Origin of the sequence: Streptomyces sp. NPDC087310, from assembly GCF_044744405.1 — a bacterium.
In the GTDB taxonomy this organism is placed as follows: domain Bacteria; phylum Actinomycetota; class Actinomycetes; order Streptomycetales; family Streptomycetaceae; genus Streptomyces.
The window spans coordinates 104,834-162,504 of record NZ_JBIUYF010000001.1; the positions used below are offsets into that span (position 1 = coordinate 104,834).

At 69.9% G+C, this 57,671-nt stretch carries 41 protein-coding genes and 1 pseudogene (1 of these 42 cut by a window edge); 23 read left to right on the forward strand and 19 right to left on the reverse strand.

Annotation, left to right across the window (positions count from 1 at the left end):
• Positions 1–139: 139 nt before the first annotated feature.
• The 4 genes from ACIO3P_RS00525 to ACIO3P_RS00540 all read right to left on the reverse strand — a co-directional run bounded on the left by ACIO3P_RS00525 (position 140) and on the right by ACIO3P_RS00540 (position 6,856).
• The gene (locus ACIO3P_RS00525) at positions 140–1,234 is read right to left on the reverse strand and encodes an aldose epimerase family protein (protein WP_329824073.1); all 1,095 of its coding nucleotides are present in this window, start codon (positions 1,232–1,234) and stop codon (positions 140–142) included.
• Between the two features lie 215 nt (positions 1,235–1,449).
• Complete coding sequence (locus tag ACIO3P_RS00530; protein WP_401849618.1) at positions 1,450–4,056, reverse strand: alpha-L-arabinofuranosidase C-terminal domain-containing protein; 2,607 nt, start codon at positions 4,054–4,056, stop codon at positions 1,450–1,452.
• 227 nt (positions 4,057–4,283) lie between these two features.
• Positions 4,284–5,624 (reverse strand): Gfo/Idh/MocA family protein, encoded by a 1,341-nt coding sequence (locus tag ACIO3P_RS00535; RefSeq protein WP_401794922.1) that lies wholly within the window; start codon positions 5,622–5,624, stop codon positions 4,284–4,286.
• Positions 5,625–5,851: 227 nt separating this feature from the next.
• Positions 5,852–6,856 (reverse strand): LacI family DNA-binding transcriptional regulator, encoded by a 1,005-nt coding sequence (locus tag ACIO3P_RS00540; protein WP_401849619.1) that lies wholly within the window; start codon positions 6,854–6,856, stop codon positions 5,852–5,854.
• 65 nt (positions 6,857–6,921) lie between these two features.
• On the opposite strand from ACIO3P_RS00540, the gene ACIO3P_RS00545 reads away from it, so the two are divergent.
• The 9 genes from ACIO3P_RS00545 to ACIO3P_RS00585 all read left to right on the forward strand — a co-directional run bounded on the left by ACIO3P_RS00545 (position 6,922) and on the right by ACIO3P_RS00585 (position 17,642).
• A complete protein-coding gene (locus ACIO3P_RS00545) occupies positions 6,922–8,040 on the forward strand; it encodes a Gfo/Idh/MocA family oxidoreductase (protein WP_329823964.1) in 1,119 nt (372 codons plus the stop codon).
• Positions 8,037–8,960 carry a PmoA family protein gene (locus ACIO3P_RS00550; protein WP_329823963.1) on the forward strand — a complete coding sequence of 308 codons (924 nt, stop codon included), beginning with the start codon at positions 8,037–8,039 and terminating at the stop codon, positions 8,958–8,960. Before ACIO3P_RS00545 ends, ACIO3P_RS00550 begins: the two co-directional genes overlap by 4 nt.
• A complete protein-coding gene (locus tag ACIO3P_RS00555; protein WP_401849621.1) occupies positions 8,954–9,700 on the forward strand; it encodes a cupin in 747 nt (248 codons plus the stop codon). The genes ACIO3P_RS00550 and ACIO3P_RS00555 overlap by 7 nt, the downstream gene beginning before the upstream one ends.
• A gap of 66 nt (positions 9,701–9,766) precedes the next feature.
• Positions 9,767–11,047 (forward strand): ABC transporter substrate-binding protein, encoded by a 1,281-nt coding sequence (locus tag ACIO3P_RS00560; protein WP_401849622.1) that lies wholly within the window; start codon positions 9,767–9,769, stop codon positions 11,045–11,047.
• On the forward strand, positions 11,048–11,989 hold the full coding sequence (locus tag ACIO3P_RS00565) for a sugar ABC transporter permease (RefSeq protein WP_329823960.1): 942 nt from the start codon (positions 11,048–11,050) through the stop codon (positions 11,987–11,989).
• Positions 11,986–12,861, forward strand: a complete 876-nt coding sequence (locus tag ACIO3P_RS00570; RefSeq protein ID WP_401849624.1) for a carbohydrate ABC transporter permease — start codon at positions 11,986–11,988, stop codon at positions 12,859–12,861. Before ACIO3P_RS00565 ends, ACIO3P_RS00570 begins: the two co-directional genes overlap by 4 nt.
• Positions 12,858–13,454: a hypothetical protein gene (locus ACIO3P_RS00575; protein ID WP_401849625.1), complete on the forward strand. Its 597-nt coding sequence runs from the start codon at positions 12,858–12,860 to the stop codon at positions 13,452–13,454. Before ACIO3P_RS00570 ends, ACIO3P_RS00575 begins: the two co-directional genes overlap by 4 nt.
• Before the next feature lie 280 nt (positions 13,455–13,734).
• A complete protein-coding gene (locus tag ACIO3P_RS00580) occupies positions 13,735–15,516 on the forward strand; it encodes a VCBS repeat-containing protein (RefSeq protein WP_329823957.1) in 1,782 nt (593 codons plus the stop codon).
• Positions 15,517–15,863: 347 nt separating this feature from the next.
• Positions 15,864–17,642 (forward strand): lysyl oxidase family protein, encoded by a 1,779-nt coding sequence (locus tag ACIO3P_RS00585; RefSeq protein ID WP_401849627.1) that lies wholly within the window; start codon positions 15,864–15,866, stop codon positions 17,640–17,642.
• A gap of 147 nt (positions 17,643–17,789) precedes the next feature.
• On the opposite strand, the gene ACIO3P_RS00590 is transcribed toward ACIO3P_RS00585, so the two are convergent.
• On the reverse strand, positions 17,790–18,602 hold the full coding sequence (locus ACIO3P_RS00590) for a siderophore-interacting protein (protein ID WP_401849629.1): 813 nt from the start codon (positions 18,600–18,602) through the stop codon (positions 17,790–17,792).
• 69 nt (positions 18,603–18,671) lie between these two features.
• Positions 18,672–21,539: a glycoside hydrolase family 3 C-terminal domain-containing protein gene (locus ACIO3P_RS00595; RefSeq protein WP_401849631.1), complete on the reverse strand. Its 2,868-nt coding sequence runs from the start codon at positions 21,537–21,539 to the stop codon at positions 18,672–18,674.
• Between the two features lie 412 nt (positions 21,540–21,951).
• Here ACIO3P_RS00595 and ACIO3P_RS00600 point away from each other — a divergent pair, with 412 nt between their 5' ends.
• From ACIO3P_RS00600 to ACIO3P_RS00625, 6 genes are all read left to right on the forward strand, one after another.
• Positions 21,952–23,631 carry an extracellular solute-binding protein gene (locus ACIO3P_RS00600; RefSeq protein ID WP_401849632.1) on the forward strand — a complete coding sequence of 560 codons (1,680 nt, stop codon included), beginning with the start codon at positions 21,952–21,954 and terminating at the stop codon, positions 23,629–23,631.
• A 24-nt stretch (positions 23,632–23,655) separates the two neighbouring features.
• Positions 23,656–24,753 carry an ABC transporter permease gene (locus tag ACIO3P_RS00605; RefSeq protein WP_401794896.1) on the forward strand — a complete coding sequence of 366 codons (1,098 nt, stop codon included), beginning with the start codon at positions 23,656–23,658 and terminating at the stop codon, positions 24,751–24,753.
• The gene (locus ACIO3P_RS00610; protein ID WP_401849634.1) at positions 24,750–25,742 is read left to right on the forward strand and encodes a carbohydrate ABC transporter permease; all 993 of its coding nucleotides are present in this window, start codon (positions 24,750–24,752) and stop codon (positions 25,740–25,742) included. The genes ACIO3P_RS00605 and ACIO3P_RS00610 overlap by 4 nt, the downstream gene beginning before the upstream one ends.
• A 104-nt stretch (positions 25,743–25,846) precedes the next feature.
• On the forward strand, positions 25,847–28,078 hold the full coding sequence (locus ACIO3P_RS00615) for a 1,4-beta-glucanase (protein WP_401849636.1): 2,232 nt from the start codon (positions 25,847–25,849) through the stop codon (positions 28,076–28,078).
• Positions 28,078–30,051 carry a beta-galactosidase gene (locus ACIO3P_RS00620; protein ID WP_401849638.1) on the forward strand — a complete coding sequence of 658 codons (1,974 nt, stop codon included), beginning with the start codon at positions 28,078–28,080 and terminating at the stop codon, positions 30,049–30,051. Before ACIO3P_RS00615 ends, ACIO3P_RS00620 begins: the two co-directional genes overlap by 1 nt.
• 157 nt (positions 30,052–30,208) lie before the next feature.
• Positions 30,209–30,916 (forward strand): GH12 family glycosyl hydrolase domain-containing protein, encoded by a 708-nt coding sequence (locus ACIO3P_RS00625; protein ID WP_329823949.1) that lies wholly within the window; start codon positions 30,209–30,211, stop codon positions 30,914–30,916.
• Positions 30,917–30,929: 13 nt separating this feature from the next.
• Here the strand turns inward: ACIO3P_RS00625 and ACIO3P_RS00630 are convergent, their stop codons facing one another.
• Positions 30,930–31,952: a LacI family DNA-binding transcriptional regulator gene (locus ACIO3P_RS00630; protein WP_329823948.1), complete on the reverse strand. Its 1,023-nt coding sequence runs from the start codon at positions 31,950–31,952 to the stop codon at positions 30,930–30,932.
• Between the two features lie 519 nt (positions 31,953–32,471).
• Here ACIO3P_RS00630 and ACIO3P_RS00635 point away from each other — a divergent pair.
• Both ACIO3P_RS00635 and ACIO3P_RS00640 read left to right on the forward strand, forming a co-directional pair.
• Complete coding sequence (locus ACIO3P_RS00635) at positions 32,472–32,771, forward strand: zinc-dependent metalloprotease (protein WP_401849640.1); 300 nt, start codon at positions 32,472–32,474, stop codon at positions 32,769–32,771.
• A 214-nt stretch (positions 32,772–32,985) separates the two neighbouring features.
• Positions 32,986–33,492, forward strand: a complete 507-nt coding sequence (locus ACIO3P_RS00640; protein ID WP_401849642.1) for an SMI1/KNR4 family protein — start codon at positions 32,986–32,988, stop codon at positions 33,490–33,492.
• On the opposite strand, the gene ACIO3P_RS00645 is transcribed toward ACIO3P_RS00640, so the two are convergent.
• Positions 33,471–34,235, reverse strand: a complete 765-nt coding sequence (locus tag ACIO3P_RS00645) for a transposase family protein (protein WP_401849643.1) — start codon at positions 34,233–34,235, stop codon at positions 33,471–33,473. The two genes, ACIO3P_RS00640 and ACIO3P_RS00645, sit on opposite strands and share 22 nt — an antisense overlap.
• Before the next feature lie 239 nt (positions 34,236–34,474).
• Between ACIO3P_RS00645 and ACIO3P_RS00650 the strand changes: the two are divergent.
• A pseudogene (locus tag ACIO3P_RS00650) lies at positions 34,475–35,050 on the forward strand (transposase); the annotation flags it as partial.
• Positions 35,051–35,680: 630 nt separating this feature from the next.
• Positions 35,681–35,866 (forward strand): hypothetical protein, encoded by a 186-nt coding sequence (locus ACIO3P_RS00655; protein ID WP_401849645.1) that lies wholly within the window; start codon positions 35,681–35,683, stop codon positions 35,864–35,866.
• 264 nt (positions 35,867–36,130) lie between these two features.
• Here the strand turns inward: ACIO3P_RS00655 and ACIO3P_RS00660 are convergent, their stop codons facing one another.
• The 7 genes from ACIO3P_RS00660 to ACIO3P_RS00690 form a co-directional block, all read right to left on the reverse strand.
• Positions 36,131–36,631 carry a DUF6624 domain-containing protein gene (locus tag ACIO3P_RS00660; RefSeq protein ID WP_401849647.1) on the reverse strand — a complete coding sequence of 167 codons (501 nt, stop codon included), beginning with the start codon at positions 36,629–36,631 and terminating at the stop codon, positions 36,131–36,133.
• A 67-nt stretch (positions 36,632–36,698) separates the two neighbouring features.
• Entirely contained in the window at positions 36,699–37,802 is a 1,104-nt protein-coding gene (locus tag ACIO3P_RS00665; RefSeq protein ID WP_401849649.1) for a hypothetical protein, read from the reverse strand.
• A gap of 9 nt (positions 37,803–37,811) precedes the next feature.
• Complete coding sequence (locus tag ACIO3P_RS00670) at positions 37,812–38,912, reverse strand: hypothetical protein (RefSeq protein WP_401849652.1); 1,101 nt, start codon at positions 38,910–38,912, stop codon at positions 37,812–37,814.
• Complete coding sequence (locus tag ACIO3P_RS00675) at positions 38,909–42,706, reverse strand: hypothetical protein (protein ID WP_401849653.1); 3,798 nt, start codon at positions 42,704–42,706, stop codon at positions 38,909–38,911. The genes ACIO3P_RS00670 and ACIO3P_RS00675 overlap by 4 nt, the downstream gene beginning before the upstream one ends.
• A gap of 86 nt (positions 42,707–42,792) precedes the next feature.
• Entirely contained in the window at positions 42,793–45,243 is a 2,451-nt protein-coding gene (locus tag ACIO3P_RS00680; protein WP_401849655.1) for a hypothetical protein, read from the reverse strand.
• A gap of 19 nt (positions 45,244–45,262) precedes the next feature.
• Positions 45,263–48,058 (reverse strand): DUF6603 domain-containing protein, encoded by a 2,796-nt coding sequence (locus tag ACIO3P_RS00685; RefSeq protein WP_401849657.1) that lies wholly within the window; start codon positions 48,056–48,058, stop codon positions 45,263–45,265.
• Positions 48,059–48,140: 82 nt separating this feature from the next.
• Positions 48,141–48,866, reverse strand: a complete 726-nt coding sequence (locus tag ACIO3P_RS00690; RefSeq protein ID WP_401849659.1) for a hypothetical protein — start codon at positions 48,864–48,866, stop codon at positions 48,141–48,143.
• A 461-nt stretch (positions 48,867–49,327) separates the two neighbouring features.
• Between ACIO3P_RS00690 and ACIO3P_RS00695 the strand changes: the two genes are divergently transcribed.
• Together ACIO3P_RS00695 and ACIO3P_RS00700 are read left to right on the forward strand one after the other, a co-directional pair.
• A complete protein-coding gene (locus tag ACIO3P_RS00695; protein WP_401978113.1) occupies positions 49,328–50,497 on the forward strand; it encodes a hypothetical protein in 1,170 nt (389 codons plus the stop codon).
• A 1,584-nt stretch (positions 50,498–52,081) separates the two neighbouring features.
• Positions 52,082–52,606 carry a hypothetical protein gene (locus tag ACIO3P_RS00700; protein ID WP_401849662.1) on the forward strand — a complete coding sequence of 175 codons (525 nt, stop codon included), beginning with the start codon at positions 52,082–52,084 and terminating at the stop codon, positions 52,604–52,606.
• A gap of 296 nt (positions 52,607–52,902) precedes the next feature.
• Here ACIO3P_RS00700 and ACIO3P_RS00705 read toward each other — a convergent pair whose 3' ends face one another.
• From ACIO3P_RS00705 to ACIO3P_RS00715, 3 genes are read right to left on the reverse strand one after another with little or no spacing between them, the layout of a single operon-like run.
• The gene (locus ACIO3P_RS00705) at positions 52,903–53,085 is read right to left on the reverse strand and encodes a S1 RNA-binding domain-containing protein (RefSeq protein WP_401850178.1); all 183 of its coding nucleotides are present in this window, start codon (positions 53,083–53,085) and stop codon (positions 52,903–52,905) included.
• A 30-nt stretch (positions 53,086–53,115) separates the two neighbouring features.
• Positions 53,116–53,610: a DUF6114 domain-containing protein gene (locus ACIO3P_RS00710; RefSeq protein ID WP_401849664.1), complete on the reverse strand. Its 495-nt coding sequence runs from the start codon at positions 53,608–53,610 to the stop codon at positions 53,116–53,118.
• Between the two features lie 2 nt (positions 53,611–53,612).
• Positions 53,613–54,254: a DUF6230 family protein gene (locus tag ACIO3P_RS00715; RefSeq protein ID WP_401849666.1), complete on the reverse strand. Its 642-nt coding sequence runs from the start codon at positions 54,252–54,254 to the stop codon at positions 53,613–53,615.
• A 638-nt stretch (positions 54,255–54,892) separates the two neighbouring features.
• Between ACIO3P_RS00715 and ACIO3P_RS00720 the strand changes: the two genes are divergently transcribed.
• Together ACIO3P_RS00720 and ACIO3P_RS00725 are read left to right on the forward strand one after the other, a co-directional pair.
• Positions 54,893–55,570, forward strand: a complete 678-nt coding sequence (locus ACIO3P_RS00720) for a Tat pathway signal sequence domain protein (RefSeq protein ID WP_401794880.1) — start codon at positions 54,893–54,895, stop codon at positions 55,568–55,570.
• A gap of 205 nt (positions 55,571–55,775) precedes the next feature.
• The gene (locus tag ACIO3P_RS00725; RefSeq protein ID WP_401849668.1) at positions 55,776–57,356 is read left to right on the forward strand and encodes a helix-turn-helix domain-containing protein; all 1,581 of its coding nucleotides are present in this window, start codon (positions 55,776–55,778) and stop codon (positions 57,354–57,356) included.
• 240 nt (positions 57,357–57,596) lie between these two features.
• On the opposite strand, the gene ACIO3P_RS00730 is transcribed toward ACIO3P_RS00725, so the two are convergent.
• Positions 57,597–57,671, reverse strand: partial view of a toxin Doc gene (locus ACIO3P_RS00730; RefSeq protein ID WP_329823943.1) — the end only. 303 nt of this gene lie beyond the right edge of the window; 75 of the gene's 378 nt are visible here — the last part of the coding sequence; its start codon lies beyond the right edge, outside the window; its stop codon occupies positions 57,597–57,599.

The window sequence follows — 57,671 nt, forward strand, 5'->3', positions numbered from 1 at the left end:
CCACCCCGGGCCCCCCCCGGGTCCCCCCACACCGCGCGCGGGGGGGGCGGGGGGGGGGGCCCCCGCCCGGCCCCCCGGGGGGGGGGGCCCCCCCCGGCGGGGCGGGGGGCGCCACCTCCTCGCGATCCGTCCAGGGGGATCAGGCGTGGAAGGAGTGCTCCGTCGTCGACCGGTAGGTGGCGCCCGGGCGCAGCACGGTGGAGGGGAACGAGGGCCGGTTCGGGGAGTCCGGGAAGTGCTGGGTCTCCAGGCACAGGCCGTCGCCCTGGCGGTAGATCCGGCCTGAGGTGCCGACCAGGGTGCCGACGACGAAGTTGCCGGAGTAGAACTGCACCCCCGGCTCGGTCGTCGCGATGCGTACGGTGCGCCCCGAGCCCGGGTCACGGAGTGTGGCGGCGAGCCGGGGTGCGGTGGTGAGGCCCTTGTCGAGCACCCAGTTGTGGTCGAAGCCCTGGCCGCGCAGGAGTTGGGGGTGGCCCACCCGGATGTCCCGGCCCACGGGCTTGGCCGTACGGAAGTCGAAGGGGGTGCCCGCCACCCGCGCCAGTTCCCCGGTGGGGATCAGGGTGGTGTCGACGGGGGTGTAGCGGGAGGCTTCCAGGGTCAGTTCATGGCCGTAGACGTCGCCGCTCCCCTCCCCCGCGAGGTTGAAGTAGGTGTGGTTGGTGAGGTTGACGACGGTGGCCCGGTCCGTGGTGGCCGCGTAGTCGATGCGCCAGGTGCCGCGCGGTGTGAGGGTGTACGTCACCTTCACCTTGAGCGTGCCGGGGTAGCCCATCTCGCCGTCGCCGCTGACGTACCGCAGCACGAGGCCCACCCCGGTGGCGTCGGTGAAGGGTTCGACGTCCCAGACCCTCTTGTCGAAGCCCTTGGTGCCGCCGTGCAGGGTGTTCACCCCGTCGTTCAGGGGGAGTTGGTACGTCCGGCCGTCGAGGGTGAAGCGGCCCCCGGCTATCCGGTTGCCGTAGCGGCCGATCAGGGCGCCGAAGAAGGTGGTCGCCGTGAGGTAGTCGTCGAGGTTGTCGAAGCCCAGGGAGACGTTGGCGTACCGGCCGCGGCGGTCGGGGATCTCCAGCGACTGGACGATGCCGCCGTAGCTGAGCACCTTGAGCCGGGTGCCGCCGTTCTCCAGGGTCCAGCGGTGCACCTTGGTGCCGTCGGCGAGCCTGCCGAACAGCTCGCGGGTGGGGGCCCTGCCGCCGCCGGATGCCTGGGCCTGGGCCTGGCCGGTCATGGCGGCGGTGAGGCCGGCCGCGGCGGCGCCCGCCAGTACGGTGCGTCTGGTCGCCGGGCCCCTGCCCGTACCCGCGCTGTCGGTGGTGGGTCGTGCTTCTGTGTGCAGCGGCTCAGTGGTCATGCGTGCGGCTCCTGCCGGAGGGGAGGGGTGAGGTGCTGGGGTGGTGGGGTGCGTACGGTGGTGTGCCGGGTGGCCCGGCACACCGGCGGGTCTCAACGGAGTCCGAGCCGTACGAAGGTGATCGAGTTCGGCGGGAAGGTGTGGGTGAAGTGCGCGCCGACCCCCGTGAGGGTCGAGGTGCGCGGGGTGATCGGCAGGTCGTCGGCGGTGTTGACGGCGTCCGGGTCCCCGCTGAGGGTGGTCAGCCGCGCGGTGGGGGCGACGCGGGCTCCCCGGCCGAGGTCGATCGTGGTGCGGGCCGCGGCGTCCTGTGCGTTGACGACCTTGACGACGAGGTCCTTCCCGTCGCGCGTGACGACCTGCCGGAAGGGTTCCGCCACCTTGTCGTCGGTGAAGCTTCCCCACTCCTTGCCGTCGAGGAAGAGGGTGACCTGACGGCCGCGGACCGAGACGCGCAGGTCGTACTCACGGCCGGTCTCGATCGTCGTGCTGTTCTCGGCCATCGACTGCTTGGCGCCGCCGACCGCCTTCTCCACCGCGGACCTGCTGTTGTTCCAGCCGCCGAGGTTCCACCAGTAGTAGTTCCCGGTGTCCTTGACGCCGAAGGCGACCAGGAAGCCCTCCTTGCCGGAGCGCTTGGTGGCCTTCACGTTCAGGTCGTAGTTCCGCCACGCCGGGTCGCCCGCCGTGACCAGGGTGTTCTCGGCCGCCGCGTCGGACTGGACGTACCGGCCGTCCTCGACGGTCCAGGCGCCGGTGCCCGCCGCCTTCGTCCACCGGCTGTCGCCGCCGGAGAAGTCCTCGTCGAACAGTGTGGCGCCGTCCTCACCGGTGACGCGTACGTCGTCGTAGGCGGCGCTGGTCGCCCAGGTGGAGAGGCCGATCGCGCCCTCGATCGGTCCGGAGAGGGCCGGGGTGGCGCTCGCCGTACTGGGGACGACGCGGTCGCCGACGTTCGTCATGAACAGCTTCTGCGTCTCGTAGCTCGTCGAGCCCCAGGACCGTGTGTTGTCGAACCAGATCATGTCGGGCCGCCACTGCACGGCTCCGGTGTGGGCCAGCAGCGGGGCGTAGGAGGCGAGTTGGACGACGTCCGCGTTGCGTTCGAGGCCGGTCATGAAGGCGGCTTCGGCGAGCGCGTTGCGGAAGCGGTTGTCCTGGGAGGCGTACTCGCCGAGGAACACCTTGGGCCCCGAACGGTCGTAGCCGTCGTAGCGGTCGTTGTTCTCCAGGAACCACTGCGGGCTGTTGTAGTAGTGCTCGTCGACCATGTCGACCTGGGCGTCACGGTTGAGCTGCCAGGCCCGGTCGAAGGTGGAACCGCTGTCGTCGGGGCCGGAGTTGGAGATCACCGTGATGTCCGGGTACCGGGCCTCGACAGCCTTCCTGAACTCGGTGAAGCGCTCGAAGAACGCCTCGGGCAGGTTCTCCTCGTTGCCCACCTCGATGTGGGTGAGACCGAAGGGCTTCGGATGGCCCATGGCCGCCCGCTTCCTGCCCCAGGCCGAGGTGGCGGGTCCGTTGGCGAATTCGATCAGGTCCAGGGTGTCCTGGATGTGGCGGCGCAGCAGGGCCGGGTCGTCGGTCGCCTGGTTCTGGCCGCATCCGGTGACGAGCGCGGGCACCACCGGGAGGGCCATCGCGCCGATGTCCTCCGCGTACTGGAAGTACTCGTAGTAGCCCAGGCCGTAACTCTGGTTGTAGCCCCAGAAGTTGGCGTTGGTCGGGCGCTGCTCGACCGGGCCGATGGTGTCCTTCCACTGGTAGGACCGCTTGCGCTGGAAGCCCGATGCCTCGTCGTACCCCTGGTGGCTGCCGGTGTTGACGAGGCAGCCGCCGGGGAAGCGGACGAACCCCGGCTCCAGGGCGGCGATCTTCTCGGCGAGGTCCTTGCGCAGCCCGCCGGGGCGGCCCTTGTAGGTGTCCTCGGGGAAGAGCGAGATCATGTCGAGCCGTACGGTGCCGGTGCCGCCCGCGGTGACGGCGAGGCGGCCCGCGGCGCTCGTGGCAGTGGCGGTGAATCGGCCGGTGTACTTGGCCCAGGTGTCGCCGCGTGCGGTGACCCGCAGCGGGGATGCGAGCGCGGCGCCGTCCGCGCCGCGCAGGGCGAGCGTCAGGGGGGTGCCGGCCGGCCGGTCGGTGCGCGCCCACACGGAGACGTCGTACCGCTTGCCCTCGGCCACCGCGATCCCGGTGCTGTAACCGGAGTTGACGACACCGGTGCCCTCGGCCGACCCGTCGGGGTCCAGCCGCAGATAGGTCCGGTTGCGCTCGTTCAGGCGGTTCCCGTCGTCGACGGCCGCCACCGCGCCGGTGCCGGTGGGGGTCCACGCGGTCATCGGGGTGTAGGAGGCGTTGTCGGCCCTGCTGTACTCGAACGACCGGTTCTGGACGAGCTCGGCGTACAGGCCGCCGTCCGCCGCGCGGTTGATGTCCTCGTAGAAGACGCCGTACATGGTGTCGTCGATCCGGGGACCCTTACCGCGGGTGTTCACGTCGAGCGTGTAGTCGGTGGTGCCCCGCGCTTCGGTGGTGCTCTGCGTGTCGAGGGTGTCCCGTGCGTCGGCGGTGTCCTGTGCGGCGTTCACGGCGGTGTCCCGCGACGTGTTCTGGGCGCCGCTCGCGGGCGCCTGGAGTGCGTTGGCCGTCATCAGGAGCGCCACAGCCGTGAGAGCCGGCCTCCAGCGTATGCGTGGCATGAGTGTCTGCGGCTCCTCGTTCGATATCTCGGACGATGGTCAGAACTTCGAACGGCAAGATAGGGAGGAGCCCGCAGGGGCGTCAATGGTTCGCGCAGAGCCGGATGCGTCCGAAGTGGTGTGCGCGGACGCGGCGATGCCCGGACCGGTATGGTCCGGGCATCGCCGGGTATCGACCCGGTGGCGCCACGCGGTGGTGGGCGGGGCCCGGGACGAGGGGCCCGGGGTCAGACGGCGAGGAGGTCGCGGGTGTGGACCGGCAGCCCGGTGGCGAGGGACTGGTTGGCGGCCAGCCCGGTGACCAGCGACCTGGCCCCGTCGGCGGCGTCCGCCGCCCGGCCCAGCGCGTCGTCACCGGCCCCGGGCGTGCCGAAGAGGTCGGCGAGCATCCGTACGTCCCCGCCCCCGTGCCCGCCCTCGCCGGTCGCCACCTTCACCTCGCGCGGCTCCGCCCAGAACGGCCGCACCAGCAGCTCGGTACGCCCGGCGGTGTCTCCGACGGCCGCCCCGTGCATCACGGCGCTGCCGCCCGCCGCGCGCGCGGCGGGCCTGGTCCAGGTGGACTCCTCGACCAGCAGCTCCAGCCGGCCCCGGCTCCCGTTGAAGGCGATCCGGTACCCCTCCCACGGGGCGTACGCCGTCAGGTGGTAGGTCAGTGTCGCCCCCGAGGCGTAGCGCACCAGCACCGCCATGTCGTCCTCGATGGTGACCCCGGGGGCGAACACGTTCTGGTCGCGGTGGTAGCCGTCCTCGCCCTCCGCGTCCAGATACAGGGCCTTGAGCACCTCCGAGTCCGCCAGCCGCACGGCGAAGGGGTCCCCCTCGGCGGCCGGTGCGCCGTGCGCGCGCGGGTAGTCCCTGGCCAGCCCGCGGCGCTGCCCGTTCGTGTCACCGTAGAAGAACAGCCCGCCCTGTGCGAAGACCGTGCGCGGGGTGCTGTCCAGCCACCAGTTGACCAGGTCGAAGTGGTGGGTCGCCTTGTGCACCAGCAGGCCGCCGGAGTTCGCCTTCTCCCGGTGCCACCGGCGGAAGTAGTCCGCGCCGTGCCGCAGGTCGAGCAGCCACTCGAAGTGCACCGACCCCACCTCGCCGATCGCGCCCGACGCGAGGGTCTCCCGTACCGCCGCGTGGACGGGGTTGTAGCGGTAGTTGAACGCCACCCGCACCTCGCGCCCCGTCCGGCGCTGAGCGTCGAGGATCCGGCGGGCCCGGTCCGCGTCCGTCGTCATCGGCTTCTCGGTGACCACGTCGCACCCGGCCTCCAGGGCCTCGACGATGTAGCGGTCGTGCGTACGGTCCACGCTGCACACCACCACGAGGTCCACCCGCTCGCGGCGCAGCATCTCCCCGAACTCGTCCTGGCCGTAGGCGGGTACGGGCGGCTGTCCCGGGCGGGCGTCGGCCAGCCATCCGTTGTGGACGGCCATCCGGTGCGCGTTGACGTCGCAGAAACCCACCAGCTCCATACGGTCGGCGTACTCGCCCACCAGTGCCCGGGTGAACAACTGCGCCCGGGCGCCCAGTCCCACCACGGCACAGCGACGACGACGCACGGTGGGGTCCTGCATGGGGATCTCCGCTCGCTCGGGTCAGGAAACCGGGATGTCAGCGGCAACGATTGCATGGCGGTGCGTCACCGACAAGGGCACCGTCCGGCTCTGTGTTCCCGGCTGATTCCGGAGATTTCATTGACTCGATCGTTCTTGCGGGCGTAACTTCCGGGCCAGTTGGAAACTCACTGGCAACGTTTGCAATCCCTCGCCCCCGTCGACCGAAGGGCCCGGAAGTGCGCAGGTCAGCCCCGGCCGACGACGGCCGTCGAGCCCCGTACCACGAGATGGGTGGGCAGGACGCGCTGCAGGGGCTCGGCCCCTTCGACCGCCGGGGTGCCCAGGATCCGGAACAGCAGGTCGACGGCGGCCCGCGAGCCGTGGGACTTGGGTACGGAGACGGTGGTCAGCGGCGGGGCGGCCATCCCGGACAGGGCGATGTCGTCGCAGCCGACCACGCTCATCTCCTCCGGCACCCGCACGCCGCGCGCCATGAAGCGGCTGATCAGTCCGAAGGCGACGATGTCGTTGAAGGCCACCACCGCGCTCGCGCCGCTGGCCAGCACCACGTCGGCCGCGCCGGTGATGCCTCCGTCGAAGTGCGGTGCGACGCTCCCGACATGGACGATCTCCACCTTTCCGGTCTCGGCCATCATCTCGATCCCGGCCGCGCGCTCCCGCGCCGCCCAGGTGGAGCGCGGTCCGCCCACATAGGCGATCCTGCGGTGTCCAAGGGCGTGCAGGTGGGTGAGCGCGTCGCCCATGCCCTCCACCAGATCGGCCGTGACGCTCGCGAAGCCCGGCTCCTTGCGGTGCAGCAGCACGATCGGCTTGGCGGTCAGCGCGGGCAGCGACGCCAGTTCCTCACCGCTGAGGTGCGGGGAGCACAGCACGATGCCGTCGACCTCCGGGGCCAGGGTGCGGATCGCGTCCAGCTCCAGGCCCTCGTCCCGCTCCGCGTCGCTCACGAACACGGCGTGGCCGAGTCCGCGCGCCCGTGCCTGCACCCCCTTGCAGATGTCCGCGAAGAACGGGTTCAGCAGATCCGGCACGATCAGCCCGAGGTGCCCCGTACGCCCGGTGATCAGGCCGCGCGCCGAAGGGTTCGGCTGATAGCCGAGCCGGTCCGCCGCGGCCCGCACCCGCTCGCGGGTCGCCTCGCTCACCGTTCCGTCCGGTGCCAGAGCCCGGGACACCGTGGACGGGGAGACCCCGGCCACCTTCGCAACCTCTCGAATTGTCACCTGCACGCCCTGAGGTTGACACCCCTCACCACGGGCGTCAATCAAGGTCGGTTTCCCTCCGAGGAGCACGCATGCCCCAGCACTCCGCCCGTCTGCGCGCCGCCGTCGTCGGCACGGGCGCGATCGTCACCGGAAGCCATCTCTCCGCCCTGCGGGCCCATGCCGACCGGGTGGAGCTGGTCGCCGCGGTCGACGTGGACCAGGAGCGGCTCGACGCGTTCCGCGCGACGGCCGCCGCCGACGGCATGACGGCCGAGGGGTTCGGCTCGCTCGACGCGATGCTCGGCGCCGTCCGTCCCGACCTGGTCCTCATCGGCACCCCGCCGTCCCTGCACCGCGCGCAGACGGTCGCCGCGCTGGAGGCCGGCGCCTGGGTGCTGTGCGAGAAGCCGCTGACCCTGACGCTGGCGGAGTACGACGAGATCGCCGCGGCCGAGGCCGCGTCCGGCGCGTACGCCTCGGTGGTCTTCCAGCACCGGTACGGCTCCGGGGCGGTGCACGCCCGGGAGCTGATCGCGGGCGGCGAGCTGGGCGCCCCGCTGGTCGCGCACTGCCAGACCACCTGGCACCGCGACAGCGCGTACTACGCGGTGCCGTGGCGCGGCCGGTGGTCCAGCGAGGGCGGCGGCCCCACGATGGGGCACGGCATCCACCAGTACGACCTGCTGCTGCATCTGCTGGGCGAGTGGACCGAGATCCGCGCCATGGCGTCCCGGCTGGTCCACGACACGGAGAGCGAGGATGTCTCGACGGCGCTGGTGCGGTTCGAGAACGGCGCGCTCGCCACCGTCGTCAACAGCGTGCTGTCGCCGGACGAGGTGAGCCGGATCCGGATCGACTGCGCCGACGCCACGGTCGAGCTGACGCATCTTTACGGCCATACCAACGCCGACTGGGTCTACACCCCGGCCCCGCACGTCGGGGCGGAGCGCGCCGACGCCTGGCGCGCCCCGGCGACCGATGTGCCCAGCTCGCACGCCGCGCAGCTCGGCGCCGTACTCGACGCGATGGCCGCCGGGGTCCGGCCGCCGGGCAGCGGGGCGGACGCGCGGCGCACGGTCGAATTCGCGGCGGCACTCTACAAGGCCGCGTTCAGCGGGCAGCCTGTGCACGCGGGCGGGATCACCCCCACGGACCCCTACTACTCGGCCATGCACGGCGACCACCCCGACTGGAGCCCTCAGCGATGACGATTCAGGTCACCCACACCCACGGCGAGCGGATCTCGGTCCGCCACGGCGGCGTCGAACTGCTGTCGTACGTCTACCGGCCCGATCCGGACCCCTTCGAGGCGCGCAAACCGTACATCCATCCCCTGCGCACCCTCGCGGGGCGGCAGGTCACCGGATACCGCCCCAACGACCACCGGTGGCACAAGGGGCTCCAGATGACGGCCAGTCATCTGTCCGGGCAGAACTTCTGGGGCGGCAACTCCTATGTCCACGGCGAGGGGTATCTGCCGCTCCGCGAGCGCGTCGGTTCGATGCGCCACGACGGTTTCCCCGTGTTCGCGGTGGAGGAGGACCGCCTCCAGCTCGCCGAGGAGCTGACCTGGGTGGAGAACGGCGGGGCCGAGTGGGCCCGTGAGGAGCGCGGCATCACCGTCCACTCGGTGGACGAGGACGCCGGGGCCTGGGCGCTCGACTGGTCGATCCGGCTGACCAACGTACGGGACGAGCCGCTGCTGTTCGGCTCGCCGACCACGGCGGGCCGCGAGATGGCCGGGTACACCGGGCTCCAGTGGCGCGGCCCCCGCGACTTCACCGGCGGCGCCGTCCTCGGCCCGCGGGAGGCGGACGAGCCCGCGAGCCTGATGGGGACGCGAGGCCCGTGGCTGGCGTTCACCGGCGAGCACGACGACGTGGACGCGCACTCCACGCTGGTCTTCGCGCACGCGCCGGAGAACGACGAGGACCACGGCGCGATCCACGCCTCGCACTGGTTCGTACGCTCCGAGCCGATCCCGACGGTGGCGTTCTCCTGGGCGTTCTTCGAGGAGTTCGCGCTCCCGCCCGGCGCGTCCTTCGCGTACCGCTACCGGGTGGTCGTCGCCGACGGCGCCTGGGACCGCGAGCGGGTCGGCGCGCACCTCAAGGGCCTGTCATGGTGAGCCTGCCGCACCCGCTGCCGGGCGCCGTCGGACTCTCGCACCTGCGCGCCTACGACTGGGAGGCGGCCGACGGGGTGTGCGGCGGCAGCCCGCATCTGCATCTGGTGTGCACCGAGGCGTACGTCGTGACCGGCGGCCGGGGAGCGGTGCAGACACTGACGCCCGAGGGCTACCGCGAGACGCCGCTGGAGGCCGGCCGCGTGGCGTGGTTCACGCCGGGCACCGTGCACCGCATGGTGCAGGGCGGCGATCTGCGCATCACGGTCCTGATGCAGAACAGCGGTCTGCCGGAGGCGGGCGACGCGGTCTTCACCTTCCCGCCCGATCACCTCGCCGACCCCGAGCGGTACGCCGCCGCGGCGACGCTGCCCGCCACGTCCGGCCCCGAGGCGGAGGCCGCCGCGCGGCGGCGCAGGGATCTCGCGGTGCGCGGCTATCTGGTGCTGCGGGAGGCGCTGGAGGCGGGTGACAACGGCCCGTACCGGGAGTTCCAGCGGACCGCCGCCCGGCTCGTCCGCCCCAAGGTGGCGGTGTGGCGGGAGCTGTGGCGGGCCGGGGCGCTGGCGACGGCGGAGCGCACGGGCGCGCAGCTCGACGCGCTGGAGTCCGGCGCGCCGGAGTATCTGGCCGGTTCCGGGGCGTACGACAGCGGTCCCAGCCGGGAGGGCGGTTACGGCATGTGCGGGCGGCGCGACGAGTACGAGCTGCCCGGTACGACGCTCCCCCACCGGGGCGAGTGACTCCGTACACGACCCGGCGCATGCCGGCACACCGGCACGTACGGGGAAGGGAGAGGTGGGTTCCGTATGCCCGGAAACAGGACAACGAGGTCCTGGGCGCTCCTCGTGACGCTCACGCTCAGCGCCCTGCTCACCGCCTGCGGCGGTTCCGAGGGGACGAGCGGCGGCGGGAAGGTGACCCTGCGGTACACGTGGTGGGGCAACCCCGACCGGGCGGCCCGTACCGACGAGGCCGTCGCGCTGTTCGAGAGGAAGCATCCCGGGATCGACGTCCAGACGTCGTTCGCCGGATACGACGCGTACAAGCAGAAGCTCGCCACCCAGGCGGCCGGCGGCGACGCGCCCGATGTGATGCAGCTCGACTACCGGATGATCGACCAGTACGCGACGGGCGGGGTCCTGCTGGACCTGGGCACACAGCCGACGGCGCTCCACACGGACGAGATCGACCCCGGGCTGCTCGCCACCGGGGCGGTCGACGGCACGCAGTACGCGATCGTGCAGGCGCGCGGCACGGAGGCCGTCGTTTACGACGCGAAGGAGTGGCGGGCGGCCGGGGTCGCCCCGCCGCGTGCGGGCTGGACCTGGGACGACTGGGCGGACGCGGTCCGTGAGCTGACGGAGCGGACCGGGAAGCCGGGCTCCGTCGACCCGGGCCAGAGCGAGGACAACTTCGAGGTGTGGCTGCGCGGCCAGGGCAAGTCCCTCTACACGAAGGGCGGCGGGCTCGGTTTCACGGCCGGCGACCTGACCCGCTGGTGGACCTTCACCGACGGGCTGCGGCGCGAGGGCGTCGTGTCCCCCGCGGAGCAGACGACGCAGCTCGACGGTTCGGTGGAGAACACCCCGCTCGGGCGGGGCAAGGCCGTCTCCGACTTCAACTGGGACGCGCCGGCGAGCGGTTTCACGGCGCTCGTGGCGGACGGGGTGACCCTGGCGCCGATGCCGTCCGGCGCGGACGGGACGCCGGGACAGTACTTCAAACCGTCGATGTTCATGGGGGCCGCGGCGAACACCGGGCATCCCGAGGAGGCGGCCCGGCTCATCGACTTCATGGTCAACGACAAGGACGCGGCGAAGATCCTCGGCGCGAGCCGGGGCATCCCGGTCAACGAGTCGATCCGTGCGGACGTGGTCCCCGGGCTCAAGGACTTCGACAAGACGGTGGCCGACTATGAGGCGACGGTGGAGGGCGTTCTCAACGATCCCCCGCAGGCGCCGCCCTCGGGTGACAGCGCCCTGCAGACCACCTTCAGCCGCGACTACGACCAGGTGTCGTTCGGGCGGATGTCGCCCCGCGAGGCGGCCGAGGACTACGTCACCGAGGCGAAGGCGGAGCTGAGGTAAATGACCACCACCGACATACCCGCAACCCGGGCGCGCGGCGGGCCCTCCCCCGCGCCGCGGGGGCCGCGCAGGCGCCGTCGTGAGGGCGCCGCCTGGGTCTTCCTCTCCCCCTGGGTGCTCGGCGCGAGCGTACTGACGCTGCTGCCGATGGCCGTCTCGCTCTATCTGTCGTTCACCGACTACGACATGTTCAACGCGCCGAACTGGGTGGGGCTGCGCAACTACACGCAGATGTTCACCGAGGACCCGCGCTACTGGCGTTCGGTCGGCGCGACCCTGGGGTACGTCGTCATCGCCGTACCCCTGCAACTGGCGCTCGCGCTGGCCGTCGCGCTGGCGCTGAAGTCCGTACGGCGCGGCAAGGGGTTCTACCGGTCCGCGTTCTACGCGCCCTCGCTGCTCGGCGCTTCCATGTCGATCGCCCTGGTCTGGCGGGCGATCTTCAACGACGGCGGCACGGTGGACACGCTGCTGGGCACGGGCGGCTGGGTCACCCGGCCCGGCTGGGCGCTGCTGGCCGTGGCGCTGCTGACGGTGTGGCAGTTCGGCGCCCCCATGGTGATCTTCCTGGCCGGGCTCCAGCAGATCCCGTCGGAGCTGTACGAGGCCGCGGCGGTGGACGGGGCGAGCAGGGGACGGCAGTTCCTCTCCATCACCCTGCCGATGCTCTCGCCGGTCCTCTTCTTCAATCTGGTGCTCCAGACCATCCAGGCGTTCCAGGTCTTCACCCCCGCGTTCGCGGTCAGCGCCGGGAAGGGCGGTCCCGCGGACTCCACCCTCTTCTACACGCTGTACCTCTACGACCGCGGCTTCGTCGCCTCCCACATGGGCTATGCCTCCGCCATGGCCTGGGTGCTGCTGCTCGCGATCGGCGCCGTCACCGCGGTGCTGTTCCGTACCTCGCGCACCTGGGTCTTCTACGCCAACGAGGAGGCCCGATGACCACCCTGCCCCCCGCCGCGCCCGCGCTGTCCCGCAAGACGGTTCCCTGGCGCCGGGTCGCCCTGCACGCCGGGTGTCTGGCCGCGCTGCTGGTGATGCTGTATCCGCTGGCCTGGCTGCTGGCCACCTCGCTGAAGCCCGCCGACGAGGTGCTCGCCAGTCTCCGGCTGCTGCCGGGCCGGCTGGAGTGGTCGAACTACACGACCGCCCTGGAGGGCGTGAACGACGTCACCGTGTGGCGGTTGCTGACCAACTCGCTGCTGATCGCGGGCGGCGCGGTCCTCGGCAATGTCCTGAGCTGCTCGCTGGCGGCGTACGCCTTCGCGCGGCTGCGCTTCCGCTTCCGCGGACCGCTCTTCGCGTTCATGATCGCGACGATCATGCTGCCGCACCACGCGGTGCTGATTCCGCAGTACATCCTCTTCAACCAGATGGGGATGGTGAACACCTACTGGCCGCTGATCCTGCCGAAGTTCCTCGCCACCGAGGCGTTCTTCGTCTTCCTCATCGTGCAGTTCATGCGCGGGCTGCCGCGTGAGCTGGAGGAGGCGGCCAGGATCGACGGCTGCGGTCCGTTCCGCAGCTTCTCCTCGATCATCCTGCCGCTGATCAGGCCCGCGCTGATCACCACGGCGATCTTCACCTTCATCTGGACGTGGAACGACTTCTTCACCCAGTTGATCTACCTCTTCTCCCCGGAGAAGTTCACGCTGACGCTGGCGCTGCGGTCGTTCGTGGACGCGTCCAGCCAGTCGGCGTTCGGCCCGATGTTCGCGATGTCGGTGATCGCGCTGCTGCCGATCGTGCTGTTCTTCCTCGCCTTCCAGCGTTTCCTGGTCGAGGGCATGGCCAACTCCGGGATCAAGGGATGAGCGCGGCGCCGGCCCGGGAGCCGGGCGAGATCTTCGGGCCGCGCACGACGCTCTTCGCCGATGTGCTGAGCATCGGGCTGATCACGGCCGTGGTCTGTCTGCCGCTGGTCACCGTGCCCGCGGCGCTCTCCACCGCCTGCGAGGTGCTGCGCGGGAGCCAGCGGGACCGGCCGGCCACCGCGGGACGGTACCTCACCGTGCTGCGGGGGCGGCTGCGCCCCGGCGATCTCGCCGCGGGGGCGCTGGCCCTCGCGGGGGCGCTGCTGCTCGTGGCGGATCTGGCGCTGGCCGGCGCCGGGCTGCCGGGGGCGCGGGTGTTCACCGTGGTGGCGGGGGTGATCGGGGTGTACGCGGCGGTGACGGGCCTGCGCGCGTGTGCGCGCGCCGAGTCGCTGACCGACTGGCGTACGGCGGTGCTCCGCGCGGCCGGGGACGTACCCCGGGACCCGGGCGGCAGCGCGCTGGTGCTGCTGGCGCTGGCGGCGGCCGCGCTCTGCGCGTGGATGATGCTGCCGCTGGCCTTTCTGGTGCCGGGGCCGCTCGCGCTGGCGCTCACCGCGATCGAGGTACGGGAGCGGGGCGCCCGCCGCTGACGTACCGGCCGACGTACGGGGGCGGCGTACGGGGAGACGCCGCAGCGCTCGGAGATTTCTCCCCATCCGTGCACCAAACATCCATCCCCGCTTCACAATTGACTTGCCTTCAGGATCCGTTGGCGGATACACCTTGGGGACGACCTGGGGAGGGCGTCATCGCTGACGGGGCAGCACCCGCCGTGCCACGCGCCGGCGGGTACGCCGCGGTCGCGTCGGGGCACACCATCGCGCCGTCGCCGCGCTCCCCCGGTGCGTCCGCACTCTGACTGGAGGCTGTATGTCGACTCCCGCGAGACCCCGGGCCCGGTGGCACCGACGGATCACCCTGCCCGCCGCGCTCACCTGCGCCACGGTGCTGACCGGTGGCGTCCTGGCCGGTCCCGCCTCGGCCGCCGAGGCGGAGGGCGGGCCGCAGGGCACCGTCACACTGCCGGCGCCGAGCGCCGACGACCGGCCCGCCTTCACCGTCCCCGACCGCGGCTCCGCCAAGGCCAAGGCGAAGGGTGCCGGTTCGGCCCGCGCCGGGGCCGCGCGCGCCGCGGTCAACCGCGCCGACTTCAACGGCGACGGCTTCGGCGAGATCGTCTACCGGACCAACTACGGCTCCGTGTGGGTGGACTGGTCCACCGGCGGCGCCGAGGTCATCTCCGAGGACGACTCCGAGGTCAAGGACCTGCTGCTGCCCGGCGACCTCACCGGTGACGGCAGGCCCGACCTGCTCACCCTCTCCCCCACCGGCGCCCTGCGGCTCCACAACGGGGCGAACGCCACCACCGACGGCGGGATGACCTCGTACACCACGCTCTCCACCGGCTGGCAGGCGTACAACAAGCTGTTCGTCCCCGGCGACCTGAACGGGGACGGCAAGCCCGACCTGCTCGCCCGCAGCGCGGCAGGGCTCTTCCTCTTCCCCGGCACCGGTACCGGCTTCGGCGCCGGGATCCAGGTCGGCGGCGCGGGGTGGAGCCAGTTCGACCAGCTCATCGGTGTGGACGACGTGGACGGGGACGGTCTGGCCGACATCCTCGTGCGCAACGCGACGGGGCTGTACCTCTACCCGGGCAACGGCAGCGTCACCGCCTACCCGTTCAAGGACCGGATCCAGCTCGGCGGCACCGGCTGGCTCCAGTACAACCAGATCGTCGGCGGCGCGGACCTCAGCGGCAACGGCACCACCGACCTGGTGGCCCGCTCGTACGACGGCACCCTCTACTACTACGAGGGCAACGGTGACGGCACCCTCGCCGCGCGGGAGACCATCGGCGAGAACTGGGGCACGCTCACCCAGCTCGCGGGCACGGGCAACCCGCCGTTCTTCGGCAAGGACGGGGTGTTCGCCCGTACCCCCAACGGCGACCTCTTCTACTACTTCGCCACCGGTACGGGGCGCCTCAGCGAGCGGTATCTCGTCGGGGAGGGCTGGGACCCGGCCGACTCGCGGCTGACCCACTCCGTGTCGCTGCGGGCGAACGGTATCTCGGACCTGATCGAGCACAGCACGTACGACGGGGCCCTGTACAACACCGGCCTCTACGCGGTCGACAATCCGCAGATCGCGGGCGGTTCGAAGGCGTACAACCTGGTGATCGGCCCCGGGGACCTCGACGGCGACGGCAAGAGCGATCTGCTCTCCCGCAGCTCCACCGCGCTGTACTTCAACGCGGGCAGCGGCAACGGGCTGTCGGTGAAGGCCCGGGTGCAGGTCGGCGGCAGCGGCTGGATGCAGTTCAACACGATCGTCGGCGCCGGCGATCTGACCGGTGACGGCCGCGCCGACCTGGTCGCGCGCAGCTCCGAGGGCCTGTTCCTGTACGCGGGCACGGGCGACGCGAGCGCGCCGTTCGGCCCGAAGACGCAGGTGGGCGGTGCGGGCTGGAGCCAGTACAACAAGCTCACGGCTCCCGGCGATCTGAACGGCGACGGCCGCGCGGACCTGCTGGCGTCCAACACGGCGGGCGAGCTGTACTTCTACGCGGGTACGGGCACCGCCGCGACCCCCTTCAAGGATCGGGTGAAGATCGGCTCCGGCGGCTGGAACCAGTACGCCGACCTGGTCTGACGATCCGGTCCGACCGGACCACGCCCCGCACCGGGGCAGTAAGGGCGCCCCGGCCGACACGCGGCCGGGGCGCTCCGTCATGTCCGGGGGCCGACAGCGGCGACCCGCTTACCACGCCCGGTGAACTGACGGAAGAGTTCACCTCTCACCTTGGCCGGATCCACGGAACGCCGCTCAATTCCGGCCAACGATCGACTACTTCAGGGACCCCGGGCAACCGGAGGGCACGTCATCGGATCTCACAGGTTGCTCACAGCTTCGTTCCGGACGCATCGGGATGTACCGGTACGAAACGCGAGCCATCACCCCCATCCCTTGCCCCTGTGGCAGACGCAGACGAGGAATCGATGACCAGACAACTTCCCCGCCGCGCACGGCGTTCGGCGATCGCCGGAGCGGCGGCGCTGGCCGTGGTCGCGGGCGTGGCCGGAGCCGCACCCGTCGCCGGAGCGGCCACCACGGCGGAGCCGACCGCTCCGCAGCTCAACCTGATCGCGGCCTCCACCTCGGTGACGCTCGACCGGTGGGAGGGCGAGCCGGGGGTGTACATGGACCTCGGTACGTACGTCACCGTCGAGGGCGGGCCCCTGGAGTTCCGGGTGCAGCGGGCGGCCGACTACAAGACTCCCGTGGTCGCCCAGCAGATCATCCACAAGGGCGGCACGACCCGCGTCAAGACCCTCCCGAAGGGGATGGTGACGGACTTCTCCGGCCTTCAGGGCTTCCTTCAGGTCACCTACACCGACGCGGCCGGCAGGACGGTGCTGACGACCGACGAGAGCTTCTGCCCGAACAACGCGTCGGGGCGGATCCGGCCCGACGCCCCGGCGACCTCGAAGTATCCGGAGAGCTGCCCGACGAACCCCTTCACCCTCGGTTCGGTGTGGGGCGTCGAGAACGGCTGGGCGACCAACACCAGCCGGCAGTACGACGGGAAGCCGGTCGATCTGGCGGCCGGCGAGTACACGGCCAAGGTCTCCGTGGCGAAGCGTTACCGCGATCTGTTCGGCATGCCCGACAAGCCGCAGACGGTCAAGGTGACCGTTCGGGAGATCAAGGACGACGGTGGGGGCGCGGGCCTCGCCCCGTCCGCGCGGAAGGGTGCGGCGGCGTCCGGGCACTCCGGCCACGCCATGTCCGGCCACACCATGTCCGGTCAGGCCGCGTCCGGTCACTCCATGGGCGGTCACTCCATGGGCGCCGGCTCGCCCGCAGCGGCGCCCGCCGCGGCGCACGGCGGCCATCACGACGGCCGGGGCGCCGACGCCCCCACGCCGCCCGAGCTGCCGCACGTCCTGAAGAACGGCGGCAAGGCCGTCAGCAGGTCCGCGGCGCCCGGCGACGGCACCGGCAGGACCGACGGATCGCGGATCAAGCCCGGGCTGAAGGCCGCGAAGGCCCGCCCGACCGGCCGGGCGAGCGTCCCCGACGTCCCCAAGCCCGACCTGCGGGCCCTGCCCGCCTGGGACATCGCCATCACGGACGGCGAGGACGGCGACATCGCGGGCAAGGACTATCTGGCGTTCAGCGCCAATGTGTGGAACGCGGGTCCCGCGCCGCTGGTGGTGGACGGCTTCCGTTCGCCCGGCAAGGACCTGATGGACGCGTACCAGTACTTCTACGACGCCGACGGCAAGCAGGTCGGCTACTCCCCCTCCGGCACGATGGAGTGGGACGCCCGGGTGGGCCACGAGCACTGGCACTTCACCGACTTCGCCAGCTACCGGCTGCTCAGCGCCGACCAGAGCGAGATCGTCCGCAGCGGCAAGGAGGCGTTCTGCCTGGCCAACACCGATGCCATCGACTACACGGTGGAGAACGCCAACTGGGCCCCGTACAACACCGATCTGTCCACCGCCTGCGGTGTGCAGAACTCGATATCGGTGCGCGAGGTGCTGGACGTCGGTTCCGGTGACACGTACACCCAGTACCGCCCCGGCCAGTCCTTCGACGTCACGGACCTGGCGAACGGCACCTACTACATCCAGGTGATCGCCAACCCCGAGCACCGGCTGCACGAGACCGACCTGTCCAACAACGTCGCGCTGCGCAAGGTGGTCCTGAGCGGCGAGCCGGGCGCCCGCACGGTGACCGTGCCCCCGCACCACCTGGTCACCACTCCCTGACCGGAGTCCCCCGAAACGCCCCGGTTCCGGGCTGCCCACACCGCCCGGGGCCGGGGTCCAGCACACACCCGCCCCACCGGATCCGGCCCTTTGCGGGCCGGCGCACCGGACGCCCGTCGCCGATCAGGCGGCGGGCGTCGAGCGCGGTCAGCCCACACCGCTCCCGCCGTGCTTCCAGTAACCCAGGAAGGACACATGGGACTTGGGAATCTCGCGCTCCTTGACGAGGAAGCGGCGCAGCCCGGTGGCGAGCCCGCTCTCCCCCGCGACCCAGGTGTAGAACGGGCCCTGAGGCAACGGGGTGGACATCGCCGTGTGCAGCGCCAGCCGCCCCGGCACCCCGCCGCGGCCGTCGCGGTGCAGCCAGCGCACCTCGGCGCCGGGCGGCGCCGTGACGTCACGGATGTCGTCGGGGTGCGGGACTTCGAGCAGGACGCGCGCCACCAGGTCCGCGGGGGCGCTCTCCAGGACGGCGAGCACGGCGGGGACCGCGCTCTCGTCCGCCACCAGGAGCTGGGTCCGCGTGTCCGGCGCGGGCAGATAGCCGATGCCCTCGTCGAACAGGCCCACCGGGTCGCCGGGGCGTGCGCGAGTGGCGAACGCGGAGGCGGGACCGGTGTCGCCGTGCAGCGCGAACTCGATGTCGAGCTCCAGGGTTTCGGGGCGGAAGGCGCGCACGGTGTAGTTGCGGACCCAGGGCCGGACGGCGGGCCGCATCAGCAGGTACTGGGCGTACCAGCCGTTGTGGGAGGCCGTCGGCATGGTGAGTTCGCGCTGCCCCTCCCGGCGGAAGAAGAGCCGGCAGCACTGGTCGAAGCCCTGGGCCTCGAAGTCCGCCAGCTCGGGGCCCGCGAGGGTGAGCGTCACGAAGCTCTCGCTGGTCCGTACCGTGCGTGCCACCTCCGCGCGCACCATCCTGCGGCGCGCGGGGGCCTTCACCTTGGCCATGAAGCCTCCCATCTAGTAAGGGTAGGCATACCTTAGTTTACCTGGCCGTGGTGTGGCCCCTCGCCCCGCGTCCGGACCGGCTCAGTCGCCGAAGCCGATACGGGCCAGACGCACCGGGCCGTTGAGGGTGACGCGCAGCCCGGCCACGCCGGTGAGCGGCGCTTCCGCGCGGAGCGTCGTGTAGTCGTACGGGCCTCCCCCCGTCGGCGGGACGTCGAAGAACGCGACGGCCCCGGCGTCGGCGAGGGAGATCTCCACCGAGCCCTCGCCCGCCACCTCGACGGAGACGGCCGCCACCCCGTCCCCGAAGTCGCAGTGGCTGAAGAGCAGTTCGCCCGAGCCGTGCAGCGGGGTCACCGCGTCGCCGGAGATCTTCGTACGGTCGACGATCGCGGTGCCGGTCTGCTCGTCGTAGTCGGCGGCGGACAGGCCGTTCTTCACCACGGGGCGCGGGCGCGGTGACTCGCCCTCGACGGCGACCGGGACCGAGCAGCGGACGTCCGCGCTGGAGGCGGCGGCCTCGAAGACATACGTCCCCGCCGGTACGGTCCACGCCCCGTGCGCCACGTCGTAGTGGCCGAGGTCGGCCGTGGGGACGGTCAGCCCGACCGTACGGGAGGCCCCGGCGTCGAGCCGGACCCGGGCGTGGCCGATGAGCCGCCGGTGCGGGCTGTGCGGACGGGGCGCGGCCTCGCGTACGTAGAGCTGCACGACCTCGTCGGAGGCGCGGGGGCCCGTGTTGGTGACCGTGACCCGGGCGCGGACGGTGGCGCCGAGGGCGCCGGGCGGGTCCACCACCAGGTCGTCGTAGTCGAAGGACGTGTACGACAGGCCGTGACCGAAGGCGTAGAGCGGTGCGCCGTCGAAGTAGAGATAGGTCTGACGGCCGCCGATGATGTCGTAGTCGAGCAGACCGGGCAGGTCGGTGTCGGCCGCGTACCAGGTCTGCGGCAGCCGGCCCGCCGGGGAGACGTCGCCGGCCAGGACCCGGGCGAGCGCGGTGCCCGCGGCCTGTCCGCCGTGCGCCGTCCACAGCAGCGCCGGGAGCGCGGTGTGCGCGTCGGCCACGGCGTAGGGGTAGGCCGAGGTCAGCGCGAGGACGGTACGCGGATTGGCGGCGTGGGCGGCGCGCCACAGCCGGTCCTGCTGGTCGGGCAGGGCGAGGGTGTCGCGGTCCTCGGTCTCGCGGCCGTTGATGTGCGGGTCGTTGCCCGCCACGACGACGACCACGTCCGCGTCGGCCGCGGCGCGGGCCACCGCCTCCTCCCCGCGCTCGGTGATCACGATCTCGAAACGCTCGCCCCGGTCGGCAACCTTCAGACCGTCGGCGGCGACAGAGACATATCGGCCGGTTCCCAGGTGGAGGAGGAGGTGTCCGCCCCGATGCTCTTCGATCCTGAAGGTCTCCTGGACGACCCAGCCGCCCGGCTGGTCGGCGGAGGCCCGTACGTATCCGTCCTCGGCGACCGACAGGTAGCGGCCGTCGGCCGCGCGCAGGGTGAGGATCCCGCCGCCCCAGTCGATCAGGGCGAGTTCGGCCGCGTCCGCGTCGCGCTCCGTGCGGGTCAGCGGCGGCAGGTCGGTGCGGCCGGCGAGCAGCGCCGGGTCGAGGGCGCCCTGCGCGCCGCGCGCCGTGGTGTACGCGGCCTCCGGTGTGCCGGGGCCCGGCACCGCGACCCATCCGCCGGACTCCGCGGCCCGCAGCCGGACCCGGTCGGCGCCCTCGGCGAAGGTGACCCGGTCCGCGCCGAAGCGCTCACGCATCCCGTCGAGCGGGGTGGAGCGGTGGATCAGGGTGCCGCTGTACCAGTCGAGTTTGCACTCGTCGGCGAGGAGTCCGACCACGGCGATCCGCCGGCCCGCCGCGAGGGGCAGCAGGCCGTCGTTCTTGAGCAGGACGACGGCCTGTTCGGCGGCCTCCTGGGCGAGGGCCCGGTGTTGCGGTGTGTCCCAGCCGTCCTCGGGTGTGATGTCCGCGTACGGGTCGAGGCCCGGGTCGAACTCGCCGAGCGCGAAGCGGACGGTCAACTGGCGCCGTACCGCGGTGTCGATGTCGTTCTCGTCGATCAGCCCCCGCTCCAGGGCGCCCCGGATCCGGGCGGTCATCACGGAGGCGTCGGTGCCGTGGTCGGTGAAGCTGTCGACGCCCGCGCGCAGCGAGGCGGCGGTGGCCTCCTCGTGGGTGGCGTAGTACGCCTCGGAGTCGACGAGGTTGCTGGGGGCGCCGGCGTCGGAGCAGACGAGGAGTTCCTGGTCGGTCCAGGTGCGCAGGTGTGCGCGCAGATGGGGCGAGACGTGGTTGGGGCGTCCGTTGACCAGGTTGTAGGCGGGCATGACACCGGCGACGGCGCCCGCCTCGACGGCCGCGCGGAAGGCCCGCAGGTCGTACTCGTGGAGCACGCGCGGCCGTACGGAGGAGGAGGTGGTGTCGCGGGCGGTCTCGTTGTTGTGGGCGAGCCAGTGCTTGAGCACCGGCGCCGTACGCCAGAAGTCCGGGTGGTCGCCGCGCAGGCCCCGGGTGTAGGCGACGGCCACGGCGGAGGTCAGCTTCGGGTCCTCCGCGTACCCCTCCTCGTTCCTGCCCCACCAGGGGTGGCGCAGGAGGTTGACCGTGGGGGCCCAGACGTTGAGGCCGACCCGGTCGTCGCGGGTGCGCATGGCCCGTACCTCGGTGGAGACGGCCTCGCCGATCCGGCGCACGAGGTCCTCGTTCCAGGTGGCGCCGAGCCCGACGGCCTGGGGGAAGACGGTCGCCGGCCCCATCCAGGCCACCCCGTGCAGCGCCTCCTGTCCGGTACGGAAGGCCGCGACGCCCAGGCGTTCCACCGCGGGCGCGTACTGGTGCAGCAGGGCGGTCTTCTCGTCGGGGCCGAGCCTGCCGAGGAGGTCGTCGACGCGTGCGGCGCGGGGCAACTGCGGGTCGCGGAAGGGCGGCTGGTCTGGCGTCACGGGCGTGTCCCCTTGGCGGTGTTCGAGGCTGGCTCTCGGGTTGACGTACTTTCGAAGCGCTTCGATGCTCCGAGTCCCGTCGTCGCATGTCAAGGCGTACCCCGACACCGGTCCGGCATCTCCGGGGAGCCACAACACGCTCTGTTCCTGCCCCTGTTGATAAGGCACGACGCGTCGTCAAGGAATCTTGGGATCGGCTCTTGTGCCCCTCGGGGCGTTGATTTAACCTCGCAGCAACATCGAAGCGCTTCGACAGTTTCGACAGTTCTTGGCCGGCCTCCGGGACGGCCCGGTCGTGCACCACCGCTTCGGATCGGCCGGATACACCGCTCACGCCCGTCCCACGTATGACATCGCAGCCGACCGGCGGCCCTCCGCCGGGTGTTCCGGCGCACCACGAAGGGTTGACGCAATGACGCCGAAGTCCTCCTCCGACCCCAGCCGGAGAAGCTTCCTCGCCTCCACGGCGGTCGCCGCCGCCGCGGTGGCCGGCGGGGCACCGCTGCTCACCGCCTGTGGCGGCGGGCAGAGCGGGAAGAAGGAGGGCACCACCTCCGGGAAGGACGCGCAGAAGATCCTTCCGACCTTCGTGGCGCAGAGTGTCGTCCCCCCGGACATCCCGTCCAAGAACGGGTCCTCGGCGGGGTTCACCCAGGTCATCCCGGCCGCCGGGCTGAAGGCTTCCCTTCCGGAGAAGCTCGGCAAGGGAAGCACCATCAAGATCATGTCCCCGTTCTGGGGCACGCCCCCGGCCGGTTCGAACGCCTACTACAAGGCGATGAACGAGGCGATCGGGGTCGAGACGGTCTGGCAGAACCAGGACGGCAACACCTACGACGAGAAGCTCGGCGCGGTGCTCGCCTCCAGCGACATCCCCGACATGGTGATCCTGCCCGGATGGAATCTGACCGGCAAGATCCCCGGCGCCGTCAACGCCAAGTTCGAGGATCTCGGACCCCATCTCTCGGGGGACAAGGTCAAGGACTTCCCCAACCTCGCGGCCGTCCCGACCGACGCGTGGCAGCGCTCGATCTTCGGCGGCGCGCTGCGCGGCATCCCGATGCCCGCCTCGTACGTCGTGAACATCGCCCCCTTCTACCGCAAGGACATCTTCGACAAGAAGGGCTACGAACTCCCCACGACGGCGGACGAGTTCCTCTCCTTCGCCAAGGACGTCACCAGCGCCAGATCGAAGGTCTGGGCCTGCGACGACCTGAAGTGGACCGCCTTCAGCGTGTTCGGCGTGCTGTCGGGCAGCGACAAGGCCCTGTGGTGGGACCTGGTCGACGGCAAGCTCGTCAACCGTATCGAGACGCCCGAATACCTCGAAGCGCTGGAGTGGATGAGGAAGCTGTACGCGGCCAATGTCGTCCACCCGGACGCCAAGGCGGTACAGGGCGACGCGGGCAACCGGTTCACCTCGGGCCAGGTGCTGATCTACAACCAGGACCTGTCGCACTGGTACGCCAAGACCGTCGAGCAGACCGGCAAGTCCAAGGCCGAGTTCGAGATGGGCGCGATGGACATCTTCGGCCACGACGGCGGGGATCCGCGGCTCTACGCCGTGCAGCCCGCGAGCATCTGGGCCTTCGTGAAGAAGGGCTCGTCGGAGAAGCTGATCAGGGACGTGCTGGCCATCTCCAACTTCACCGCCGCGCCGTACGGCACCAAGGAGCGGATGCTCACCGACTACGGCGTCGAGGGAACCCACTACACGGTGAAGGACGGGCTGCCGGTCAAGAACGACCAGGGCAACATCGACGTGGTCGGCGCCTTCGACTACACCGGTGACCCGGCCCCCTACATCGCCCATCCGGACCGCTCCGACATCGCCAAGGCGCAGGTGGAGTGGCAGCAGCGGATGGGGGCCTTCACCAAGAAGACCGCCTTCTACGGGCTGACCGTCACCGAGCCCAACCGCTGGACCAACCTCGCTGACAACTTCGAGCAGTTGGAGGACGACATCGTCCGCGGCCGGAAGAAGGTCGGTGACATGCAGCAGGCCGTCTCGGAGTGGAAGAGCCAGGGCGGCGAGAAGCTGCGCGACTGGTACAAGAAACTGCTCGACGAGTCCGGCTCGGCCGCGAACTGACGCACAGGACGCAAGGAGTTCACCGTGTCGCACAGCGCAGTGCCGGACGCGCCGCCCGCCGGGGACGGCGATCCGGCGGGGACGGCGGGGACGGCGGAAGCGGCGGACGTACCGCGGTCGCGGGCGAAGGCCCTGTCCCCGGACCCGGGCGGGAAGCCGGGCCGGGGGAAAGGGAAGGGAAAGGGGACGGGGCCGAGGCTGGGGTGGCGGATCCGGCTGCGCCGGGACCGGACGCTCATCCTGATGACCCTGCCGGCGCTGCTGCTGGTCCTGGTCTTCAACTACATACCGATCCTCGGCAATGTCGTCGCCTTCCAGGACTACGACCCGTATCTCAGCGACAACGGCTTCGTCGCCATGCTCCAGAGCCCCTGGGTCGGGTTCGAGCAGTTCCAGCGGATCTTCGCCGACTCCGCGTTCTGGGCGGCGGCGCAGAACACCCTGGTCCTGTTCTTCCTCCAGCTCGTGCTGTACTTCCCCGTCCCCATCGTGCTGGCGCTGCTCATCAACAGTGTGATCAGGCCCCGGGTGCGGGCGGTCGCGCAGGCGGTCATGTACCTGCCCCACTTCTTCTCCTGGGTGCTGGTCGTCACCGTCTTCCAGCAGATCTTCGGCGGCGCGGGGATCATCGCGCAGACCTTGCGGCAGCACGGCGTCGAGGGCTTCGACCTGATGACCGACCCGGGCATCTTCAAGTTCCTGGTGACCGCCGAGGGCGTCTGGAAGGACGCCGGGTGGGGCATCATCGTCTTCCTCGCGGCCCTCTCCTCCGTCAACCACGAGCTGTACGAGGCGGCGGCCATGGACGGCGCGGGCCGCTGGCGGCGGATGTGGCACGTCACCCTGCCCGCGCTGCGCCCGGTGATCGCCCTGCTGCTGGTGCTGCGGGTGGGCGACGCGCTGACCGTCGGCTTCGAGCAGATCCTGCTCCAGCGGGACGCGGTGGGGCGTGACGCGGCGGAGGTGCTGGACACCTTCGTGTGGTGGTCGGGCATCAGGAACCAGGACTTCAGCTACGCGGCGGCGGCCGGTCTGATCAAGGGCGTCATCGGGCTCGGGCTGGTCCTCACGGCCAACAAGGTCGCCCATCTCATGGGTGAGCAGGGGGTGTACAAGAAGTGAGTCTCACCGACACCGGTACGGACCCCGCCGCACGCGCCGCCGGGGGCTCCGGAGGCTCCGGTACGGGCGGCGGGGCACCGCGCCCGCCGGGCCGCTGGGCCGCACCGCCGCGCCCCGTCTGGGAGGAGGAGCCGACGAGGGCGGGCCTCGCGGGCAAGGGCATCGCGCTGACCGCCGCCTGCTTCGCGATCCTCTTCCCGCTGTGGATCGTGATCGTCACCAGCCTCTCCTCCCGGGACACCATCAACGAGGCCGGCGGGCTGGTGGCCATCCCCCAGGACATCACCTTCGTCGCCTACCAGGAACTGCTCGGCGGCGGCCAGGTGCAGCGCGCCGCCCTGGTCAGCCTCGGGGTGACCCTGGTGGGCACGCTGTTCAGCATGACGGTGTCCGTGCTGTGCGCGTACGGACTCGTCCGTACGAATTCGCTCGGGCACCGCTGGATCCTGATGACCCTGCTCGCCACCATGTTCTTCGGGGCCGGTCTGATCCCCACGTATCTGCTGGTGCAGGCGCTCGGGCTGACCGACACCTATCTGGCGCTGATCCTGCCGAGCGCGGTGAGTGTGTTCAACATCCTGGTGCTGCGCTCGTTCTTCATGAACATCTCTCCGGAGCTGATGGACAGCGCGCGCATCGACGGCGCGGGCGACCTGCGGATCCTCTGGCAGATCGTCATGCCGCTCTCGCGGGCGGTCATCGCGGTCATCGCGCTGTTCTACGCGGTCGGTTACTGGAGCGCCTGGTTCAACGCGTCGATCTACCTGACCGATCAGGACATGATGCCGCTGCAGAACGTGATGATCCAGCTCGTCCAGAAGCAGGAGCCGCCGACGGGACTCGGCCAGCAGATCAAGACCGGGCAGCTCTCGCCGCTCTCCGTGCAGATGGCGGTCATGGTGCTGGCGCTGCTCCCCGTCGCGGTCGCCTCGCCGTTCGTCCAGAAGCACTTCAGGAAGGGCATGCTCACCGGCGCCGTCAAGGGCTGACCCTGGCCCGGCCGCCTTCCGCCTCCTGTCTCCTGCCTCCTGTCCGCGCACCACCGGCACACCGCCCCGCTCGTCCACTCCCCCCACCGACGGAAGGTGACGTCATGTCCGAGCCGCACCAGGGACACAAGCGACGTACCGTGCTCGCCACCGCCTCCGGCGCCGCCGTGGCGCTCGCGCTGACCGGCGCGTCCGCCGCGACGGCCGCGCCCCGGCCGGGCAACACCACGGGCGCCGCGCGGGGCGAGGCCGCCGCGGTGGCCGCCGCGCAGGCGTACCGCTGGCGCACCGCGGCCATCGGCGGCACCGGGTTCGTCACCGGTGTGCTCTTCCATCCGGCGGTCAAGGGCCTCGCGTACGCCCGTACCGACATCGGCGGCGCCTACCGCTGGGACGACGCCACCGCGACCTGGACCCCGCTCACCGACCATCTCGGCTGGGACGACTACAACCTGCTCGGCGTCGAGGCGGTCGCCGTCGATCCCGCCCAGCCCGACCGGGTCTATCTCGCGCTCGGCGCCTACGCGCAGTCCTGGGCGGGCAACGGCGCCGTGCTGCGCTCCACGGACCGGGGGGCGACGTGGAGCCGCAGCGATCTCTCCGTGAAGCTCGGCGGCAACGAGGACGGACGCGGCACCGGTGAGCGGCTGCTCGTCTCGCCGCTGAACAGCGACACCCTCTACCTCGGGACCCGGCACGACGGGCTCCTCAGATCGACCGACCGGGGCGCCACCTGGTCCGCCGCCGCCTTCCCGCCCGCTCCGAACGCCTCGGGCCAGGGGATCACCCTGCTGGTGGCCGCCGGGCGGGTGGTGTACGCGGGGTGGGGCGACGGCGGCAGCGCCCTCTACCGTACGAGCGACGGGGTGACCTGGGAGGCCGTACCCGGACAGCCCTCCGGCGCGGCGGCGCAGGTGCCGGTCCGGGCGGCGTACGACGCGTCCACCCGCGCCCTGTACGTCACGTACGCCAACACACCGGGACCCAACAACCAGACCGACGGCTCGGTCCGCCGGCTCGACACCGCCACCGGTGTCTGGACGGATGTGACCCCGGTCAGGCCCACCGGGGGTGACGCCTTCGGCTACGGCGGTGTGACCGTCGACGCCCGGGTCGCCGGTACGGTCGTCGTCTCCACCAACAACCGCTGGGGGCCCGTCGACACCCTGTTCCGCTCCACCGACGGCGGGCGGAGCTGGACCTCGCTCAAGGACACCGCTGTCCTGGACGTACGGGAGACCCCGTACCTCAACTGGGGTGGTTCCGCGCCCAAGTTCGGCTGGTGGATCCAGGCCGTCGCGCTCGACCCGTTCGACTCCAAGCACCTCGTGTACGGGACCGGCGCGACCCTGTTCGCCACCCGCGACCTGGTGCGCTGGGCACCGCAGATCCGCGGTCTGGAGGAGTCCGCGGTGCGGCAGCTCGTCTCGCCGCCGACCGGGACCGCCCCGCTGCTGAGCGGCCTCGGGGACATCGGGGTGATGTACCACGACTCGCTGACCGCCTCCCCGTCCCGGGGCATGGCCGCGAACCCGGTCTTCGGCTCGGCCACCGGGCTGGCGCTGGCCACCCTGAAGCCCGCGTACGTGGTGCGGGCCGGCTGGGGCGACGCGGGCAACGGGGCCTACTCGAACGACGGCGGGCGGAGCTGGGCGCCGTTCGCGGCGCAGCCCGCGATCGCCTCGACCGCGCCGGGGCCGATCGCGGTGAGCGCCGACGGTGCCACGCTGCTGTGGTCGTTCGTCCACTGGGACGGTACGAAGCACCCCGGTTTCCGCTCCACGAACAACGGCGCGGCCTGGAGCGAGGTGACCACGTTCCCCAAGGGCGCGGTGCCGGTCGCGGACCCGGTGGATCCCCGGCGGTTCTACGTGTACGACACCGACGGCGGCGCGGTGTACCGGTCCACGGACGGCGGCGCGACCTTCGTGAAGGGCGCGTCGGGGCTGCCGTCGGGGGACGTCCAGTTCCGGATCGCGGCGGCGCCGGGCAGGACGGGCGACCTCTGGCTCTCCGCCAAGTGGAACGGCCTGTACCGGTCCACCGACGGCGGGACGTCCTTCACCAGGCTCACGAGCTGCTGGGGCTCGTACGCCCTCGGCTTCGGCAAGGCGGCCCCGGGGGCCTCGTACCCCGCCGTCTTCCAGACGGGCGCCACGGAGAACTTCGTCGGTGTGTACCGCTCCGACGACACCGGCGCCACCTGGATCCGGATCAACGACGACGCCCACCAGTGGGGGTGGACCGGGGAGACCATCACCGGCGACCCCCGTGTCCACGGCCGGGTCTATCTCGGCACCAACGGCCGTGGCATCCAGTACGGAGACCCCGCCTGATGCCTTCCCTGAACGACTCCACGCGTGGCCGGGTCCTGTTCGGCGGCGACTACAACCCCGAACAGTGGCCCGAGGAGACCTGGTTCGAGGACGCGCGCCTGATGAAGGAGGCCGGGGTCAACTCCGTGACGCTGGGCGTCTTCTCCTGGGCGAAGCTCGAACCGCGCCCGGGGGCACGGAACTTCGGCTGGCTGGACCGGCTGATGGACCTCATGGACAGCAACGGCGTCGGCGTGATCCTGGCCACCCCGACCGCCTCGCCGCCGCCGTGGATGGGCTCCCGTCACCCGGAGACCCTGCCGCGCGACGAGGACGGCAGGACCGTGTGGTGGGGCTCGCGGCAGCAGTTCTGCGCCAGCTCCTCCGTCTACCGCGAGTACGCCGCCGCCCTCACCGAGGACCTGGCACAGCGGTACGGCGGCCATCCGGCGCTGCACATGTGGCACATCAACAACGAGTACTGCACACACTGCTGGTGCGACGGGACGGCCCGGCACTTCCGTACCTGGCTCCGGGGCCGGTACGGCGCTCTGGACGCGCTCAACGAAGCCTGGGGCACGGCGTTCTGGAGCCAGGGGTACGACTCCTGGGAGGAGATCATCCCGCCCCGGCGCGCCCAGTACATGAAGAACCCCGGGCAGGCCCTGGACTTCCGGCGCTTCACCTCCGACGCGCTGCTGGAGTGCTACGTCGCCGAGCGTGACATCGTCGCGCGCCACACCCCGCACATCCCCGTCACGAGCAACTTCATGCCGTTCTGGATCGGCCAGGACGCCTGGAAGTGGGCGGAGCACGAGGATGTCGTCTCGGTCGACATCTATCCGGATCCCAAGGACCCCCTCGGCGGTCAACTGGGCGCGATGATCGGCGACATGACACGCTCCCAGGCGAAGGGCCCGTGGGCGGTGATGGAGCAGGCGGCGGGCCCGGTCAACTGGCGGGGCGTCAACCACCCCAAGCCGTACGGGCTGAACCGGCTCTGGTCGCTCCAGTCCGTGGCCCGCGGTGCCGACGCGATTCTCTACTTCCAGTGGCGCCAGTCACGGCAGGGCGCCGAGAAGTTCCACTCGGGGATGCTCAGCCACGCGGGCGAGAAGGGCCGCACCTTCCGGGAGATCAAGCGGATCGGCGCGGACCTCGCCCTGCTGGGACCGCAGGTGTCGGGCACCCGGGTGGCGGCGGAGATCGCCGTCCTGCACGACTGGGACTCCTGGTGGGCGGACCAGCAGGACGGCCGGCTCTCCACCCACCTCGACCACGCGGCGATCGTACGGGCCTGGCACCGCGCCCTGTGGGAGTCGAACCTGCCCACCGACTTCGCCCGGCCCGACCACGATCTGAGCGCGTACCGGCTGGTGGTCCTCCCGCATCTCTATCTGCTCGACGACACCGCGATCGAGAACCTGGTCGGCTATGTCGCGGGCGGTGGCACCCTGGTGTGCGGCTTCCTCACCGGGATCGCCGACGAGGACGACCGGGTGCGCGACGGCGCCATGGACGCGCGGCTGCGCGCGCTGTTCGGCATCGCCACACTCCACGAGTGGTGGCCACTCGACGCGGACGAGAGCGTGGAGTGTGACGGGTTCCGCGCGGGCCTCTGGTCGGAGGAGCTGGAGCTGTCCACGGGCGAGGCCGTCGCCTCGTACTGCGGCGGTGAGCTGGCCGGGCTGCCGGCCGTCGTCCGCCGGGGCAGGGCCTGGTACGTCTCGACGCTCCCCGAGCCCGCGGCCCTGCGCGCGCTGCTGGCACGGGTCGCCGAGGGCGCCGGGGTCTGCCCCACGCTGGAGGGGCTGCCCGAGGGGGTGGAGGCGGTGCGCCGCGGCGAGCTGCTCTTCCTGCTCAACCACGGCGAGAAGGCCGTCACGGTCCCGGTCGCCGGCCGCCGTCACGAGGTGCTCGGCGACCGGCCCGTGGACGGGGCGGTCGAGCTGGACCGCTTCGGCGTCGCCGTCCTGCGCGCGCTCCCCACGTAGGCCCCTCCCGTACGGCATCACCCCGCACCACACCGCCCCAGCCCACGACCTTCGCCGGCACCCCCACAGCCCTCCGTGCTCCACGGGCCTCACCGGCCGGCGAGGCCGCGGCTCCGACCCGGGGCCGCGGTACTCCCCCACCCATGGAAGGGACACCATGGCACCGCGTATCTGGAAACGACTGCTGCTCGCCCCGGTGGTCGCGTTCGCCGCGCTCGTCGGCTTCGCCGCCGCACCCGCGCAGGCGGCGATCTGGTCCTCGTCGGACCAGTGGGGCAACTACACCACGTCCGACAACTACATCCTCTACAACAACATCTGGGGTTCGGGCGCGGGCGCCCAGACCATCTGGGCCAACTCCTCGTCCAACTGGGGCGTGTGGGCCAACCACCCCAACACCGGCGGCATCAAGTCGTACCCCAACGCCAAGAAGGTCATCGGGAAACCGCTGAACTCGCTGTCCTCGCTGCGCAGCAGCTACAACGTCACCGTGCCGTCGTCGGGTGCCTACAACACCTCGTACGACATCTGGGACAGCAACTACGACTACGAGATCATGCTCTGGATGAACTACCGCGGCGCGGTGGGCCCGCTCGGCACCTCGCAGGGCTCGCTCACCCTCGGCGGCCACTCCTGGACCGTCTACAAGGGGTCCAACGGCTCCAACGAGGTGTTCTCGTTCCTGCGCACCTCGAACTCCACCTCCGGAACGGTCGACGTCCTGCCGATCCTCAAGTGGATCAAGGACACCAAGGGGTGGTGGGGCAATGTGACCGTCGGTGACGTCCAGTTCGGGTACGAGATCACCTCGTCCTCCGGCGGCCTGGACTTCACCACGAACAGCTTCTCGGTCAGCGGGAGCTGACGGTACGTCAGGATCAGAGCGGGTTCCCGGGTGCCGCCCGGGGACCCGCGCTCTCCCGTACGGTCAGCTCCGGCTTGATCAGTACGACCTCGTCCGTGCCGCGCCCCGCGAGCTTCGCCACGACCTGCTCGACCGCGCGCCGCCCCATCTCCTGCGCCGGGACGGCGACGGAGGTCAGCGGGACCGAGGCGTGGACGGCGACCTGGTCGGGGCAGATGGCGACCACCGAGACGTCCTCGGGCACCGCGCGGCGCTGCTGGCGCAGCAGGGCGAGCAGTGGGTCGGTGGCGGCCTCGTTCTGGACGATGAAGGCGGTGGTGCCGGGCCGCTCGTCGAAGATCCGGCCGACGGTGGCGGAGACCGCCGCGTAACTGCCCTCGCAGGGGCGGTGCAGCACCCGCAGGCCCAGCTCCCCGCTGCGCTCCCGCAGTCCGCTCAGGGTACGTTCGGCGAAGCCGGTGAGCCGTTCGTAGAAGCCCGGGGCCTCGCCGATGACCGCTATCTCCCGGTGCCCGAGCCCGGCGAGATGCTCAGCGCAGAGGGCGCCCGCGGCGGCGAAGTCCAGGTCGACACAGCTCAGTCCCGCGGTGTCGGCGGGCAGTCCGATCAGGACGGCGGGGCGGTGCGCCTCGCGCAGCGGCGGCAGCCGGTCGTCGTGCAGCTCCACGTCCATCAGGATCATCGCGTCGGCGAGGGCGCTGCCCTCGATGCGGCGCACCGCGGTCGGGCCCTCCTCGCCGGTGAGCAGGAGCACGTCGTACCCGAAGGTGCGGGCCGTGGTGGCGACGGCGAGGGCGATCTCCATCATCACCGGCACATACATGTCGGTGCGCAGCGGCATCATCAGGGCGATGATGTTGGACCGGCTGCTGGCCAGGGCGCGGGCCCCCGCGTTGGGGTGGTAGCCGAGCTGCTCGATGCTGCGCTCGACACGCTCCCGTGTGGTGGCGGAGATGGACCGCTTGCCGCTGAGGACGTAGCTCACCGTGCTGGCGGAGACTCCGGCATGCTGAGCTACATCGGCGAGGGTGACCATTCAGCTCTCCAAGGCGGGCCGTTGTGGGGGTGAAGCGCTTCGACAACACCGCCTTCGAGAGTAATTGGCAGGCCCATGAACTGTCCATAGTCCGATCGAAGCGCTTCGACGCACTGCCCGCCGAGGGCGTCACACATGGAGAAGCGGGCCCGGCCGGAAGGGGCCGGGCCCGCTCGGGGCCACGTGTACGCGGGGGATGACAGTGCGTCGGGGGGTCGTCCGTCCGGAGGCCCGACGCGCAGGCCGCGGCCCGGGACAGCATCGAGAAGTTTACGGGTATGGCCGAGTTGGCCTGGCCGATGGTCGCTGGACACACGGTTATGACCGACGACGGCAGCGCCGAGACGCACCTCGTTCCCGAGGCTCCGCATCACACAGGCGTCATGTCTGACAGCAAATATCTCTACCAGGTCGTCGCGCACGAGTTGGTACACCATCTGCAGACAGCGGCCAAGACATTCAACTGGGCCACAGCCATGCCCCAATTGAGGGGAACGGCAAACCACGCTGTGCAGCACCTTGCTGAAGCATGCCCGCTGGGCCGATCAACTGGTGACGCACCAACTTCTCGCCGCCCCCGTCAACTACGATCTGACGCCACGCTCCGACCTCTGCCAGCAGCGCGCCGAGCGCGACGTGATCAAGAAGACGCGAAGTGGGCCCAGCCCGTACGTGGTTGGAGCCCAATTCGTCACGGCCGTCATTGCCGAATTCGGACTCGACACATTCAACCGTGTCTGGCCGAATCCCGAATTGATCCCCCTGGCAAGCGAACTCGCAGACCCCGGTATCTGGCACAAGCGAGTCGCCTCCGCGTGAATCAGGAGGCGGCCGGTGGGCAGGGCGCTGGCAGGGCTTCGGCATAGTCGGTTGATGCCCGGTTGCTGACGTCTCGTCATGTTGGGTGGAGTCCGGTGCAGAGCAGGCACGGACGTCCGTGATCATGGAGTTTCTATGCTCTGTAACCTTGGACTGCCCGTACCTGCCGAAGCGACGCAGCCGTACAGGGCGTCCAGGCAGAGAGTAGTGGGGAATGAGTGTGGTGGAGAGCTGGCCCCGCGTGATGAGGGTGCTTCGGGAGCACGCCCCGGCCGATCATGCGGATCTGCCCGGGCCAGCCACGGAACAGATACTTGCGGCCACCGAGGAACGGATGGGCATCCAGCTTCATCAGGAACTGTGGGCGTGGCTGATGCAGAACAATCTTGATCTTCCTGAGGAAGATGTGGACGACGATGTGGCGTGTTGCGGTTTCGCCGGGTTTCCGGACGAGGGAAGTTTCTTTCCGGGCATCCGAGCGATGGAGAAGCTCTACGCGAACCACTTCACGCCCAGTGGCGTCAACCCTCCGGATCAGCCGGACAATCCGTTCTGGCGCAATGAGTGGATCCCGTTCCTGTCGGACCAGGACGGCTGGACAGGAAAGTTCATCGACGTGCGGGACGGCCGTATCGGCAGGTGGTTCGTGGGTGAGATCACGACCACGGGCGAGTACGCGTCACTGAGCCTTTTCCATCTTCACTCTGAGCTGGTCAGATGAAGGGTGAGGACGGCCTGGACGAGGCTGGTGATCCGGGTGGTTGAGCACCGCAGTTTGCGGAGGAGTCGCCAGGACTTGAGGGTGGCGACGGCCTGCTCGACGAGTGCCCGGATCTTCGCGTGAGACTGGTTCACTGCCTTCTGGCCTGCGGAGAGGGTCTCCCACCGTCCCCAGCACGGGATGCGGACCGTGCCGCCGGCACCCCGGTAACCCTTGTCGGCCCAGCACTTGATGCCGGCCTCGGCGAGGGCATCGACGATGCCGTGTTCGCGGGCCGCGCGGATGTCATGGACGGCGCCGGGCAGGGCCGGTGAGGCCCATAGCAGTCGGCCGAAGGGGTCTGCGATGACCTGCACGTTCATCCCGTGTTTCTTGTGTTTGCCGGAGTAGAACGGCCGGTCCGCGGCAATGCGGTCGATCAGCAGCAGCGTGCCGTCCAGGATCAGATACGCCTTCATCGACGCGGTCCGCACCATGTCGGCCAGGCTGGGGGCGAGGGCGGCCAGGAGTTGGACAGCCTCGGTGACATAGCGGTAGGCCGTCGTGGTTCCGACGCCGGACCCGGCTGCGAGCTGGGCGTACGTGTGCCCCACCCGCAGATGGGCGAGTGTCAGCAGGGCCTGGCGGCCGGCACTCAGGCGCCGCCAACGGGAACCGATCGCACGGCGATGCCGCCGCAACTGCTGCGTGAGGAAACGGAGGGCGGAGCTGGACACGTCGACGCCCGACGGGTAAACAAGCACGTGAAGCCTCTGGTGGAGACGGTTCTCTTGGTCGAAAACCCATCTACCAGGGGCTTCACCATGTTGTCAGCCCAACTGCCGCACTTCAGAGACAGGTTGGAAAGGGCTCACTGACTGACCGCTGATTAGGGGCATGACCACCGACTCTTCGCAGGTCGGGAGGCTCTTCGTAATGTGGATGTGGCGGATCGGTGCCGTGGACGAGGCCGGGCACAAGCACGACCGAAGGATGCACGTGAGCGCCGCGGATGGCCGAGCGCCTGGTCGAGGACATATTCACCGCGCTGGACGAGCAGACCGTGGTGGTTCCCGGCACCGAAGCGGCCGCCCTGATCGTCCCGAGCCTGGCCGGCTCGCTCGCCGCCGTCCTCGACCAGCGCAAGCTCCTGGCCGGGCGGATCGAGGAACTGCTGGAGGCCCACCCTCTTTCCCAGGTCCTGATCTCGATGCCGGGAGTCGGGATCAGGACCGGAGCCAGGATCCTCATCGAGGTCGGCGACGGCAGCAGCTTCCCCTCCGCCGCCCACCTCGCCGCCTACGCAGGACTCGCCCCGGCAACCCGCAATTCGGGCTCCTCCATCCGAGGCGAACAACCATCCCGAAGGGGAAACAAACAACTCAAACGGGCCTTCTTCCTCTCCGCGTTCGCAGCCCTGGGCGACCCGGCCTCCCGGGCCTACTACGACAAGAAGATCACCCAGGGCAAACACCACACCCAGGCCCTCCTCTGCCTCGCGAGACGACGAGCCGATGTCCTCTTCGCGATGCTCCGCGACGGCACCTTCTACAAACCCCAACCCGCCCGACCAGCTTGACCAAACCCATAGGCCACCCGCGGATCCGTCAGGCAGTGCACCTTGGCCACCAGGAGCGTGGTGGCCAAGGCTTCGCCCAGACCAGTCGAATCCGCCTCCAGGCCACCGATCCAACTCTCCGCGCTCTCCTTGAACGCGGTGAGTGCTACTTCCGCGTTCTCCGTGGGGAAGGGATGGCGCGGGACGACCGAAACCAAGGCTTTTCTCCTCAAGGAACTTGTAGCCGTTGAGCACAGCTCAGCGTACTCACCGGTGTTCTCGGCGGCCTGGGTCCGCCACGGAGCTCTCCTTCGCCGGGCCGTGCTCGCACCAGTGGCTCGAACTCCTGCGCTCTCTTGTCCTCGACGGATCAGACACCTGGGCGCACCCGACATTCGCCGATCTGGTCCTCGTCCACGGCCGCTGGTACGCCCCCGCACCGTGGACCAGCAGGCCGCGGCGGAGCGGTGATTGCTTTGCTGCCGCTCACGAGTGGGCCGACTGTGAGGGCTGGACCTACTGCGAGGGATATGCACTCTCGACCGACCCGCTGATCGGTGCCTTCGAGCACGCATGGTGCGTGACCGGCACGGGCCGGGTCGCCGACCCGTCCGTCCCTCACGACAAGATCCTTATCTACAGGGGGTTGCCTTGACGGACTCTTTCCGTCGTGCACAGGGGCGGAGCGCCGACCCGGTGATCGCCTTCCCCCGTAACCCGCTCACCGGACCGAACATCTCCCTGCTGCGCGACGGGCTTCCACCGACCGCACTCGCTGTCGAGGAGCGGAGCGCCCGGCACAGCGAGACGGAGGACCGTCCTCCGGGTGGTCGGTGATGGCCCGAGTCCACTGAGCCGCCAATCCGTCGCGGCAGACGGCAGCGTGGAGCGCAGCCGCTCGACCAGGTCGAGGGCCGCGGGGTTCCTGCTGGGTCGATATGGGGTGATCGGTACGTATCCCTGCGTACGGCAGTGCATCAGGGCGGCGGTGTTGGCGACGCCAGTCTCCGCCTTCGTGTGGGTCGCACCCCCTGAGCTTCGCGTCGGCTTCCACATGCCGGCCTGCGAAGACAGCTTCGGCGCCAGCCTCCATATGTTCCCTCAGTCCTTCAACCCGCGCATGCGTCGGTCGTACTCCGCAGAGGGTTCCAGACCCACCGCGGCGCGGCGTTCATCGAGCTGGTCGGGGTCGGTGACGGGCTGCAGGCGCAGGTTCGAGCCGTCTGCGTCGTCGGTGTACTGAGTTCCGTACACCTGGAGTTCGCCGGCCGCGACCAGAACCGGTCGGTGAGGTAGGCCAGGTGCCGTGGAAGCGCGGCGTCCCCCGCGGTGACTGCGGCCTTCAGGAGTTCGAGTGCCTGGCGTTGGAAGGCTCGAGATCAGCGTGCTGTGCCATTCACTAGTCAAGTCCCCTGTCGGACATGGTGTTGTCGCACGGGGACGTGCGGGCCGACGTACGAGCGGAGCGTGCCTGCTCGCGGTCAGCCTTCTACTCGTACGACCGCATCGAGCCGTCAGCCGGACTCGTATAGAGAGGGCGTCGGTCGCTGCGCGCGAGGGCGGTCGAAGAAGGCCTCTCGTGCCCCGGCCGTCGAGCAGCATGGTGGTGTGATCACGGCCCGATCACCGGCAGGCAGTGGTGGTTCCGGCGCGAGAAACACATGATGGGTCACAGGGGGTTGCCGATGCCGAAAGGCTGCCAGTTAAGGGTGAGGAGGTAGTTGTGGTCTTTTCCGGCGGTGTCGCGGCAGAGGGCGCTGAGGTGAACCGTGTATCCGCAGGGTACGGGCATCAGTAGGTCGCGTTCGTCGCGAGTGGTGAGCTGCATGGTGTGGTAGGTGGTGGAGCCGTGGTCGAGGGTTGCCGTGAGGGTGACGTCGCAGGTCTCGCCCTGGGCGGTGATGCTCAGCAGCCCGTCGGTGGCCGCGGGCAGGGTGGTATCCACGGGCTTGGTGCGCCACTGGCGGTCGTAGTCCGTTAGGTCGCCGCCTCCGTTGTAGGGCTGCTGGAGCAGGCGGGTGCTGCGGGCGGTGAGCCGCGTGGCCGCAAGGCCGGGGAAGCTGACGGTGACGAAAGTGGTCAGGGGGACGGCGAAGGGGTTTCCCTGACCCTTGGGCGGGGTGACGCTGGTCTGCAGGCGGAAGCTGGTGCTGTGCGTCAGTGGCGGCAGTTTGTCGCCGGTGGTGGTGTCCCCGGCGGGAATGGGCAGTTTCCGTGGGCCTTCGGGGGTGCTGTAGTCAAGGACGGAGGAGAGGGTGTAGCCCTTGGGCTTGGCGCTCCAGGTCAGGGAGGTGGTCTCGCCGGCGCGGATGGCGTAGCGCTGCGGCTGGAGTTCGCCGAGGTGGAAGCCCGGGGACGTCTTCGGCAGGGGCAGGGGCACTTGGTATTCTTTGTCGGTTTTTTCCTTCAGGGTCAGGTTTGCGGTGCCCGGAACGGTGATGACCGGCACGACGATGTACCACTTGAGGGTGTGGCCGGCCTCGAGGGACAGCTGCTGTTTGTTCTTGGGCCGGATGCCGGCTTCGACGGTCTTGGCGGATGTCTTGGTGAAGCTGCGCCACGCGTTGCTGGGGGTTCGGACGGATACGTTGTCGTCCTTGGCGGTGGCCAGGAGGTCGGTGTCCGCGCTGCCGCAGGGCAGGACGGCTGAGATGCTCTGGATGTTGACTGTGCCTCCGCCTTGGGGGGCGGTGCAGGTGAAGGCGATGATTGCGTGTTGTTCGCCCAGCTCCACATAGGGCGTGACGTCGTAGGTCAGGCGCAGGTCGCTCACGTGTTCCCACTAATCCTTGGTGGGCTTGAGGGTGTTGTCCGCTGCTGTGCCCATCGGTACCCAGCACAGGCTGAGCGTGGCAGCCTGAGTGAGATCGACGATGTCGAGGACGGCCCCGCAGGGAACGGGGACTTGTGTGTTGGCCTCGTCGAGGTCGGTGGTCACTGTCAGCACGCGGTCCAGGGTCTCTCCCGTGGACAGGAGAACCGAGACGGTGGCGGTGGCACTGTTCTGATTCGTGGGCAGGCGCAGGCTGGCCAGGGCGATGCCGTCGGTGGGCGCGGGGCCGTAGCGGTCGCCGGCCTTGAGCTTGTCCAGGTTCTGGGGGGTACCGAAGAGGCTGACGCGGTTGTTCGCGGACAGGGTGCCGGCGCTGATGTCGCCGTCCTTGACCATGACCAGGGTCAGGCAGGTGGCGGTGGTGTGTTCCTCGCCGTTGATCCTCCCCTTCCATAGAAGCGCGAAGGCGGTGTCGGCAGTCAGTGGCGGGGTGGTCCAGGTGAAGAATTTGTCTTTGTGTTGCGGGTCGATCTTCTGCTCGGCCGGGGCGGAGGTGTTGTCGGCCTGCGTGAGGTAGAACGCCCCGTCAGTGCGGGGGAAGGACCACGACAGTGTGGTCTTGTTCTGCCGGTCGACTTGGACGTCCTTGGCTTCGTAGGCGGTGATCTGCGGCTTGTCGGTGCCGTCGAGGTAGAGGATGTGCTGCGAGGCGGCCTGGCGGGCGGTGCCGGCACCCGTGCCGCGGCCGGTGTCGGTGTGCATCGTGGTGATGGTGATAGGGATGGGGCCGGGGATGGGGCCGGGGATGATGCCGTCGAGGTCGAGGTGGGCCGCCGGGCCTGGTGCGGTGGGGGTGCGGCGGGCGGTGATGGTGCCGGGGGTGGCGGTGTTCAGTTCCCAGCCGGAGGTGGGGGTGGTCCAGGCGGTGGGCTGTAGGTGGGGGCCGGCAGGGTCGGTGGGCCAGGTCAGGCGCAGGCCGGAAGCGGGGGCGGCCTGGCTGAGTCGGATGTGCAGGCGCTGCGGTGCCGTCTCGCCGGGCTGGGGGGTGGTCCAGACGGCGGGGTGAAGGGTGACGCCGGATTCGGGTGGGGGTGGTGTGGTGGTGATCATGAGGTGGCGGGGTCCTTAGGGGTGTAGGTGAGGTGGCCGGTGCGGGCGTCGGGGGTGGTGGGGGTCAGGACGGGAGGGATGCCGCCGGTGGTCAGGGGGGTCTGCTGCCAGGTGTCGCCGGTGCGGGTGGCCAGATTCCAGGTGCCGGCGGGGCTGGGGGCGGGCAGGGTCAGGCGCGCGGTGCCGTTCGTGGTGGTGTGGGCCAGGGCCGGGCCGAAGGGGACTGCCAGGCACAGACGGCTGATGGCCTGCTCGACCAGGGTGCGGGGGAGTTGGAAGGCGGTGGTGGGCAGGATGTCGGTGTGGGCCTGGATGGCCTGGAAGGGGTCCATGAGTACCAGGGCGTGTCCGGCGCCGGGCGGGGCGTTCTTGGTGGGGTCGTCGGGGCGGGGGTGGGCCTGGGCCGAGTAGGTGGCGCCGTCGCCGATGGCCGGTACGTAGTCGGTACGCGGCCAGGGGTGGTCGGTGTCGTATTGGCGCGGGCGGTGGTCGGTGTGGAAGGCATGGCAGTCGGCGTCGGGGTAGTAACCGACCAGCCCGCAGCGCAGGTCGCCGGGGGTGCCCAGGCGGATGGGCCAGCGCCGGTCGGGGTGTGGGTCGCTGTCCTTGCCGTGGGTGCCATCGACTTCGATATGGGCGCGCAGGTGGACCAGGGCCAGCAGGCGCCCGGCGGCCAGGGCGGTGCCGACTGTGCGGCCGGGCGGCGGGTATGTGGAGGTCAGGGCCAGATCGACGACGTCGGCGAGGTCGGCGAAGCGCAGGGCTTTGTCGGTGGGCTGGCCCGTGGTACGAGTGGCGTCAGCGGCCAGGGTGTCGGGGGTTTTATCGAGCAGTGAGCGAACGAACGCTGCGAGCAATGGCCCGTGTTCGGTGAACTTTTCGGCGTGGACGTCGGCGGGGGTGTGGATGGTGGAGCCGGGCAGGGCCCGCCAGCTGACCGCCTGGCGGGCCGGGACGTTCGCCGGGCCGATCCGGCGCAGTGTGCCCAGGGCGTCGGCGTCGGAGCCGTAGAGGTCCAGCGTCATGCGGGCCGCGTCCGCGCTGTCGCGTACGACGACCCAGCCCACTACGGGCAGGTCCTGTGTCTGGCGTTCGTCGTCGTACTCTTTGTCGCCGCCGCCGGAGAGGTCCGCGTGTGCGGGGCGGGCGGTCAGTCGCAGCCGGGCGCCTTCGGCCAGCCGGGGCGGCAACTGGATGAACCGGTCGGCGTTCTGGGTCTCCACGGTGGTCTTCGGGTTCGGGCGTACGCTGGCCGCGCGGTAGACGTGGTAGGTCTGCGCGTCGTGCGCGTCGTCGACCGGGATGAGGCGGGTGGAGCGGCCGAAGGTGTCGATCAGGACGGTGTCGTTGAGCCAGAACTGGGTGGCGTGGATGCGCTGGCGGGTGTCCCAGCGCTCGGGGTCGGGCCATTGCATCTGCGGGTCGGTGAGCAGGCCCGCCGCGGCGGTGGGTAGGGGGGCGCGCAGGGCGGCGGTGGAGCGCCCTGACAGGGCGGCGTGCAGCCCGCCGAGAGTGGCCGACTGCAGGTCCCAGTGGGTGACCTCGTCCCGGAACCGCTCCAGGAGGTTGGGCAGGTTGCTGACGCCGGTGTCCTGGTAGGTGTCGCGGTAGGCGTCGGCGCGCCGTTGCAGCGTGAAGCGGGGTACCGGTGCGAGCAGGGAGCGGCCCAGCAGCGGGTGTCCGGGGGCTGCGTGTGCGGCCTTGACGGTGTCGGTTGCGGCATCCATCTGGCGGCGGAAGCCGTCGAAAACCCAGTACGGCGGCTGGTTGCTGCCGTCGCGGTCGTAGGGCAGCGGGTGGTAGGTCAGGCGCCACTCCAGCAGCAGCGGCGTCCACGGCTGGCACCAGGTGGTGGTGTAGGCGGGCAGGACGCGCTGAAGACTTGCACCCTTCTCGGCCGGTACGGTCAGCCGCAGTTGGGAGGAGCTGTCCGGTGCCTTGAGCGTGGTCAGGTCCGCGCCGGGGTCGGCCTGGATGTGGCAGGCGGCAGCGTGCAGCACGTACAGCTCGCGCGCCATGGCTTTGACTGCGGCCTGCAGAACGGCGGGCAGGGCATCGAGGACGGTGGCCAGGCCGGGCGGCCGGGGCAGCTTGTCGAAGGCGGGGGCTTCCAGCGCCACCGTTGTGTCTTTGTCGTGTGAGCTCAGGGCGGTGAGCAGCTGGCCCGGGGCGCGGGTGGGCAGATCGCTCTCGCGGCGCAGGGGCCGCTCGGGCGGACTGCCGGTGCCGCGCAGCACCACCGCCGGGTCCGACGCGTGATAGAAGGGTTCCAGGGGAACGGCCACGAGCGCCGTGTCGTGATAGGCCTTGCCGAACGCCGCCTTGGCGTCGTCGCGTGCGGTGGCGGCGGCCGCCGCCGCGGCGAGGGCCTTTGCCAGTTGCTCCTTGAGGTCGCCGGTCAGCGCGGAGGCCCCGTTCTTTCCGGTCCCGTCCTCATGGTCTTTACCGGCGGCCAGCCACCAGGCGTCCCACAGCCGGCAGCGCAGGATCTGCGCCCGGTACAAGGCGTCGTCCAGGTGCTTCTGTGCCTGGTTGAGGGCAGCCAGTTGCGCATCGCGGGTCGCATCGGGGGCCGGCTGGACGTTGGTAAGGTGCCAGCGGTGCCCGGCCGGGGTGGCGCGGAAGCGGTCACGATGGTGGGCCGCCTGGAACAGGAAGGGCTCGTCGGCGGGCTGGGCGGCGTGGTCGGCGAGCTCCAGGCGCCCGGTGTGAAAGGCCCGCAGCAGTTCGGCTTTGCGGGCCCGGGTGACCTTGGCGTCCTTGGGGTCGGCTGGGAGACTGTTTTCGATGAGGACGTCGGTGGCATCGGCCACGTCGTGGCCGACCGCGACCAGGACCTGCTGGCCGGTGCCGGCGGGCCGGGCGCCGTTTGGGGCGTCGGCGTGTTCGGCGTTGTTCCACGGCAGGGCCAGGACGGTGGCGTGGTACACGGTGCGGGCGGTGGCGGCCAGCCCGCCGGCGGGCGGCGTCCAGTTGCTCAGCCGCAGTGCCTCGGCCAGCCGTGCCACCGGGTCGGTTCCGGTGGTGGCCAGGGTGCCGTGGAAGGCCAGCAATGCCTGGACGTTGGCGGAATCCGTCAGGTCGTCGCCCGCGGCCGCGTGCCAGCCGGTGACCAGGTAGCTGAGGGTTCCGTTGGCCAAGGTGCCCGGCTCGTCGTTGCCGTCGGCGGTCAAGGGGTCGTGGAAAGAGAACACGTCACGGCAGTAGGGCTGGTAGGCGGCGAACGCGGCCAGGTTCGCAGGGCCCAGCACGGTCAGACGCGCCAGAGCCTGGTCTTCGGGCGGCGCGTCGACGGCGGCCGTGGCCAGGCTCGTGTGCCAGCCCAGGAACAGGTTGGGCCCGGCCGGGCTGGTGGCACCATGGGGGTGGTCGGGCCCGAGGTCGTCCGGACTGGTGTGGTCGCTGTGCAGTAGCCAGCCCGCCACGGCCGGCGGCTGGCCGGCTGCGGTCTGGTGGTGGCGCAGGACGAGCCAGCGGTTCGGTACGGCAGGGAAGGTGACGTCGGCCGCGGCGGGAGTGTGGCCGGCCGATGCGTCGCCGCCGAGGTCGACGCGGCCGCGGCCGAGGGCTTCGGGGATGTGCCAGTGCAGATGCACCCCCCGCTCCTGCTTTTCTTCCTCTTTGTCCTCCCCGCTGCTGTGGTCCAGGGGCCGGCCCTCGGGGTCGGTGAAGTCGAAGGGGTTGTAGAAATCCAGGCCGGAGCGGTAAAAGACCTGGCTCTTGAATAGTTCTGGGTTGATCAGCAGGGCGTCCATGCGCATCGGCACGGTCACAACGGTGGGGTCGTCACTCACCGAACTCTTGTCTCCTGAGGTCAGGCCGCCGCGGGGCACTGTGGGGCGCACAGCGCCACGAACACGGCGGCCGGGGAAAAGGCAGGTCAGGTTGCGGCGCGGAACTCGACGACTCCGCTTTTGTTGAGTATCTGCAGGGCGGCCGAGGCCGGGCCGAGGACATGCGAGGCGGGAACCCCGGCGTCCTTGTACGCCGCCTTCAGCCGCGCTGTCAGGCAGCCGTCACTGTCGTCATCGATGCGCAGCACTTCGGACGCCGAGCCGCCGGCGCTCTTGTCGGCCCGGGTGGTGATGCCGGTGGCCTGACAGTCGGTCAGGTGCCGGCCCGGTGCGACCTCCGGATGATCCTTCCCATGGGCGTCCTTCATGGGCACCGGGGCCCGCAGATCCATCACCCCCTCCGCGTCCAGCCCCAGGCTCAGGCCGTGCGGAGGCTCGCGCAGTTGCAGCCGGTCCGGCAGCGGGCCGGCGAACAGCACCAGCAGCACGTCGCTGAGCGGATGGATGGTGGACACGGGCACCGGTGTCTCGGTCCCGGCCTTCTTGCTGAACGCTTCAACGATCAGGTCCGGCCACTGGGCGATCAGCGGCGAGCGCACCAGGCAGCCCGTCTGCGGCTGTGCACCGAGCAGGACGGGATCGCTGTCGTCGCGCACCAGGTGGTGCAGCAGATCGGTGGTGTAGTGGTCCAGGGTAGTGACGGCACCGCAGCGCAGCGCGCCGGCGACCATCACATCCAGCCACAGCGCATCGAGATGGAAGAAGCGGATGCTGTGCTCGGGCAGCATGCCCTCGTGCGGGATGAGGAAGTGGAAAGGGATCTGGGCGATCAGTTTCGACCAGGCGGGCAGCGCCTGAGCGACCTTGTCGCCATAGAAGCGGACCGTGTGCGCCACGGCGTCACCGGCTGCCTGTACGGCCTGGCCGAGGAGCACCTCGCGCTCACTGGCCTTCCGCGCAGCGGGGCCGGAGTCCGTGGCCGGCGCGGCGCGGGGGGTGGTGAGGGCGTCGATCACCTCCTGGCAGGTCAGGCCCGGTGACCCCGTCGCACTGCCGGGCTCGGCAGCCGCAGGCGGCGCCGCTGCGCCGACCGCGGTGCCCAGGGATAGCGTCCCGGACTTTTCCACGGCGCCGCCGCTGAGCGCCTTCAGACCCTTGGTGATCTTCTGGGCGACGTCACCGGCCAGTGTCTGCTCCAGACGGCCGGGCATGCTCGGGGCGCCGTTCAGCCAGCCGAACGGCCCCGCCGTGCCGGTCCCCGCCGGGGCCAAGCTGGCGCGCACGGCGCGATGAGCGGCACCACGCGCCTGTTGCAGCGTCTGGCCCAGTTCCGGGTGGGCCAGGCCCAGCAGCTGCCCCGCCGTGAACGCGCCAGCGTAGCCGACGTCATACACGCCGTGTTTCTCCCACACCACCAGGGCCTGATCCGCACTGGTGAACGGCGCCTGCCCCGCCAGGGACGGGGACGGGTGGGGAATGAAGGGGCCGCGGTACCAGGCCGGGACGCGCTCACCCGTCGGTAGCTGCCATCCCACCGGCACCGCACCGGCCTCCAGCCGGCTGATGACGTGCTCGGCCTGCTTCGTGGGCCGCGTTCGATTCTTCTTCTTCCGCACCGTCCGCGGCAGGCGCAGCAGGCCGTCATCACGCCTGCTGTCGGCGGACAGCTTTTCGGCCAGACCCTGGAAGCCGGCCAGCCGGCCCTTGCCGGTCGCGGTGAAGGTCCACGACCACAACACGACCATCCGCACCGCCTTCGCCTGCGTGGGCAGCGCGGTGCTGCCGCCCAGGAACGCGTAGTCAGCCCAGCCTTCCAGGGACACCAGCACGGCGGTGCAGGCACCGGCGGCGCGCGGCAGCCGGCTGGAGGCCACCGCAGCGAAGTCACCCGGCTGCCACCCGGGCTGCTCCGCCTCCTCCTGCTTTGCCTTGTTCCCGGCGTCGTTGTCCCCGCCTTTGCCGCCCTTGGCATCCTCCGCGGCAATGTCCACGGTGCGTACGTGGGTCAGCCAGCGCAGCTCCCCGCGGTGCGGCATCAAGTCGGCGATCCGCTCGGCTTTGATGTCCACCGTCAGGCAGGGCGTGACCTGGTCCGCGTCGCTGAGCGTGCCCAGATCTGGCAGGGCCACCCCTGATGTGACGCCGGTGAGGTCTTTGCCGGTGCGAGGGGTCAGGACAGCGCCGCCGGGGCCGGGCAGGATGTCGTCCTCGCGGACCACCAGCAGCGACATCCACGGCACCTGCTCATCGTTCGCGTCCAGGGGGCGCGACCAGGGCAGAGCGGAACTGGCCAGCACAATGTGCGGCATGGTCAGATCCATCTCCCCGACCGAGCCCGGCACGGGCTGGGCGGTGATCACGTCCGTAGCGGCCAGGGCGAACCGCGGGACCCGCACCTGCAGCTCTGCCTCGTGCGTCAGCGCGTCCCCGCTCGCCCCGGTGGGCGCGGCCTGTCGGGCGGTGACGGTGTAGGTGCCGGCGGGCAGGGACGGGCCGTGCCGCTCGGCCAGGGTGACACGCAGCGTCCGAGTGCTCATCGCGTCAGTGCCTTTCACATCAGGAGGTCATGGCAAGCGGTTCGGCACCGGTCATCGACCACAGTCGCTCGCAGAAGCCGGTCGGCTCCTCGACGGCGCCCACCTGCAGCCCGTAGCGGCCCCATTCGCGCATCAGCGTCTGGCGGGTGGCTTTCTCGGACTTGCCAAGAGCCTGATGGGCACGGTCTCGAGAGCCGGCCGTCGGCGTCGCGTCAGCTGTTGCGCAGGCCGGCACCACGCCGTCTTTGGCGTAGTCGTTGTCCAGGTCGTCTTCCTTGATGGGATCCAGCGGATGGCTGGCTCGCGGTCCGAAGACCATCTCGAGGCCGGTCACCGCCTCGTCTACGAGTTCCTCCGCTCCGCGCGCGGCGGGCGCCTTGCCCGCCTTGAGTGGTTCGCCGAAGGCGCTCGCGGGAACCTTGGAGGTCAGAACGTTGGTCTGCCAGCCGGCCGGCTGCACGGGCTTGCCGCCCTGCGCCACGGTCACCGTGCACGTGGTGGTCACCTTGGCGCCTTTGCTGCCCATGGGCCGGATGTTCACCTGCGGATGCGGATGGGTGCTCTCGTCGAGCACCGATGTGGCCTTGCCGTCCTTGCCGGTGACCTCCAGCTGCGAGCAGGGCAGCGGCGTGCTCAGCACCAGGGTGAAGTCGTGCGCCGACACCCCCAGCACCTTCTTGCCCTTGTCCTTGTCCTTCTTCTTCTGCTGCTCCGTCTTGTCCGCCGGGTCCGGCAGCAGCCCGGCGGTGACCTGCACGTCGGGCTGGCGTCCGTGCAGGATCCGCTCGTGGAACTCGGCCCAGGACAACTGCTGCTCGGCGGCGGGCCGGTCGGCGCCGAATTTCACCGTCAGGTCGGGTACGACGGGCAACGAGATGGTGGCCGTCCCGCCGGTGGGCGGCCCCCACACCGTCAGCGTCAGTCCGGGATGCAGGTTCAGGCCCAGACTGGGCACCGTCACCCGCGCCGTGATCCCCAGATCCACCAGGTAGGAGAACGGCTCCCAGTGCACGGCCACATGCAGGTGGGCTTCCAGCGAGGCGCTGGCCCAAGAGGAGGAGCAGGATGCCTCCAGCCGGCCGCCGAGAGTCACCATCGACGGTGTGACGGCCGCGTAGCACTCCCCGCTGATCTTCAGACCGCCGGCGGCCCAGTTCAGGCCCAGCCGCTCCACCGCCGGGTAGTGCGCGGGCCGCTGGTAGTCGGGGTGGTAGCCACCGAGGGTAACCACGAAATCCCCGCAGTGCGCGGAGGGGCTGATCCATGTGCAGAACGCGAACCCGCCCGTCAGGTGCACATCCGGGTGCAGCAGATAGCAGCGGGCCGGATCCAGCTCCCCCAGCACTGCGATCGCACCCGTCGAGGACCGGTAGGACGCGTCCATGTCCAGCGCCAGCTGCGCGTAGGCGGTACCGGTCTGCGGAAAGCGCACCGACGCCTCCGCCAGCAGCTGCACGATCACATCGCCCGGCGCCACCTGAAGCGCCACCACCGCGGTGACGTCCACGAGCTTGAAGACCTGGAACGTGGCGCCGGCCGCGGCCCATACACTGCCCGGCGCCGGATGTACGTGAGCCTTGAGGTATTCCAGCGTCTGCAGCGCTCCCTGGTCCACCGGCAGCTCGGCCGCCATCAGAGGATGCGAGGCCACCTCCCGCGCCGAGGCGGGCAGCACCAGGGTCGAGTTGTAGCCGAACCCCGCGGTCAGCCCCGTCAGCACCACCGGGCCGAGCGGCACCTCCAGTCCGGTCAACTTGCCGATCACGAACGCCGAGGTCAGCCCGCCCTTCAGATGCGCGTACATCCCCGACGCCGTCAGCCCCACCGACGGCGTGGTGACCTTCACCGCGCCCGCCACCAGCAGCTCCGGGGGTTTGTACTGAGGGTCGCGTGCCAGCGCCCCGGACACCTCCACCCCGCCCGCCCGGTACGACAGACCCAGCCCGTCCAGCCGCCCGGCGACCTCGAAGTCCCCGGTTTTCGACCGGGACAGTTCCAGTCCCAGCCCGGTGGTGGCGAAGACCACCGGGCCCGCGCCGAACGAGGCATCCACCAGCACACCGACCGAGGTCTGCGCGCCCCCCGCCAACACCGCTCCCACTCGGTGGACCTGCAATGGCCCGAGCGTCTTGTTTACCGCCACCCATAGCGCCGCCGACGCCGCCGCGCCGTCGTAGAAGACCTCTCGGCCCTGATGACCGGTCCCGCGTGTCTTCTTCTTCACACCTCCGCCCAGCGGCACCCACACCCGCACCGCCGACACCCCGGCCCCCAGGGACACCTCCACCCCCACAGCCGCCGCAGCGTTCTGCAGATCCTTCTCCTCCAGCTGCAGCCCGGCCTCCTCCGGTGTTCCCGGCGACAACAGCCGTACCAAGTCAGCCCAGTCCGCGGTCACCTCCCCCGGCTCGGCCTTGCTGCGGGCGGCAAACCCCAGCCCCGTCAGCTCCCCCATCCCCGCCGGCACACGAGAGCCCACCAGCGGCAGGTCCTTCAGTCCCACCTGCGGGCGCACGCTCGCCAACAGCACCGTGACCCGCTTCGCGGCCGGTGCCGAAGCCGCCGATGCCACTCGCACCACCCACGGATGCTGCGCCACCGCTCCGGCCAGCCCCGCCCCCAACGCCGACCCGGCCGGCTTCGGCGGAGACTCCACGCGCAGCTGCGCCTGCGTCAGCAGCGGAACCCACTCGGCCAGCCCCTCCGGCACCTCAGACAACAGCATCACCGCGTTGTCGTCCGCGATCCCCTCGCCACTGGCCCGGTCCGTTTCCTGTGCCGGTGAGTGCTCCACCTCCCCGTCTGCCTCAGCCACCGCTGCCCGCCCCCCGTGCTCGCCGCGCCACAAGCACCCCGCGGCCCCACGCCCCGTACGCCTTGCCGACCGTCTCCACAGCTCAGCCCTGCGCTTTCGCCAGAACCGCCATGAAGTTCGCCACCTCAGAAGCGGGCGGGGTGAAGACGGCCTTGCCCACCGCCGGAACCGCGCCCTTGACGGGCTTCTCCACCGTCACCGTGAACGCGGACTCCGTACTGCCGTGATAAAGCCGCATGACCCGGATACCGTCGGCGTCGGCCGCGTGAGCATCCTTACACCGGTCATAACCCAGGAACGCGGCATCGACCGGCTCCTTCACTCTCTCCGGCATCGCGAAAGGCGGCCCCACCTTGTGGGACCGCAGATTCCACATCCAGTACACACTGCCGGCTTCCTGGCTGTGGCCGAACAGCAGCACACGGTCCGGATCATCCATCTCGCACGCCCCACTCAACAACTGGGCATCGATTCCCGCAAGCTCCGGCGGAGTGGACACCGGGTCGGCCTTGCCGGCCGGCTCCGGATCGAACGCCAGCACCTTCACCGCCTTCCCGTCCGCCAGCACCGCGTGCAACAACACCCCCCGGTTGGGCGGCTTGTAGCAGAACAAGTCCACGAGCCTTTCCCCTAACTGGTCTTTCACCATGGGAAATACTGCGCCATACGCCCGCGGCCCCTGCGTGAGAGGCAGCTCGTGAGGGCCGGCATCGTCTTCCCACACCGATTCAGGCGCCCCCGACGACTCGTTCTGGAAAAAGTTGCGCACGTCCGTGCCCTGCAACCAATACACCAACGGAGCGTTCACCCACTCCACCACAGGGCGCCGGGCAACACACGCCGAAGGAAATTGACTCGCACCCACAGATCCTCCCAGGATCATGCCGTGTGATGGATTGGACCGCGGAACCTCACCCCGACGACACCACAGTTGTCCATCTTCAGCCAATCGACGTCGGCCCAGGCACCGTCAGGTTCACTCCCCAGCACGTGACAGATCAGCCGTGCAGCCCCGATGCCGCCGGATTGGCGCTGGATGAGCAGCCAGTACCTCGCTGGCCAGCCCATGCAACCGTGCATTTGGGCGCTCCTTTCACCCGAAAGTATTCAAGTGTGAGAGTCCCGATAACCTCGGCATCCCTGCCTGGAACATTCCGTGCACACTACTACCGGCCCCGACCAGGACGCTAAGACGCCAGAGTGCTTTTCCTCGATGCGGCGACAAGCCCTCATCACCGGACCAGCGCCACACATCACCTGGAGGTTCACGTGATCAAATTGCCAGCCAGCAGGACCCCGTACTGCTGGAAAGATACTTTCGGCAAAACGGAACTCTGCGAGATTTCTCTCACTCCTAGCGAAAAGTTGGATCCTGACGCTAATCCGCTTTTCGCAGTAACCGCTCTCGACCGAGCCTTGTTGAGTGGTTTCCTCTATGACGCCCAACACCGGCTTGCCTACAATCATAGTGAGGAAAGCCAGTTGGTCGGGACTGGTGATGCCGCACCCGCTACGCGCGAAATGAGCGGCAATCTGGTCTGGTTATGCCATGACGGCGGAGCCAGTGCACCCACTCTTTACGGTCTCGGGGCTGGCAATCAGCTTCTACAGTTCCCGGAGCCAGTCAAGGATGCCACGTCCGGGCAGATGACGAGGGCCACCGGCACGCCAGTCCATTACACCATCCCCATGGACGGGGCCCCCTACGTGGTTGACTGTGCCATCGCCCCATGGCGCGATGGAGGCAACAAGCTCCAGACCATGGTGGCCATCACCAGGAACCACTGGTCCCAGAATGGTCACAGCGAGGACTACACGACTCTCATCGTGACGACCCTGGAAGCCATCCATCACTCCGACTTCGCGAATACGCGTGGCCTGATGCCATCCGTGAAATTCGACTACCCCTTGGGATGGGTCGCCATCGCCCCGGATGCGGCCTCCGTCTGGGTAACACCAATCACAACTTACCACTTCGGGAATGGTGAAAAATGTAAGAACGCGTACCGCGTGCACGTGGAAGGCAACAAACTAGTGGTGAAGACGTTCACCGTCAAATCGGGCATCGTATGCGGCCGGGTCGCTTTCCAGTGTGATGATCAAAACAAACTGTGGGCTGCCGTGCCGGTAGACACCGGCCTGGCCCTGCTCGCCGCACACGCCAACCCGTCCTCCGAGATCAAGTACATCGATGCGAAGGACATGTACGGCGATGACAGCTGGACAATGCCTGGCAGCCACAACACCGTCTGGACCCTAAGAAATGCGGATTTCAATCAGCATGAAGATCCGAGGAGGACCCTGTGGCAGAGACTCACCCAATGGGACCTTGGGACCGGGACAGTGAAATGCAACGGCCTGCTCCCACCGGGCAAGGCTCCCTGTAAATCCGACTCGGATAAGGATCGCTGGTACCGAGACTTCGGTGTGGCGCCATAAGCAGTATGTGCCGCCCTCAGATCAACAAGCCAGACCGGCGCCACGCGCTCCCCGGCCCAGGACTCTCGTTCTCGCGGTTGGCATTGGAGCTGCACGTAGGGAGCCGATGCCCGAATCGGCCGTGATGGACGGTCCCTGACGGGCGACGGATACGACTGCGGGCACGGCTTCCAGTGTGATCACGGTGGACTCGACCGATACGGTGGTCACCTGCGACGCGCTGCTACCCCTGACCTATCCCGCACAGTTCTTGGTCGAGGAGAAAGGTACGCACTACAGCGCTGTACTCACGGCAACCATCCCAGCATTCATGCGCTGGTGAAGAACCTGTCGTGGAAGGAGGTTCCGCTCCTGGAATCCGTCCGGGCCACCGCGCACGGCAGTGAAGAGGTCCGCAGGCTCAAGGCCGCCACAGTGGCGGGACTGCCGCCTCCGCCCGCCGGCCAGACACCTGCAGATCTCCAGTCGGCGGCCCACTCTGCGCACGAGCTTGATGGCACATCATGCGGACGCTGCTGACGCGGCCCAACGCGTTTGTGACCCTGACCCCTACGCCCCACCTCCACGTCCCCATCCATCACGACCAAGGAGACCAGGTTCCTCCACACCGCGCCGGCTTTCTACCACGTCCACTGAAGTCAAGATCGAGATGCGGATGGCCCGGCACTGCTGTCCACTGAAGACCTACCAACTTTCCTGCATCCATAACACGCTTCTCCATTAGCTCGCGAGGTATTTCATAACCCTGCCCCCGCATCGATCACACGGGAGGAGAATACCTATAATGCACGAAAAAGCCGCAGATGTTAGCGAGGCCGACCGAAGCCGTATCGAACACCGCGTCGAAACGCCTGAGCAAGAGGCCATGTATCTGCGGATGCTCCGCGTCCGGCGAGCTGGATACTTTCTGTGCATGCTTACGATCTCCACGCTCGGCCTAACTATCTCACCAGCGGTTGCCGCCCCCGACCCCGCAGTTCACACGGGCCCGCGCGCCCCGAAAACAGCAGCGAGTGTTGCCCTTTTCGCAGACCTTTGGCACCGTACCCCGAGACCTGATGTGGCTAGCGGCCATCTCGTCCAAAGCCAGATTGAGGTAGCTGCCCCGGCGAATGCCTTGTGGCAAGACGTCCCCACCATCGTCCGTGGTAAAAACGGAAACGCTCCACTCCAGCCGCAAGTCGCCCCCCGCCTCAACAGGATTGCCCGCGCTCCTGGCATGCCCATCGGGGAGACGTATTACCGGTACCACTACAACGGCAAGAGCCCACTAGACCCACAAGGGAAATTCGCGAATTTCTGGATCGGGACTGGAGGGGAATTTATGAATCAGGCCGGAGGATGCAAGGCAAACAAGTTTGGCCCCGCCGTACCGGCAACGACGCACCCCTTCCCCGTTGTCCCGGCAGGAAAAGCATACTACGAATACGACGCCACGGTGCATTTCCAAAGCTATAAAGCAAACAATCGAGGAACGGAGCGCTTTGTTCTGGAAGTAGCGACCGGGGAACTCTGGTACACGCCAGATCACTACTGCCACTTCTACCCCAATCCCTACTAGCACCTCGAACGGGTGAGTACTTCATGACTGACACCGTCACCCCGCTAGGGAATATTATGATCGGAAAAAATACGGTCATCAACTTGACTATCGATCCGACTGGTTTACGAGAATTCGGATCCTGCTCTCATGTCGACGTCAAAGAAATGGCTGGATGGATCAAGCAGAAATCTGGACTTCCAGCCCCACCGGCACTCACCGACTTCACGATCCAGAGTCTCCTGGTCGAGGTGTACACAGATCCCGGCACTTCAACGCGGAGCTATTCTTTCGATCTTAATGTTGAATTCGATATGGGTGCAGCCGCAACAGCCGATCTAACGCTCCAGATCTCTTTCACTTCTCCACACTCCGGGAGCACATCCGCGTCTCTTCAACTGGGAGCAACACTGCGTCTACACATGCCCACCGACCAAGGCCCCGACGAGATGGCGTTCAATGGAATGATCGAGAAGAAGGGCGGCGGGTGGACCTTGACGGCCGATTGGGAGGCCGCGGATGAAGGGGTGGCGATCACAGATGTAGCGAAAGCCCTCAACGTCTCGTGAACCAAGGCACTTGAGGACATGGAGTCTGGTAGTAATAACCTCCGCCCCGAACTCAAGGCATGCCGCGCCTTGCTCATGCCGGGGCACCCTGGTGGTCCCCGCCCTCCGCATTCTGACCGTGGCCCGGGACCTGTCGCCCCCGTCCCGAGCACTCCATCACCCCGATCGCCGACACCTTCGCCAGTGCTCTGACCGCATAGGTTCGCGGGGTTGGAGCGGTGCTTCCCTTGCGCTGAGCGGGCGCTCAGGCGTTCTGGAACTCGCGTGCGAGGAGCCGTCGCGGGAGCGTAGAGGAGTCACCGGTGGTCAGATGAGCCTTGTCGTCGAGAGAGAACGAGCCTGCGTCGCTCCCGGTCGATCTCAGTGACGACGACCGTGACCTCGTCGCAGGCCTGGACGATATCTGACGGACTTTCCACAGGCGTCGATGTGAGGTTTCGCAGGTGGACCAGTCCCTCGATCCCGTCGGTGACCTGGATTCGCGGGGTGTACGGTACCGCGCCCGCGGGTCAGGACGTGGGCCGGCCCGTCGCGGGGGCGGCGGAGGCGGCGGGCGCGGCAGACGCGGCGGCGCGCCTGCGGAAGCGGCGCCGGCGGCGCGGCTCCTGGTCGGGCAGCCAGCCGAAGGCCATGGAGCTGCCGATGACGCCGAGGAGCAGTCCGACGAAGAACCCGCCGAGGTTCGAGGTGACCCAGGAGCCGAGCGAGGTCAGCACCCCGATGACGGAGTAGAAGAGCCGCTGGGCGGGGTTGAGGACCAGCAGCAGCCCGCACACCGCCATGATCAGCGGGAGGACGTACGCGGCGACGCCGCCCGCGCCCGCCTGGAGAACGACGGAGATGGACGCCTGCTCCGTCAGCAGGATCTCGCCCCCGCCGAGCAGCAGCAGGAGTCCGCCCCAGAACGGGCGGCGGCTGCGCCAGGTGGCGAAGGATCGCCGACGGCGGCGCCCCCCGGCCGGGACGGTGGTCCCGGCCGGGCTGTCCGCTTCGGGCGGGACCACGCTCAGCAGCCCTTCGAACTGAAGTTGAGATGCAGGTTGGGCAGGGTGAACCGGGCGGCCGTGGTGGCGTAGTTGGTCTGCCGCAGGTTGGTGATGACGACGCTGTCGGCCTGCTGGCCGAAGACGCCGAGCGGCCCCTTGACGCCCGCCTTGGTGAAGGAGCTGGCGTCCCCGCCGATCTCGATGTTGTCGAAGTCGGCCTGTTTTCCGCTGAGTTCGGTGGAGTCGGTGGTCAGGTCGGTCGCGGACACCGGGGTGCCCTTGTCGCCCGCGGTGATGTGCAGATACGTACCGCCGAGCTCGACGCTCTGGCACAACTTGGTGAGTTTGGCCTTCTTGATGGCGGAGACCACGACCAGCACCTGACCGCCGGTGTCGCCGGCGTTGGGGCTGCCCTCCGCCATGCTGTCCAGCGCGCCGAACTGCTCGAAGCCCTGGGCGTCCAGACGGTCGGCGGTGACCACGAAGGGCATGCCGGAGATGGCGAACTGCGCGGCGATGGCGCCCTGCGCGGTGAGGACGACGAGCGTGGCGGCCACCGCGAACGCCGGCACGCCCATGACGGCGGCCCGGCGCAGCCGTACCCTTCCCCGCCGCTCGGCTCTCTCGGGCGTTTCACCGCCGGTGATTTCGGACGTGGCCATGAGCTGCTCCTGAAGGTGTGGTGACCGGAACGAGCTTGCGCGGCGGGGTCCTGGCGCGGACGGCTCCCGGCGCCGACAGGGCTTCCCGGGGTGGCGACGGCGCGGCCATGGGAGTCGAGGTGAAGTTACTCCCAGGTATCGTCGGGGTCAACAGCCTTGTGAAAATTGGGTGTTGTTCGTGTGTGCACCGAGGCGCGGTGCGCTCGCACGCCCCCGTGGGTACCCTGGCCGGACGTCGACCGGCGCATCCGAGAACCCCGCTGACGTCCGAGTACCGTGGGTAACTTTACTCGGCGACTTCCCCCTCGGGGCCTTGACTCGGCCCACCGGACAGGTCTACAACGCTCTTGGGTTTCCTTCCGTGCCGCGCTCCTCCCCGGCACGGGAACGGGTCCATGGCGCTGGGCCCGTTCCGTTCCCTCTCCGCCCCTCCCTCTGCCGTTCCGGAGCACCGTTCTCCCGCTCCGGCACCGCTGTGCGGGCCCGTCACCCGGCCCGCACGGCCGGATCCGTCCCGTGTGTGCGCCCCGTGGCAGAGCCGCGGCGGGGCGTACGGCGTGCTGCGCCTCCGCCGCCCCCAACTCGGGCACGTCTCCGCTTCACCCCGCTCAACTCGCCCCTCGCGAAAGGGACTTCGCATGCGCGCACGACGCACTCTTCTCTCCGTCGCCGGCCTCACCACCGTGGCCGCGCTCATGGCCATGGGCCCGGCCTCCGCCGCCGGGACCTCCGCGGAGGCGGGCAATGTGCTCACCTACGGCAGCGCGGCCGGTTCCGCCGTCGCCGTCGGCGATGTGCTCACGTCCTCGCTCAGCTCCGGGACGACCGTGGCGATCCGTACCACCTCCGGCGGCACGACCGGCATCACCTGCACCAGCTCGCAGTTCACCGTGGCGGTCACCGGCAACCCGGCCGCCCCCGGCACCGCCACCGAGTCGCTCACCGCGCACACCTTCGGCGGGTGCACCAGCAACATCCTCGGCACGACCGGGGTGCAGAGCATCACCGTCGAGCATCTGCCGTTCACCACCTCCGTCACCTCCGCCGGGGGGCTCACGGTGGCCGCGGGAAGCGCCGGCGTGGTGCAGACGACCGTCAAGCTCAGCACCATCCTCGGCACGACGACCTGCGTCTACACCTCGACGGGGCTGAACGGCACGACGTCCAACGCCGACAACTCCATCACGTTCGCGAACCAGTTGTTCAGCCGGTCCTCCGGGCCCATCACCTGCCCGGCCGCCAGCTACTTCTCCGCCAAGTACGGCCCGGTCAAGGACACCAGCCAGTCCGGCAGCCCGAGCGTGTACGTCAACTGAGCCCGGCGCGGGCCCCGTCCGTCCTCCGGCCGCCCAGGGCCGGGGGACGGACGCGGGCCGCCGGGGCCCGGCGGACGAGGCCGACCGTCGCGGCAGGGCACCCCTCGGGCGGACGTACACCACCGCATGAGTGAAGGAGGCGGGGTGACCACGCCGTAGACTGTCCCCCTTGCGGGGGCCGTCGGGGGTCGTGGTAGGAGATCGCATGCATGGCCGACCCGGTGTGCCGGACCCGTCCGCACACCCAGGTCCCCCCGGGCCGGCGCAGCACGAGACATCGCCGCCGGCCGGCCGGCTCGACGAGCTGCTCTATCTGGTCGGCCGGCAGGCCTGGCGGCCGGACGTGGGGGTCCAGGGAGTCGTCGACTGGCTCCACCGGCAGCTCGGCACGGAGGTCGCCCTCGTCGGCCGCGCCCATACGGTGGAGCTCGCGACCCCCGGCTTCCCCCGGGAGATCCTGCCCGCGCTCGAACCGGTGCTCACCCGGCTGGCCACCGGCCGGATGGCCGCGGCGGCCACCGAGGTCGGGGCGGTACGCGTACGGCTGGAGGGGGTCGGCTCGGAGAACCCGCGCCGGGTGCTCGTCCTGGCCGGGGCGGACCGGCTGACCGGCCAGGAGGCCGCCGCGGCCTCGCACACCGGCCACATCATCGCCCTGCTGGACCGGGCCCGGGCGGCCGACACGGCGTTCCGCGGCTACCAGGAGAAGGCCCACCAGATGCGGGTGGCCCTCTTCATGGCGCTCATGGCGGGCGACACCGTCCTGGCCCGGCGTATGACCACCGGGGCCGTCCCCGAACTGCTGGGCGCCGACCGGATCCGCGTCCATCTGCTGCGCTGCGCGCCCGCCGACCGTGACCGGCTCGCCCAGGCCCACCAGGACCCCTCCGGGTATCACGGCCGGGCCATGATGGTGCGCTGCCCGGTCTACGACGAGCATCTGATCTGCATCGTCGCCGAGGACGAGGACACCCCGCCGGAGCTGGGCGGCGTACTGCGCGAACTGGTCGCCGAGAGCGAGGAGTACGCCCTGGGCATCAGCGCCCCGCACCCGCTGCGCGCGACGGCCGAGGCGTACGAGGAGGCCAGGAACGCGCTGGCGGTGGCCGGCAACACCCCCGGCAGGGTGGCCGGCTACCGGGGGCGGGAGCCGCTGGAGCGGCTGCTGCCGCGCGAGGAGGCACTCGCCTGGGCGCGCGCCCTGCTGCGACCACTGCGGTCCCTGCCGGAGCTGACCGCCGAGACCACCCGGCTCGCCCTCTTCTTCCCCCGGTCCGGGGTGGCCGCTCTGCTGGGCATCAGCCGCAACACCGTCACCGCCCACCTCGCACGCTCCGAGGCCGCGCTCGGCCTCGACCTCCGGGACGTCCGCGCGCGTGCCGCGCTCGCCCTGGCCCTGGCCGTCACCGCGCTGCACCAGGACGGTGAACCCGCCGAGGTACCGCCGCCGGCCGGCGCGGAGCCACCGTCCGGCGGCGGGACGGCAGCCGCGTGGGCCGCGGACTTCCTCGGTCCGCTGCACGACGCCCGCCATCGGCTCGTCCGCGACACGCTCCGTACCTGGATCGAGTCGAACGCCGACGCGCAGCGGACCGCCCGGCGCCTGGGCAGCAGCCGGACCACCGTCGCGGCCCGGCTGCGTATCGCGGAGCGGCTGCTGGGGCGGGATCTGCTGTCCACCGGCTCGGGCGTCCACGAGCTCGTGCACGCCTTCCACTTCTCGGGAGAGAGCCCGCAGTTCTCGCGGTGGGGCCCGGCGCCGCACGGTCCTGACGGTGCACCGTGACCAGCACGCCGCCCGCCTGCCCTGCACTGCGGCACCGGATCCGCGCCGGACTGTGCACCGTGCACACTCCGGCCCCGGATTTGGGCGTCGTGACCACCGAAACTCGCTTTCGCACAGGCGGGCGATCGCGGTGTACTCGTTCCCGGCGATGCTTCCGGCCGCCCCGTACGGGGGTCAGGGCGGCCGGGCGCTCGCCGGTGCGCGGCAGGTGGACCGGACCGGGTCCGCCCGCCGCGCGGATCAGATGCGCCAGCCGCGAATCCGGTCCGCGGCCTGGTAGACGCTGGCCTTGCCCGACTGGATGGCACGCACCAG

Coding starts and splice junctions, on each gene's coding strand:
- ACIO3P_RS00525 (WP_329824073.1), bottom strand. CDS start 1,234: ATGACCGGCCAGGCCCAGGCCCAGGCATCCGGCGGCGGCAGGGCCCCC.
- ACIO3P_RS00530 (WP_401849618.1), bottom strand. CDS start 4,056: ATGCCACGCATACGCTGGAGGCCGGCTCTCACGGCTGTGGCGCTCCTG.
- ACIO3P_RS00535 (WP_401794922.1), bottom strand. CDS start 5,624: ATGCAGGACCCCACCGTGCGTCGTCGTCGCTGTGCCGTGGTGGGACTG.
- ACIO3P_RS00545 (WP_329823964.1), top strand. CDS start 6,922: ATGCCCCAGCACTCCGCCCGTCTGCGCGCCGCCGTCGTCGGCACGGGC.
- ACIO3P_RS00550 (WP_329823963.1), top strand. CDS start 8,037: ATGACGATTCAGGTCACCCACACCCACGGCGAGCGGATCTCGGTCCGC.
- ACIO3P_RS00555 (WP_401849621.1), top strand. CDS start 8,954: ATGGTGAGCCTGCCGCACCCGCTGCCGGGCGCCGTCGGACTCTCGCAC.
- ACIO3P_RS00560 (WP_401849622.1), top strand. CDS start 9,767: ATGCCCGGAAACAGGACAACGAGGTCCTGGGCGCTCCTCGTGACGCTC.
- ACIO3P_RS00565 (WP_329823960.1), top strand. CDS start 11,048: ATGACCACCACCGACATACCCGCAACCCGGGCGCGCGGCGGGCCCTCC.
- ACIO3P_RS00570 (WP_401849624.1), top strand. CDS start 11,986: ATGACCACCCTGCCCCCCGCCGCGCCCGCGCTGTCCCGCAAGACGGTT.
- ACIO3P_RS00575 (WP_401849625.1), top strand. CDS start 12,858: ATGAGCGCGGCGCCGGCCCGGGAGCCGGGCGAGATCTTCGGGCCGCGC.
- ACIO3P_RS00580 (WP_329823957.1), top strand. CDS start 13,735: ATGTCGACTCCCGCGAGACCCCGGGCCCGGTGGCACCGACGGATCACC.
- ACIO3P_RS00585 (WP_401849627.1), top strand. CDS start 15,864: ATGACCAGACAACTTCCCCGCCGCGCACGGCGTTCGGCGATCGCCGGA.
- ACIO3P_RS00590 (WP_401849629.1), bottom strand. CDS start 18,602: ATGGGAGGCTTCATGGCCAAGGTGAAGGCCCCCGCGCGCCGCAGGATG.
- ACIO3P_RS00600 (WP_401849632.1), top strand. CDS start 21,952: ATGACGCCGAAGTCCTCCTCCGACCCCAGCCGGAGAAGCTTCCTCGCC.
- ACIO3P_RS00615 (WP_401849636.1), top strand. CDS start 25,847: ATGTCCGAGCCGCACCAGGGACACAAGCGACGTACCGTGCTCGCCACC.
- ACIO3P_RS00620 (WP_401849638.1), top strand. CDS start 28,078: ATGCCTTCCCTGAACGACTCCACGCGTGGCCGGGTCCTGTTCGGCGGC.
- ACIO3P_RS00625 (WP_329823949.1), top strand. CDS start 30,209: ATGGCACCGCGTATCTGGAAACGACTGCTGCTCGCCCCGGTGGTCGCG.
- ACIO3P_RS00630 (WP_329823948.1), bottom strand. CDS start 31,952: ATGGTCACCCTCGCCGATGTAGCTCAGCATGCCGGAGTCTCCGCCAGC.
- ACIO3P_RS00640 (WP_401849642.1), top strand. CDS start 32,986: ATGAGTGTGGTGGAGAGCTGGCCCCGCGTGATGAGGGTGCTTCGGGAG.
- ACIO3P_RS00660 (WP_401849647.1), bottom strand. CDS start 36,631: ATGCTGCTCGACGGCCGGGGCACGAGAGGCCTTCTTCGACCGCCCTCG.
- ACIO3P_RS00670 (WP_401849652.1), bottom strand. CDS start 38,912: ATGATCACCACCACACCACCCCCACCCGAATCCGGCGTCACCCTTCAC.
- ACIO3P_RS00680 (WP_401849655.1), bottom strand. CDS start 45,243: ATGAGCACTCGGACGCTGCGTGTCACCCTGGCCGAGCGGCACGGCCCG.
- ACIO3P_RS00700 (WP_401849662.1), top strand. CDS start 52,082: ATGACTGACACCGTCACCCCGCTAGGGAATATTATGATCGGAAAAAAT.
- ACIO3P_RS00715 (WP_401849666.1), bottom strand. CDS start 54,254: ATGGCCACGTCCGAAATCACCGGCGGTGAAACGCCCGAGAGAGCCGAG.
- ACIO3P_RS00720 (WP_401794880.1), top strand. CDS start 54,893: ATGCGCGCACGACGCACTCTTCTCTCCGTCGCCGGCCTCACCACCGTG.
- ACIO3P_RS00725 (WP_401849668.1), top strand. CDS start 55,776: ATGCATGGCCGACCCGGTGTGCCGGACCCGTCCGCACACCCAGGTCCC.